Consider the following 56584-nt stretch of genomic DNA (forward strand, 5'->3'; position numbering starts at 1 on the left):
ATGGAAGCGCTCCTGGAGGATATCGCCCCGGACCGCGACAAGGTGTTCGCGGACCTGGTCAATGAAATGCGGGACGGTTTGATCTGTCCGGTGTTTTTCGGTTCGGCCGAACATGGCAACGGCGTCAGCCGGCTGCTCAAGGCCCTGCGCCACGAAGTGCCGGATGTGGATCTCCTGTCACGCCGTGTCCTGGACAAACAGAACCGTGCGGTGCTGCAGGTGATAAAGACCCTGCACACGCAGCATGGCGGCAAGATGTCCATCGCCCGTATTCTGGACGGTGTGGTCTCGGACGGCGACAGCCTGTTCCTCAAAGGCGAAGAGGAGATCAAGGTGTCCGGTCTGTTCTCTATTTTCGGTCAGCAGACCACCAAGATCGCGACGGCGGGCAAGGGAGACCTGGTGGCGCTTGGCCGTCTCGACAACGTCCAGACCGGTGATCTCCTGAGTTTCGAAGCCGGCAAGATCACCCGTGTGGAAGAACCGGAACCGCGCAGTCCGGTGCTGGCGACCGCAATTGCGGCAAGCCAGCGCAAGGACGAGGTGCGGCTGTCGACCGCCTTGGCGAAGCTCGTGGAAGAGGACCGGTCGCTGACCGTCAGCCAGAACCAGACCACCGCCGAAACCCTGCTGGCCGGACAGGGGGAGATGCATTTGCGGGTGGCCCAGGAGCGGCTCGCCGGCAAATACGGACTGGATATCACGGCGCACACGCCGCATGTGCCCTACGCGGAAACCATCCGCACTGGAACCAGGGTGCGCGGGCGTCACAAGAAGCAGTCCGGCGGACATGGCCAGTTCGGTGACGCGGTCCTGGAAATCAAGCCTCTGCCGCGCGGCGAAGGGGTTCAGTTCACCGACACGATTACCGGTGGCGTGGTGCCGAAACAATATATCCCATCGGTCCGGGACGGCGTCCTGGACGCGCTAGGACAGGGACCGCTCGGTTTTCCGGTGGTCGATATCGCCGTCTGCCTGACGGACGGTTCCTATCATTCGGTGGACAGCTCCGACCAGGCCTTCAAGATGGCCGGCATCCTGGCGATCCGGGAAGGCCTGCCCGAATGCAAACCGGTGCTGCTGGAGCCGATCCACAAGGTGGTGGTCGCTTGCCCAAGCGATGCCACGGCCAGGGTCAATGCCATCGTGTCGGCCCGGCGCGGACAGCTTCTGGGCTTTGACGGAAGACCGGACTGGCCCGGCTGGGACGAGGTGCAGGCCTTGATGCCGGAAGCGGAAATCGGCGATCTGATCATCGAACTGCGCTCGGCCACGGCCGGGGTTGCCAGCTACACCTCGGAGTTCGATCACATGGCCGAACTCTCCGGCAAGGCGGCCGATCAGGCTCTGCAACGATCGGGCAAACAGGCGGCTTGAACCAACCCGCCGATAGCCCCTGGGGGAGCGGTTTCCGTTCCCTCATCTGTTTGATCGGGTTTAAAGACCTCGCCAGGTAGGGGAGTTCCTCAGCCGATTGTTACATTGCCAATGGGAGTGCCAGGCGGGAGACCTCTAAGCCTGCGCAGCAATTGCGCTGAAATTTCCCAATAAACTTCCAGATCCGTCACTTCCAGATTGGTCTGGTCATCGGTGCCGCCCAGAAAGAGCGGGCGCTTGTAGCCAACGCACTGGGACTGTTTCGGAGCCGCGTACCCTGCTGCTATCCAATCCCTGTGAAAGTCTTCGGCCAATGCAGCGTCGGCTTCGTTTGGAAGACAGTCGGAATGGAAACCTAAAAACGTAAAGGGAAGCTCCAAGACCTCTCCGGTGCCTGGTTCCAGCATCAGTATCAGTGGTTCTCCGGCTTCGATGCGTCCTGAATCCAGGGCGAACTGCCGGCCTAACCAGTCAGAGGCAAAACAAAATATCCGGTCTGAGAACTCCGGGAAGGCTTCCGACGTCAGTCCGGTCAGGTTCCCTGTCTTTTGAATATCGTGAACGCGGTAAAGGCCATTGTTGAAGGACTGCCCGGCGCATCTCTGCAAAAAGACCTGCAAGCCCGCCGCATTTGGCAAAGTGACAGGAAGTGCGGCTTCCAACTTCACCTGCGGTTTGTCTTGATTGAAATGCAAAAAGAAATTTTGAAACATGGAAGTCACTGAAGTTGGCCATTAAGCTGGTTAATTTCATCGGTGACTATCATGATGCAGGGGCCTCTGCACGGAAATTGGTTGTCTCGGGCTATGCGCGAGGATGCACCGGGCATGCCAAATTACGAGAGACGTAATGCGGAAATGATCCGCTTTCACCCAATCGTTCCTGCCGGTCACCAGGGCGTTATTTGCCATTGATGGCCGATTCCGGTTTCCTGCGGGGCAAACGGAGTGAGACCCATGAACATCCTGAAAAAACGCAGCTGGGACCTGGCCGAACGCGAGGCAACGCCTGAGAGTGTTTTCCTCAATCGCCGGCAGATCCTGGCGGGGCTGGCCGGAAGCGGCGCGCTGCTCGGCAGCGGTCTGGGCCTGCGTCCGGCCTTTGCCGAGGAAGACCCGAGCGCGGGGCTCTATCCGGTCAAGCGCAATGAGGTCTATCAGCTCGACCGGGACCTGACGGCCGAGGAAATTGCTTCCAAATACAACAATTTTTATGAGTTCGGCTCGCACAAACAGATCTGGCCCGCGGCGCAGGACCTCAAGATCCGTCCCTGGACGGTGACCCTGGACGGTATGGTCGACAATCCGCAGACCATCGATGTCGACGACCTGATCTCGAAAATGCCTCTGGAAGAGCGGCTCTACCGGCACCGCTGTGTCGAGGCCTGGTCAATGGCCGTGCCCTGGTCCGGATTTGCGCTGGCGGACCTGGTCAAGCTGGCCGGACCGCAAACGGGTGCCAAATATCTGCGCTTCGAGACCTTCCTCGATCCGTCGGTCGCCAGCGGCCAGAAACAGTCCTGGTATCCCTGGCCCTATGTGGAAGGCCTGACGCTCGAAGAGGCCACCAACGAGCTGGCCTTCATCGCGACCGGCGTCTACGGCAAGCCGCTTGCCAAGCAGTTCGGTGCGCCGGTGCGTCTCGTGACGCCATGGAAATACGGTTTCAAATGCATCAAGTCGATCGTGAAGATCACCTTTACCGATCAGCGTCCGGTCAGTTTCTGGGAGGAAATCCAGTCAAGCGAATACGGTTTCTGGGCCAATGTGAACCCGTCCGTGCCTCATCGGCGCTGGCCGCAATCGTCCGAACGGGTGCTGGGCACCAACGAGCGACGCAACACGCTGCTCTATAACGGTTATGAAGAACAGGTGGCCTACCTCTACAAGGACATGAAAGGCGAGCTGCTCTTCATGTAGAGCTGAAGGCCTGACGCAGCTGTATTGGGCATTGTGCGCCGCAGCATACTATAGGCAAAAAAAGAGCCGGGTCTTGAAAGACCCGGCAGTTTATTTTGATTCACTGAAAACCAGTGGAATCACCTTCCAGAGGGGAACAGCTGGTCTAGACATCACTGGGAGGAGGACGTGATGTCCGTGTGACCAACAGTGATGCTTATATGCAGTGCACAAGCCGCATAAACAAGAGGCAGTGCTGCAATTCTGCTATGCATTTTCCGCAGGGCTTATCCTTTGACGCGAAATTTTTCCGGAAAAATATTGTTTTCCAATATCTTAATCGGATTTACTTATTCAGGCGTGAGGCGGAAAAGGTTTAAAGTCAGGTGAAATAAGTTTGGTTTCCACGAAAACCTCCTTGTCTGCCTGCCTCATGCGCAATCTTCAGGATGCCTAGAAATTGTGCCGTGGTGACTACGGGCGGGGACGCGTTGCGGTTGGACCGGATTGTATCTCTGGACCGGATAAAAGTTGTTGAGGCGCTCATTTCAGGCAGGGCCCAGCAGCATGAAGGTCTCCGATTTGCCGACGCCGTTCATGAGCCGGATTTCGGAGATGACGCGGTTCATCTCTGGCAGGCTGGCAACCTCGATCTCCGCGACGATGTCCCAGACGCCGTTGGTGTTGGACAGGGATGCCACGCCCGGGATGCGCTTGATGGAAGCGATGGTGTTCTTCAGGTTGCTGCCGCTCAATTCGATCAGCATGACCGCGCGCAGGAGGTTTTCGGGCAGCTCGTCACTGAGGCGGATCGTGAAGCTCTTGATAATGCCGTCGGCGATCAGGCGGTCAAGCCGGGCCTGAACTGTCCCGCGCGCCACTTTCAGGATTTCCGCCAGCTTGGGCAGCGAGGCGCGGCTGTTGATGCGCAGCTCCGCGATCAGCTTCCGGTCAAGATCATCCATGGTATCTATCGATTCTGTCACTATCGTCACTGGAGCTGACAGAATACGCAGAGAATTGAAAAATTTGACAGGTTTTTGCGTTCTTTCTGACTTCGGAAGGGGCGATGGTTCGGCACGGAAGCTGGACCGGGAATGGAAAGACATGGCAATAGACACTAAGGAATCGAAAGCGCGGACGCTTTCATACGAGGAGTGGCACCCGGCAGAGCGGGTTGAAGCGCTCGCCGTCCGGCTTGTGCGCCTGCCGAGTGAAACCGGGACACCGGGCGAAGCGGCCTTTGCGCGGGAGCTGGTGTCTCTCCTGAAGGAGATCCCCTACTTCCGGGACAATCCTGGCGATATCCGGCTGGTGGACAGCCTGGAGGGCACAGCGGCGCAGTCCGTCGTTGCGACGGTCCGAGGCTCCGGCCGGAAGGCGCTGCTACTGACCGGCCACTACGACACTGTGGCCGTCGAAAACTACCATGACCTCAAGGATCTCTGCCGCGAGCCCTACGCTCTGAGGGAAGCCCTGATCGAGAGCCTGGACAGGCCGGACCTGACGCCACAGGAGCTTCGGGCGAAGGCGGATCTTGCCAGCGGTGGCTTTCTTCCCGGGCGCGGCATGCTCGATATGAAGAGCGGTCTCGCGGCCGGCATCGCCGTTCTGGACCGGTTTGCAGGGCGCCCGGACCGGACGGGGACTCTGGTGCTGTGCTGCAGCCCGGACGAGGAACGGGACAGCAGGGGCATGCGGGCACTGCGCGATGCCTTGCCGGAGCTGATGGCCGACATGGATCTGGAGCCGGTCGGTGCCATCAACATGGACGTGACCTCGGATCAGGGTGACGGCAGCGAAGGACGCGCGGTCTTTGCCGGCACGATCGGCAAGCTGATGCCGTTCGCTCTGGTGGTCGGGAAGAGCTCGCATGCAAGCTATCCTTACGAAGGTCTCAGCGCCCAGATGATCGCGGCGGAGATCGTTCGGCGCGTAGAAGCCAATCCTGATCTCTCCGATACCGGCGAAGACGCGGTGTCGCCTCCGCCGATCTGCCTGGAAGCTCGGGACCTGCGCGAGGTCTACGAGGTGACGACGCCTGAACGGACCTGGCTGGCGTTCAATTGGCTTTATCATTCCTGGCGCCCCAAGGACCTGTTCGACCGGTTCAACGGCGAGGTGCGGAAGGCATCCGAGGCCTGCGTCGCCAGACTGGCCGACAATGCGCGCAGGTTCTGTGAACTGTCAGGCGGCTCCGCGTGGCCGGAGCCAGGGACCGTGCGCATGCTGACCTTCGCGGAGCTGAAAGCCGAAGCAGAACGGCAGCTCGGCGATCGCTTTCAGGATGCGCTGCTGGCAAAGCAGGAGGCGCTGAAGGGCGTTGACAACCCGCTGACCGTCAGCCGCGAACTGGTGATCTGGCTGTTCGACCGTGCGCGGTTGTCCGGGCCCGCGATCGTGACCGGGTTCGCCAGCCTTCATTATCCGGCGACCCGGCTCGACAGGAGCCATCCGGATGACGCGGCGCTTGAGCAGACGTTAACGACGGTCATGACTGAGCGGGGCGAAGACCCGTCCCGTCGATTGATATGGCGGCCCTATTTCGAAGGCATATCCGACATGAGCTTCTTCGGCTCCCCAGAAGGCCGATCTTCCGCTCTGGTGGCCGAGAACACGCCCGCGGACTGGCTGATCGATCGTCCGAACCCGCATGCCTTGAGATGTCCAATCGTGAATATCGGCCCCTGGGGACGGGAATTCCATCAGCGACTGGAGCGCGTCCATGTGGGCTACGCTTTTGAGGAACTGCCCCAGATCTTGGCCGAGATTGGTGACCGGCTTCTGGCCGACACCTGACGGGATGGAGAACGCCTTGTGCCCGGGACCGGGTCAGTAGACCCAGTTTTCCGCGTTAGTCAGCAGGAATTCGCGGAAGGCGGTGACACGGGCGGTGTTTTTCAGTTCCGACGGATAGACGAAATAGGTGTCGAAGGAGGGCACCTTGTCGTCCTGCTCGGTCATCACCGGCACCAGGTTGGTCGAGGTGTCGATGATGTAGTCGGGCAGCATGGCAATGCCGACGCCGGCCTGGACCGCGCGTTTTATGGCCACAAGGTTGTTGGCCTTCAGCACGGAGCGGCGCGGGCTGGTCGAGACACGCCCGGCTGTCTCGAGCCAGTTCATGGATCTGAGATAGGCCGGGGCCTGTTCGCCAAAGGCGACAATGCGGTGATTGTCGAGATCATCGATGGAGAGCGGCGAGCCGAAGCGCTGCAGATATTCCGGCGCCGCATAGACGTGGAAATGCACAGTGAAGAGCTTGCGCTGGATCAGGTCGGGCTGGGTCGGCTGGCGCAGGCGGATGGCGACATCGGCCTCGCGCATTCCCAGATCCAGCTCGTCATCGTCGAAGATCAGGTGCAGGTCGACATCCGGATAGAGGTCGATGAAGTTTCGGATCCGCGAAGTCAGCCAGGTGGAGCCGAGCCCGACGGTTGTCGTGACCCTCAATATCCCGGAGGGTTTTTCCTTGCTGTCGGTCAGGCTGGACTGCACGGCTTCCAGCTTCATCAGGACATCGCTGGCCGTGCGGTAGAGCAGTTCGCCCTGCTCGGTCAGGAGCAGGCCGCGCGCATGGCGGTGAAACAGAGGCACGCCCAGATCGTGTTCCAATGCGCTGACCTGCCGGCTGACCGCCGACTGGCTCATATGCAGCGCGTCGCCGGCATGCGTAAAGCTGCCGGCCTGCGCGGCCGCATGAAAGATGCGCAATTTGTCCCAATCCATGCGTGCCCCTCCGCAGGACGTTGCAGACAGCCTTATTCGGCTGCCTGTTTGGTCGAGGTGGCCTCATGTTCGGCCAGAAACTTCTCCGCTTCAAGCGCGGCCATGCAGCCCATGCCGGCGGCAGTGACCGCCTGGCGGTAAATGTCGTCGGTGACATCGCCGGCCGCGAACACACCCGGGATCGAGGTTTTGGTCGAATCCGGCGCGGTTTCCAGGTAACCGTTCGGCTTCAGCGTCAGCTGATCCTTGAACAGCTCCACCGACGGGGCGTGGCCAATGGCAACAAAAACACCATCTGTGGACAATTCCGACAGCTCGTCGGTCCTGGTGTTTTTCAGGCGCACGCCCGTAACCGCCTTCGGCGTGCCGCCGCCCAGGATCTCGTCGACCTGACTGTCCCAGACGACATCGATTTTCGGGTTCTGGAACAGGCGGTCCTGCAGGATCTTTTCCGCGCGCAGGCTGTCGCGACGGTGCACCAGGGTCACCTTGGAGGCAAGATTGGCGAGGTAAAGCGCCTCTTCGACGGCCGTGTTGCCGCCGCCAATCACGACCACTTCCTTGTTGCGATAGAAAAAGCCGTCGCAGGTCGCACAGGCGGAGACGCCGGCGCCCATCAGATCCTGTTCGGAAGGCAGACCAAGCCAGCGGGCCTGCGCACCGGTGGCGATCACCAGCGTGTCTGCGGTGAACACGGTGCCGCTGTCGGCTTCGAGACGGAACGGGCGCTGGGAGAGGTCGGCCTTAGTGATCGTGTCATAAACGATCTTGGTGCCGACATTCTCCGCCTGTTTCTGCATCTGCTCCATCAGCCAGGGGCCCATCACCGGATCGGCAAAGCCGGGATAGTTCTCGACGTCGGTGGTGATGGTCAGCTGACCGCCGGGCTGAATGCCGGACACCAGCGTCGGCTCGATCATCGCGCGGGCGGCATAGATGGCAGCGGTGTAGCCGGCCGGACCGGAGCCGATGATCAGAAGTTTGCTGTGTTCCGTGCTCATGGGGCACCTTTTCCTGTCTGTTGGTCCGGTTCTTCAAGACCGGTTGCCCGTCTTCAGGGCTCTAAAGCATCTCGTTGCCGCAGGGCCGCGTAGTCGCTCAGGATACGTTCCGCAATTACGGGTGTGGCATCTATCGGCTCGTAGGTAGTGGTTTTCAACGGGCCTGGGAAGGGGTGAACTGCGCCGATCCGTTCCAAACTCCCCAAAAACCGGGTGATCTTGTCGTGACCGCCGCTCGGATGGAACACATGGACGGGTTTTCCGGTCGCCGTGGCCTCGCCGATCATGTTGGTGGAATCGGCTGTGGCGATGATGGCATCGGCTTTTGCCAGGTAATGCCCGAGCGGATTCGGCTCCTTGCCGGTCCAGTAAAGATGGCCGCCGGACTTGGCGAGGCTCGAAAGGCCATAGGCCAGTGCGGGTGGTGTGCGGCGCGAGGCGGTGATCATCAGACTGGCATTGTTCTCAAGCACCAACTGGCGCAGCCCGGTCAAAAAGCGGTTCTGGTCGTCCTCGGTAAAATCGTGATGACGGCTGTCACCGCCGACGAGCACCGCGACGCGCGGGCCCTTAAGCCGGTCGATCTCCGGCACTTTTTCGGCGCGGAGACGGCCAAGCTTTGCAGCGGAAAACCGGTGCGGCGAGGTCGGCGTCACCAGAACGTTGCGGCCGCGCAGCCTGTCGTGTTCGGGCACCCAGATGAGATCGGCGGCGTCGGGTCCAGTCCGCGGGTCCTTCAGGAACACCGTGAAGGTCCGGCCTCTCGACAGTCTTTTGATCCGGCGCAGATAGCCGGCCGCCCGCCGGCCGGACGCGATTGCGATATCCGGATAAGGCGGAGCGATCGGGCTGCCTGGCCGGGTTTCCCATTCGCGGGGATCTGTCGGGCCGAAGGGCAGCCACCAGGAAAAAGGCGCGCGTGGGGCAACCTGACGGGTCTCGAAGGGGCAGCCAAGAGCCTCGGCGACTCCGACGCATTGCGCCAGATCTCCGGCCTTGCCGTCGGTCAGGACCCAGGCGCTGGACGGGGCTGTCTCCCGAAGCTTCGGCATGTCCGGAGAACTTCCCCTATCGTAATCTTTCGAAATCGTGCGCAATTTTGTTATAGTCTTGCACAAACGCGCAAAAAATCATAACTCGACACCGGAAACACACGTTAGCGTGGGATTCTCCAATCCCGCAAGACGTCAGACCGGTTTGGTATCAACTGCCCACATCTGGGTCATTTTTTTGAAATTCGAAGGAGACAGGTGTGAAAGCGCGGCTCGATGCCATTGACTGGCAGATTCTGAAAGAATTGCAAGCGGACGGCCGAATGACCAATGTGGAGCTGGCCCGCCGGGTTGGTATTTCCGCACCGCCCTGCCTGCGTCGCGTGCGCGCGCTTGAAGAAGCCGGGCTTATCCTGGGCTACCGCACGCTGCTCGATGAGAAGCAACTCGGCTACGATGTCACGGCCTTCGCAATGGTGGGGCTGCACAGTCAGACCGAAGCCGACCTGATCGCCTTTGAGCAGACCGTTCAGAAATGGCCGCTGGTGCGCGAGAGTTACATGCTGTCGGGCGAGGTCGATTTTCTGTTGATGTGCGTGTCGCCGGATCTGCAGACGTTCCAGAATTTCATCATCCGCGAATTGACCGCCGCGCCCAACGTGGACAGCGTGCGCACGGCGCTCACCATCCGCCGCACCAAGGACGAACCTGTGGTGCCGATCGACTGAACAATCAGTGTGCCGCGGCTCTCATGCGTTTCAAGCGTGTGAGCCGGCATCTGCGTCGTGTCGGATCCTCTGAAGCTTTTTTCGCAGCCGCAGGATCGTCGAGATATCCCGCAAGGCCGTTGCCACAAGCGTGAACACAACGCTGAAGGCAAAACACGCGATCAGGATGGCCACTGGCAATGGCTGTTCGTAGTGGTAGGTGTTCAGGGCCTGATCGATCGGTTCCAGCCCGACATACATGCGACTGCGGATGGTCTCGCTATACGCACCGATCTGCACGTGCCCCTTTTTCAGGTAGCTCAGCCCGTAGGCAAACAAAATGACGCCGGCAGCCAGGGCGACAAGATAGCCGAAGACGCGGGCGCCGAAGCGCAAGGCACTTTCGTAGCGCTTGGTGATGATCCGCTTGAAAATGTCGCGCTCACGGCCTCCCAGCCTGGCATAGAGATACCAGCGATAGGCCCAGAGCGGCACCGATGCCAAGAGCAGCCACACCGCGATTGTATGAAAGACCATTTGTCGCCCTCCGACACGTACCGGTTGCTACCTTAGCGATTGACCGGCACGCGTCAAAGGGGGAATGCAATTTGCCGCAGATGCGGCAAGCGCGGGGCTGGGTCAGATGAACTGGACTTCAACGATCTCGTAGGAGCGCGCGCCGCCCGGGGCGGCCACTTCGACACTGTCGCCAACAGACTTGCCAATGAGGGCACGGGCGATCGGGGACGAGATCGACACCTTGTTCTGCTTCACATCGGATTCGACGTCTCCGACGATCATGTATTTCTTTTCTTCTTCCGTGTCCTCGTCGATGAGGGAAACGGTCGCGCCGAATTTGACGGTGTCGCCGCCCAGTTTGGTCACGTCGATCACTTCGGCGCGGGACAGCTTGTCTTCGAGTTCCGCAATGCGGCCTTCGTTCAGGCTCTGGGCTTCCTTTGCCGCATGGTATTCGGCATTTTCCGACAGGTCGCCGTGCGCACGTGCTTCAGCAATGGCATCAACGATGCGCGGACGCTCAACCGTGGTACGTGTCTTCAGTTCATCCTGAAGCATTTTGTAACCGGCAGAGGTCATCGGAACTTTTTCCATGGGTCTCAGACCTTCAGCTTATTGGGTCCTTATCTCGCTCTTTTCAAGGACCGCGCATTGACAAAAACAAACCAAGCCGGGAAAGGCGCGCTTTCCCGGCCGGTCAATGAGTATATTAGCCTTAGCCGAAGTAGGATTGTAAAGGTCTTACTTCAAGGCTCCCCGCTTTGTGGGCGGCAATGCCTTTCGCCGCAGCAACTGATCCTGCCAGGGTGGTGTAATACGGCACCTTGTTCAGAAGAGCTGCCCGACGCATCGACCGGCTGTCGGAAATGGCCTGCGCACCTTCGGTTGTGTTGAAGACGAGCTGGACCTCACCATTCTTGATAGCATCAACGATATGAGGCCGGCCTTCAAGCACCTTGTTGATCTTCTTCACCGTGATGCCCTGTTCTTCCAGGAATTTCTGGGTGCCGCCGGTGGCGATGATGTTGAAGCCGGCCGATTCCAGGCTGCGCACCGCGTCGACCACGCCGGACTTGTCCTCGTCGCGCATGGAGACAAACACCGTTCCCTCGCCAGGCACACCCGTGCCAGAGCCGATCTGCGACTTGGCAAAGGCCTTGCCGAAGGCGGTGTCGAGGCCCATGACCTCGCCTGTAGACCGCATTTCCGGGCCGAGAATGGTGTCGACGCCCGGGAAGCGGGCAAACGGGAACACGGCTTCCTTGACGGCGATGTGATCGAATGTCCGGTCGGTCAGACCGAAGGAGGCGAGACTCTCGCCCGCCATGATGCGGCTGGCGATCTTGGCGACCGGCACGCCGATTGTCTTGGCAACGAAAGGCACGGTGCGCGAGGCGCGCGGGTTGACTTCCAGAACGTAGATCTCGCCGCCCTTGATGGCGTATTGCACGTTCATCAGGCCGCCGACCTCCAGCGCCAGGGCAAGGGCCCGGGTCTGACGCTTGAGTTCGTCCAGCATCTCCTCGCCGAGCGAGAAGGGCGGCAGCGAACAGGCGCTGTCGCCCGAGTGGATGCCGGCTTCCTCGATATGTTCCATGATGCCGCAGACGAAGACGTCCTTGCCGTCGCAGAGCGCGTCGACATCGACCTCGATGGCGCCGTCAAGATAGCGGTCGAACAATAGCGGGTTGGTGCCGAGAACCGTGTTGATCTGGCCGGTCTTGTCGTTCGGATATTTGGCGCGCACTTCCGCCGGCACCAGTTCAGGCAGGGTGCCGAGCAGATAGGAGTTGAGCGCTTCTTCGTCGCGGATGATCTGCATGGCGCGGCCGCCCAGAACATAGGAGGGGCGCACGACCAGCGGCAGGCCGAGCTGGCCTGCGATCAGGCGGCCCTGTTCGACCGAATAGGCAATGCCGTTTTCCGGCTGCTTCAGGTCTAGCTTGATCAGAAGCTTCTGGAAGCGATCACGGTCCTCCGCCAGATCGATCATGTCCGGCGACGTGCCGAGGATCGGTACGTCAGCCTTGACCAGGGCCTGGGCAAGCTTCAGCGGTGTCTGGCCGCCGAACTGCACGATGACGCCGTGCAGCGTGCCGTTTTCCTGCTCCTTGCGCATGATCTCCAGCACGTCTTCGGCCGTCAGCGGCTCGAAATAAAGCCGGTCGGAGGTGTCATAGTCCGTAGAGACGGTTTCCGGGTTGCAGTTGACCATGATGGTCTCGTAGCCGGCGTCTTCCAGAGCGAAGGCGGCGTGACAGCAGCAATAGTCGAACTCGATGCCCTGGCCGATCCGGTTCGGACCGCCGCCCAGGATGACCACCTTCTTGCGGTCGGACGGATGGGCCTCGCAAGCGGGAGTGCCCATGAACGGTGTCTCGTAGGTCGAGTACATATAAGCGGTCGGGGAAGCGAATTCCGCGGCGCAGGTGTCGATGCGCTTGTAGACCGGGTGTACGTCAAGGTCCCGGCGGAGGCGGGCGACATCGGCTTCGTCCACACCCGCAAGGCTTGCCAGACGCGCATCGGAAAAGCCCATGGATTTCAGCTTGCGCAGATTGGCCGCGTCCTGCGGCAGGCCGATATTGCGCACCTTGGCTTCCATCGCAAGGATGTCTTCCATCTGCTCCAGGAACCAGGTGTTGATGCCGCTGGCCTGATGGACTTCCTCGACGCTCATGCCAAGGCGCATGGCCTGGGCGACGTTCAACAGGCGTGTCGGTGTGGCGATCGAGACGGCGGCGCGCAGGGCGTTGCGATCGTCGCCCTGGTCAAGGCCCGGAATGTCGGTTTCGTCGAGACCGTTGAGGCCGGTTTCGAGACCGCGCAAGGCCTTCTGCAGACTTTCCTGGAAGGTTCGGCCGATGGCCATGACTTCGCCGACCGACTTCATGGCCGTTGTCAGGGTCGGTTCGGAGCCCGGGAACTTTTCGAAGGCAAAGCGCGGGATCTTGGTGACGACATAATCGATGGTCGGCTCGAAGGAGGCCGGGGTCGCGCCGCCGGTGATGTCGTTTTCCAGTTCGTCGAGCGTGTAGCCGACCGCGAGCTTCGCCGCGATCTTGGCGATCGGGAACCCGGTTGCCTTGGAGGCAAGCGCGGAGGAACGCGACACACGCGGGTTCATCTCGATGACGACGAGGCGGCCATTGTCCGGATTGACCGCGAACTGGACGTTCGAGCCGCCCGTTTCGACGCCGATCTCGCGCAGCACCGCGATCGAGGCGTCGCGCATGATCTGGTATTCCTTGTCGGTCAGCGTCAGCGCGGGCGCGACGGTGATGGAATCACCCGTGTGCACACCCATCGGGTCGACGTTCTCGATGGAACAGATGATGATGCAGTTGTCCGCCTTGTCGCGGACGACTTCCATCTCATATTCCTTCCAGCCCAGCAGGCTCTCATCGATCAGCACCTGGCCGACCGGCGAGGCGTCGATGCCGGAGCGCACGATGGTCTCGTATTCTTCCCGGTTATAGGCAACGCCGCCGCCGGTGCCACCCAGCGTGAAGGCCGGGCGGATGATGGCCGGCAGGCCGATCTCGTCGAGCGCGCGCATCGCCTCCAGATAACCGGCATTGCGGTCGTATCCGGTGATCTTGCCGTCTTGGCCGCGGATGGCGGGCGAGGAGGCGATAGCAGCGCGCGGGTTCTCCAGGCCGATGGCGTCCATGGCGGCCCGGAACTTCTCGCGGTCCTCCGCCTTTTCGATGACATCGGCGCGGGCACCGATCATTTCGACACCGTATTTTTCCAGAACGCCCATTTCCTGAAGATCGAGCGCGCAGTTGAGCGCGGTCTGGCCGCCCATGGTCGGCAGCAGCGCGTCGGGGCGCTCCTTTTCGATGATCTTGGCGACGAGCTCGGGCGTGATCGGCTCGATATAGGTGGCGTCGGCCAGGTCCGGATCGGTCATGATCGTCGCCGGGTTCGAGTTCACCAGGATGATGCGGTAGCCTTCTTCGCGCAGCGCCTTGCAGGCCTGAGTGCCGGAATAATCGAATTCACAGGCCTGACCGATGACAATCGGACCGGCACCAATGATCAGGATAGAAGAGATATCTGTGCGTTTGGGCATCTCGGCTCGCAGCTCGCAGCGGCCAATCCGGATAACGGGGGCGTTATTCGGTCTGACTCGGACTTGAGGTGAATGACAATGTTGGCTGAGCGCGTCTTATAGGGAAAAGCGTCGCGCTAGGAAACCCCGCCTAGGCGCGAAGAAGACGTTTTCCGGGGCGGAAATGCGACTTTATTCAGGTTCTTTGCTTTCGGCCGGCAAGGGAACCGTACTTTGACCGTCAAAGTCACCGATGCCTTTGGAGAGCGCGTAGCAGGCAAGGCGTATGGATTTGGGGATCTCGACGGGCCGTCCGTCGCGGTTGCCCTTCTCGTAATACTGGATCATGCGCTTCTTCAGACCCAGCCGGTCCGCGGCGTCTTTTTGCTTCAAGCCGAGTGCCCGACGCCAGTGACGGAATTGTTGCGGGGTCATGCCGGGCGCAGCGTCTTTGGATTTCGATTCGGCCATTTTGTCTTATTCCGGAAGTGCTTGGTTTCATGCGCCCGCGTGTTGCAGCGCACGTGCCATCCTTTTGACAAAAATAACCTGGGCGGCGAATTGTCAATCAAGAAGTGCACAATGTGCTCTTTTTCTGTGGTCTCGGACGGCTGCTTCCGGCCGGAAACTTGACCGTAGGGTCAAAAATGATATCAGCTCGCTTCTGGTCGACAGGCATGAGCCAAGCGGTAATATGCAACCAACGACAAGCTGGCGCCGAATGCCTCTTCAGCGAGGGTGTGTATCAATTTTATTTCTACATAGTGCCTAGGGAATTTTGGCAGCCTGTAATAAATGTCAGGGTTAATATAAAGAGACTTAAGTAATTTTCCGGCGTAAAGTGCCGTGAGGTTAAGAAAACTTGCTGGGGATAACCTTATTCAAGAAAAGTCTATTTATTAGTTTCAGATTATCGATAATTAATATTTATGCCCGTATCGGCTCTAAACCTTCCGTTTTAACATTCGCAGTTGTATGTCCTTTTCGCCTCTTTTGAGATTTAGCTTTCATAAGACTGAATCTTTTGCGGAAAATTGCCAATAATTCCAAATTTGTCGTAGATTTTAACTGTTGATCCGGTGTATTACACTATTGCTTAGTCTCCTATAAGTTTGGTGTTGGGGGCTTCTTAAGCGGTAGCATTGCGCTGCAAGCTGCGGAGGCTGTTTTTGCCGTGCTAGTGGGACCTGGTGGACCGGAGGTGGGACCGGAAAATCAGGAGCACTGCAAGACCCAGCCAGACTTGGAACAAAAAGACAAGATCGGGCTTAAAAGAATGAACAATGTAGCAACCAAAATGGTCGTGGTTCCGGATATTGCAGGTCCGGGGCAGGAAGTGGTCATGGAAGATCGCGCTCTTGCGATTTCCGAAATGTCGGAGCGCTTCGACGTAACGCTCCGGACCCTGCGTTTTTATGAGGAGAAAGGGCTCCTCAATCCTGTGCGCAAGGGTGCGCGCCGGTTCTACGGTGCCCGGGACGTGTCGCGGATGCGCGTGATCCTGCAGGCCAAGAAAATCGGGCTGACGCTGGCGGAAATCCGTCGGGTGATCAAACTGGTCGAAGGCGGCACCAAGCGCGACGACCAGTATAAGGAGCTTCAGGAAATCTGCCGTGCGCAGCAGGACATCCTGGTCGAACAGAAGCAGATGCTTGATGAGCAGATTGCCGAGGTCGGGCAAATCCTGACCGCCTTCGACGAATTGGTGGGCTGATCCGCCAGACGTTTCCAAGAAAACCCGGCATGGTGTTCCATGCCGGGTTTTTTATTGGCCGGCCGCAGGGCCGCCACGTGTTTGAGGATCACTGTCCAGGCTGAAGTGTGAGCTGAAACGCGCTGCCGCTCTCCTTGCCGGTCACCTGCGCGAAATAGGCGCTGTTATCCTTCGCGCGCAGCAGCCAGACATCGATCGGGTCGGATCCCTTGATGATCAGGCGGTAATGCCGGGTTGAGACCCGCGCCGTGCCGATAGCAAGGTTGTCGTTGCCGTGATCCTCGACGCGTGTGCTGAGGATCATCATGTCTTCGGTATCGAAAACACGCAGTTTCCCGGGCAATTGATAGCCGCTGCGTTCCCAGTAAAAGGGCAGTCCGGCCAGACTGGTGTCAAAGCTTCCCGCGGTTAGCCTATCGTGTTTCGGGTTGTTCCTGTCATCCGATAGCAACAACGTTCCAATTTCGATCACGTCGCCGGCTCCGGGAACAAGCACGGTTACGACACCTTTTGCGAGGCTGGCGAGCTCGTCGATGTCTTTCTCCTCGTCGCTCTTCATCTGAGCGCGGAAGGAAAGATACTCATCGCCGGAACGTGAGAGCTTGCTCCAGTAGACCTTCTTGTTTTCCCGAATTTTGCTGCTGGCTTCCTGAAGCGTTCCCTCGGCGGAGATTGTTTCTTCCAGCGCACCTGCAATGTCGAGGCTGCTCCAGAAGCCGGAGGTCTTGATCCTCAGGTTTTGGCTTATCTTGCGTCCTCCCTTCGGCAGAGCTTCCGACAGCAAGTTGATCGAGCCGATCTCCTTGTTGTCGACTTTCAAAGTGTAGTGTTTCCGGGTTTGAGCCGCGACAGCGCTGCAATTTATAATCAGGACGATCGCCAACACGGCTTGAATGGCTTTGGCAAGGGAACTTGGTTGCATCGGGTCTCGCACTTCAAATTTTCCGATTGTGGTGGTGTTTGAGATGGAGAGCGCAGCGAAAGCTGCGCTCTCCGGGTTTCTGACAGGGGTTCCGCAACGGGCTGCATGCGCGGCATGCGACACCAGCGGCCCGGAAAGAAAGAAATATATATCAATTGAGCGAACGTTCGTTCTCTATGGTCGAATAGCACTGATTTACCTTGGAGGTCAATGGCCGGAAAGGACGTTGGGGACCGTGTGTTGCTCAGGTGCCGGGTTGAGAGATCTTTACCCGGAACGATCCTGCGGCACTGGATGAATGCCCGGTCAGCTTGAGCGGCCGGTGCTTGAGACCGGCTTCCGCCGACGATCCGGCCAGTCACCCCGGGGGGCTGGAGAAGTCAGGCCAAAGACCCAGGTGAGAGGGTCGGGCCAGTCAGGATCTTTGATCGCCAAACGCAAAACGCCGGCCCAGAAGGCCGGCGTCATCTTCATTACGTGCATTGCACCGCAGAGGGCGTTTACGCCTGACGCGTGCTTTCCATGAGGCCGGTGAACCGCTTGAACAGATAGTGACTGTCGCGCGGGCCAGGGGAAGCCTCGGGATGGTACTGCACCGAGAAAACCGGCTTGTCTTTCATCGCCAGGCCGCAGTTGGAACCGTCGAACAGGGACACATGGGTCTGTTCGACATTGTCCGGCAGGCTGTCGGCATCCACCGCGAAGCCGTGGTTCATCGAAGTGATTTCCACCTTGCCGGTGGTGTGGTCGAACACCGGATGGTTGGCGCCGTGATGGCCCTGATGCATCTTCACGGTCTTGCCGCCCAGGGCCAGCGCCAGCATCTGGTGGCCAAGGCAGATGCCGAAGGTGGGCACGCCCTTGTCGACGATTGTCCGGATCGTTTCGACCGAATAGGTGCCGGTCGCGGCCGGATCGCCCGGGCCGTTGGACAGGAACACGCCGTCCGGCTGATGGGACAACACATCGTCGGCGGTTGCGGTGGCCGGCAGAACTGTTACGTCGCAGCCGGCATCGGCCAGAAGGCGCAGGATGTTGCGCTTGATGCCGTAATCGATGGCGACGACCTTGAAAGTGCTGTCCTTGGCTTCGCCATAGCCTTCATCCCACTTCCACGTGGTCTGCGACCAGGGATGGGACTGGGTGGTGGAGGCGTCCTTCGCCAGGTCCATGCCGACCAGACCGGGCCAGTTCGCCGCCGCCGCTTTGAGCGCATCGACGTCGAAGTTTCCGTCCGGAGCATGGGCGATGACGCCGTTCGGCACGCCCTTCTCGCGGATCAGGGCCGTCAGCGCGCGCGTGTCGACGCCGCTGATGCCGATCAGGTTGCGGCTCTTCAGCCAGGCGTCGAGATGTTTGGCGGCGCGATAGTTGGCCGGGTCGGTGATCGCGGCGGCCAGAACCACGCCGCGAATGCCGCTGTCGGCCGCCATGTTGACGGTCTCGATGTCCTCGTCATTGGTGCCGACATTGCCAATATGCGGAAATGTGAAGGTGATGATCTGGCCGGAATAGGACGGGTCGGTCAGGATTTCCTGATAGCCGGTCATGGCGGTGTTAAAGCAAATCTCACCAACGGCTTGGCCGGTGGCGCCGAGGCCCCGTCCCTCGATAACGTTGCCGTCGGATAACACAAGCAGGGCGGTCGCCGGGGTCTCTGACCATGCGTCTGCAGTCGTCATGTCTTGTTTCCAGATCTTGTTGGTGACATCATGCGCTGCAGGAAAGGCGTCTTGGGCGGGCTTGGAAGCCTGCATATGGCCGTCTGCATTAAGCGCGGGACTCTATGGGAAGCGGCTTGGATCGTCAATATTGATCCTCTGAAAAAAGATCTTTAAAATTCAATAGCTTGTCTGGGAAGTGTGACTGGCGCGGATCCGCGTCATCCCTCAGCGCGGCAGGGGTGGGGTGAACCATGCGCAAAGAGATGCGCGACAGAATCAACGCGGCCTTGAAGGTAGCGCAGGACGATGGCGACAAGCGCCGATGCGCGACCCTTCGGCTGGTCCAGACCGCGGTGAAAGACCGCGAAGCCGCCGCCCGCGAAAACGGCAAGGACGGCGTCGATGAAATCGAAGTGATTGAAATCCTTCAAACGATGATCAGCCAGCGCGAGACCTCGGCGGTCGAATTCGAAAGCGGCGGTCAGCTTGATCTTGCCGAACAGGAGCGCACGGAACAGGACATCATCCGGGAGTTCCTGCCGGTTCAGCTGAACGAAGACGAGATGCGCTCCATTTGCGAGGAGACCGTCAGGGACATCGACGCCCACGGTCTGCGCGATATCGGCCGATGCATGAGCGAATTGAAGACGCGTTACCCGGGGCAGATGGACTTCGTCCAGGCTTCCTGCGTCGTCAAGGACATGCTTCGGGCCGATGCCAAGGCGGGAAACGGCACCGATGACGGTGACGGCAGCTGATCCGGCTGCCGCTGTTCCGGTTGTTCACAGGCTGTCCATAGCGCTGTGAGATGATGGTTGGGCCTCTGGCATCCCCCTTCAAGACCCTCTATTTTGACAGACCGGCCGGCGTCCAATCCTGCGATGCCGCCGGATCCTGGTGTTTCCAATAAGCCTTGGGCTGACTGTGTTCCATGCGTTTCGAACCGCGCCTTCTTGATGAAATCCGCGCCCGTCTGACCCTGTCGGATCTGGTCGGGCGCCGTGTGTCCTGGGACCGGCGCAAGACCCAACCCGGCAAGGGCGATTTTTGGGCCTGCTGCCCGTTCCACCAGGAAAAGAGCCCAAGCTTTCACGTCGATGACCGGCGCAACCGCTACAAGTGTTTCGGCTGCGGTGCCTCCGGCGACCATTTCACCTTTGTCTGCGAGACCGAGGGCTTAAGTTTTCCCGAAGCTGTCGAACGGCTGGCGGAGCAGTCCGGCGTCGCGTTGCCGGCACCCGACCCGCAGGCCGCGCGCCGGGAAAAGAAGCGCGCGGGGCTGGCCGATATCTGCGAAATGGCGGCGCAGTTTTTCCAGCACGAATATGCGGGGCCGCGCGGCGAGGGAGCGCGTACCTATTGCGCCAAGCGGGGCCTGGCACCGGAAACCTTGCGGGAATTCCGTTTCGGCTTCGCACCCGACAGCCGCGACGCGCTGAAATCCTTTCTTTCTGCCCGCGAGATCCCCGAAGCGGCGATGATCGAGGCCGGCCTGGTGATCAAGCCTGAGGACGGCCGTCCGTCCTATGACCGCTTCCGCGGCCGGCTGATGATCCCCATTCAGGACGACCGCGGCCGAGTGGTGGCCTTTGGCGGCCGGACCCTGTCGCCCGAAGGGCAGCCGAAATATCTGAACTCGCCGGAAACGCCGCTGTTTCACAAGGGCATCATGCTGTTCAACGCCCACCGGGCGCGCGAGCCGGCCTTCAAGTCCGGCGAAGCGGTGGTGGTGGAAGGCTATCTCGATGCCATCGCGCTGTGGCAGGCGGGCATCCACCATGTGGTCGCTTCCCTCGGCACCGCCTTCACCGAGGATCAGATCCTCCGGCTGTGGAAATTCGCGACCGAACCGGTGATCTGTTTTGACGGCGATGCGGCCGGTGTCTCGGCCGCCCACCGGGCGATCGACCGGATCTTTCCGGTGCTCAAGAGCGGCTACTCGTTCCAGTTCTGCTTTCTGCCCGACGGCATGGACCCGGATGATCTCATCAAGCAGCGCGGCGTTTCCGGATTCCATACGGAGGTTTCAGCCGCGCAATCGCTTTTCGATGTGGTCTGGGACCGGGAAATCTCCGTCGCCCGGCTCGACACGCCGGAGCGCAAGGCGGCGCTGGAAAAACGCTTTGACGACCTGATCGGCACCATTCGTGACGAACGGGTGCGCCGGCGTTATCAGTTGGACCTGAAGTTCAAGCTGTCCAATCTGTTTTTCGAGCAGGCGCGGCAAACGCGGAAGGGCGGTGCAAAGGGGGCGGAGACTGTCACCTCGCTCGGCAAGGCGCGAGAGCGGGTGGCCGCCAGCGATGATTTCGGCACCGAACGCCTGGTGCTTGGCCTGAGCATGCGTTACCCGCATCTGCTTGACCGGAATTTCGAACGCTTTTCCAGGTTGCCGTTTGCCAACGACCTGCACCGTCAGCTGCGCGATGTCCTGTGCCGCATCGTCGACGATCTCGAGGCGACGCCGATCGCCGAACTGACCGGAGCCTTCGACGAGCCGCTCAGGGACATCATGTATGAAATGATGGCGGAAACCATCGGGCTGCAGGAGCAAAAGGGCGCGGAATTCTCCGCGCTGATCCATCGCTTCCCGCTCCTCAAGTCCAATCCCCCGGAGGATTTCATTGAGGCGGCCTTTCTGCATTTCCTCGATGTCCTTGAGCTGAATGCTCTGGAGGAGGAGCTGGCGTCGGAGCTTGCCGTTGCCGACGATGAGATCGACGAGCATTCCTGGTCGCGCATCCAGGCGCTGACCCAGGATCTGAGCCGTCGGCGCGAGGAATGCGCGCGCGACGAGGGCGATCTGGCCGAACGGGCCAAGAAAATCCGCACCGCGCCTCCCGTAGCTGTTGCCCTGCCTTAAAAAATCGGCAACTGCGGGATCTGACGTCTTTCTGGCGGCAGATGGCTCAGAAAAACGCTTTTTCCGATTGACCTGTGACGAATCACACTTGCGAATCGTGCGCGTCGAGCTAAATAGAACCTTTGCAGCCTTTATGCGCCGCAGCCATATGAGCCTGCTCGCGGCAAAAATCTCAGACGAGCTGCAACCCGTATGACTATCTCCTCGGCATTCGTTCTTTGAATGCGGACAAAAAAGACCGTGTGCAGCGTTGATGCCGAAATTTGTCAATGTCGAAAAGTGTACGGTTAATTGGGACTTAAGGGACACGGCTTACAAACCTATCCACAATGATTCCTTTGGACGCCGCCGCTTTATTAAGCTGGCGCGCTGAGGACGAATTGGGTTGAAGCCAAACACTGGGCGCGGCGTGGCTGGCGTGGCCACGAACTGGAGCACGATATGGTAGCGAAAGCGACACAAGCAGACGACAATCAGGAACAGAGCGGAGACGGCCCGGACGGCCCGCTCCTGGACCTGTCGGATGCCGCTGTCAAAAAGATGATCAAGGCCGCCAAGAAGCGCGGCTATGTCACCTATGACGAGCTCGATGAAGTTCTGCCGTCCGAGCAGGTGTCTTCGGAGAAGATCGAGGACACCATGTCCATGCTCTCCGACATGGGCATCAACGTGATCGATTCCGACGAAGCCGAGGACGGCCCGGAAGAGGTCGATGGCGGCGAGCTGGCAACGACCACCACCACCGCCGTTGCCAAGACAACCACCACCAAGGAACCCGCTGACCGGACCGACGACCCGGTGCGCATGTATCTGCGCGAAATGGGCTCTGTGGAACTCTTGTCCCGCGAAGGCGAAATCGCGATTGCCAAGCGGATCGAGGCCGGCCGCGAAGCCATGATCGCGGGTCTGTGCGAAAGCCCGCTGACCTTCCAGGCGATCATCATCTGGCGCGACGAACTCAATGAAGCCCAGGTGCTTCTGCGCGACATCATCGATCTGGAAGCGACCTATGCCGGTCCGGACGCCAAGGCCGGCCCGGCCGTTGCCAATGACGATGTTGCCCCCGGCGGCAGCGAAGACAAGCCGGCTTCCGGGGAAACCTCCGAGGACACGGAGAGCGAGGACGGCGAAGGCGACAGCGACGAGGATGACGACGAGTTCGAATCCAACGTCTCGCTGTCGGCCATGGAAGCCGAGCTGAAGCCGGGCGTTCTGGAAACCTTCGACAACATCGCCGACAACTACAAGAAGCTGCGCCGCCTGCAGGACCAGCTGGTCGAAAACAAGCTGGCCAACAAGACCCTGTCGCCGAGCCAGGAGCGCCGTTACAAGAAGCTCAAGGAAGACATCATCGTCGATGTGAAGAGCCTGTCGCTCAACCAGAATCGTATCGATGCCCTGGTTGCCCAGCTCTACGACATCAACAAGCGCCTGATGGGCTATGAAGGCCGCCTGCTGCGCCTGGCCGACAGCTACAATGTCGACCGTACAGACTTCCTGAAACAGTATCAGGGCGCCGAACTCGACCCGAACTGGCTGCGCAAGGTCGCCAATCTGTCGACCCGCGGCTGGAAGAACTTCATTGCCAAGGAAAAGGAAAACGTCCGTGAGCTGCGTCAGGAAATCCAGACGCTGGCGACCGAGACGGGCCTTGAGATCACCGAATTCCGCCGCATCGTCGCCATGGTGCAGAAGGGCGAGCGCGAGGCACGTATCGCCAAGAAGGAAATGGTCGAGGCGAACCTGCGTCTCGTGATCTCGATTGCCAAGAAATACACCAACCGCGGTCTGCAGTTCCTCGATCTCATCCAGGAAGGCAATATCGGCCTGATGAAGGCGGTCGACAAATTCGAATACCGCCGCGGCTACAAGTTCTCCACCTATGCGACCTGGTGGATCCGGCAGGCGATCACCCGCTCGATCGCCGACCAGGCCCGCACCATCCGTATTCCGGTGCACATGATCGAGACGATCAACAAGATCGTGCGCACCTCTCGTCAGATGCTGCACGAGATCGGCCGTGAGCCGACTCCGGAAGAGCTGGCCGAGAAGCTGCAGATGCCGCTGGAAAAGGTCCGCAAGGTTCTGAAGATCGCCAAGGAGCCGATCTCGCTCGAAACGCCGATTGGCGATGAGGAAGATTCGCATCTCGGCGATTTCATCGAAGACAAGAACGCGATCCTGCCGATCGACGCGGCCATCCAGTCGAACCTGCGCGAAACCACCACCCGCGTGCTGGCGTCGCTGACACCGCGCGAGGAACGTGTCCTGCGCATGCGCTTCGGCATCGGCATGAACACCGACCACACGCTGGAAGAAGTCGGCCAGCAGTTCTCGGTGACCCGAGAACGTATCCGCCAGATCGAGGCCAAGGCGCTGCGCAAGCTGAAGCACCCGAGCCGGTCGCGCAAGCTGCGCTCGTTCCTGGACAGCTAAGAGCTGGCCGGGACTTCGAGCAATACACTTTGAAAAAACCCGGCGGCAACGCCGGGTTTTTTGGTGCAGACTGCCGCTTTGAGGCATTTCGAGAATTGTTTGATACAAACTTTGCCGACTTTTGCGTTCGAGGCAGAGCCGAGAGGCAGCTAAAGTCGGCTCAGGCTTTTCCCGAAAAGCTTTAGCGACCACGGATTTCCAACCAAGGACTTTGTTTTGGCCCTCGTTGCCGACATGGACCATGAGATACAGGCGCGCCAGGCCGAAGACAGTCCGGCTTTCCGCTGGGGGCTGGTCACGTCCATCTGTCTGCATGCTCTGGCCGCGCTGGTTTTGACCGGCGTGATCACCGGCCATGTCACGGAGCCACTGACGGACACGGTTGAGGTGGAGCTGGTGCCGCCGCCACCGCAGGAAGAGACGGAACCCGCGCCAGAGCCGGAAGTTCCGGAGGTTACGCCACCCGAGGAACAGCAGACCGAGGAACAGCAGACGCAGGCGGAAGAAGCGCCGCCACCCCCTCCGCCACCGCCGCCGCCATCCTCCGCTGAATCCGCCGAGGCCATTGAGCCCGCCGCGGATGTGCCTGTCCTGCAGCCGGTTGAGCAGTTTGGCGAAGAGGACACCGCGCCGCCGGAATCAACCGAGGATGAACCGCTCGATCCGACCGAGCCGCAACAGGAAGCGGGTGAGGCGGAAGAGCAGGCGGAGTCCCCGGAGGCGCCTACTGTGGAGAATGAGGCGGTGGAGGACGCGCCGCAGGAGACCGTCGAGGAGCCGGCCCAAACGGACGTGACCCAGGAAGCGGAAGCCGCCGAAACCGACGCAGCTGAAACCGATGCGCCCGAAACGGAGGAAAGCACCGAACTGGCCTCCGGAACCGGTGCTGACAGCGATGTCGGCATTGCGGACGCACCGTCGGTCGAGGATTTCGGGATCGTCGGCCCGATCGTGACCGACGCCACACCGGGCGTGAAACCGGCCGCACCGGCCCGGGCGGCGCGCCAACAGGCACCGGCGGCAAGCAGCTCACCACCAGCCGGCATGCTGGCGGCGCGAGAGCTTTATTCCCGCGTCCTGCTGGACGATCCGGAAGCCCGCACGGCCATGCGCGGCATGTCGGAAGGCCAGCGGCTGAACCTGCTGTGCATGACCGAGCTTCGGGCGCAGATCGCATCGGTCAGCGCGTTGCCGCCCGAACTGCTGCCTTCCTTCCGCCCGCGCGGCGGAACCGTCCTGCAACCGCGCAATGCCGCCTTCCGCAGCCTTGGCCGCTGGTTCGACGTTGCGTTCCGCTGTGAAACCGATGCCGGGGTGACGAGGGTTGAGAAATTCGCCTTCAAGATCGGCAATGAAATTCCGCAGAGCCAATGGCTGGAGCGGGGATTGACGGGGTTTTAGGCGATCAAGCGTGGCGGTCAGGCTTCCCCACGGAAACACCGAAGGTTCACCTCATCCCGTTTATGCTCGCCAGACCGGCTTCTCCTGAAACGGGGGTATGACATGAGGGACCATCAGACACCGGCGGACGCGGTGCCGGCCACGGCATCCGGATCCGTTCGGCCCCAGACCTATATCGAGGAGACGCCGCAATGGCGGGATGGCACGGCCGTCGACTCTTCGGTTCTGACCGGGATGCAGTGGCGGATCTGGTGGCTGGCCAGCGCGGGCAAGTTTTTCGAGGGCATGGTCGTCTTCATGACCGGCATCGCGCTGCCGCTGATCGGCCGTGAATTCGGCTTGAGCGCTTTGGAACACGGGCTGGTCAGCTCGGCGGTGCTGTTCGGCATCCTGATCGGCGCGACGGCACTCGGCGGCCTGGCGGACCGGTTCGGCCGCCGCATCATGTTCATTGTCGAAATGGCATTGTTCATCCTGTTTCTGCTGCTGCTGGCCGCAGCTCCGAGCCTCTCGATAACACTGCTTGCTCTCTTCGGCATTGGCCTGGCGCTCGGCTGCGACTATCCGACGGCGCATATGGTGATCTCTGAAAACATTCCGGCGCGGGCGCGGGGAAAGATGGTGCTGGGCGCTTTCGGGGTTCAGGCCATCGGTGCCACATAACCGGCACCGGCATTGCCTTTCTGACGCTGACCTGGTTTCCCGATCCGGAATCCTGGCGCTGGATGTATCTGGTGGTTGTTCTGCCGGCGGTGCTGGTGCTGGTCGGCCGGTTTTTTGTGCCGGAAAGCGCCAGTTGGCTGATGGTCAAGGGCCGGGTTGCCGAAGCGGAAAAAGCGCTGTTGCAGCTGTTGAACCGGCAGCCGACCTATCCGACCGATATCACGCTTGGTGCGCCGGCCGGAGCACAAGGCAGCCCCGAGGTCAAAATCAGTTTCCGGCGGTTTCTTGGCGATAAAAAACTGCGGCGAGCGACGCTCTTTGCCACTGTGCCCTGGTTTCTGCAGGATCTCGGCACCTATGGCATCGGTATCTTCACGCCGTTGATCCTCACAAACGCGATCGGCGTGAAACGGGAGCATGTCGGCTCGGTCGCCGGACTGGTCTATAACGACCTGCTGGCGGCCAAGGGCGCGGCACTGATCGATGTGCTCTTGATTGTCGGCATCCTGGCCGCCATTTTTCTCACCGACCGGGTCGGACGGGTGCGGCTGCAGATGATCGGTTTTCTGGGCTGCGCCGCCGGTCTGGCGATTGCCGTGACCGGGAACAATGCCGGCACGGGCTGGGACATTCCGCTGATCTTTGCCGGTTTCATGCTGTTCAACTTCATGACCAATCTGGGACCGAACGCCCAGACCTATCTGATTGCAGGCGAGGTCTTTCCGGCGGCCAATCGCGGCGTCGGTGCGGGCTTTGCGGCTTCCTTCGCCAAAATCGGTGCGGTGACGACCGCGTTCCTGTTTCCGGTTCTTCTGAAAAACATCGGCACCGACGCGCTGCTGATCGCCCTGGTGGCGACCTCCGTGCTGGGCGCGTTCATCACCTGGGTGTTCCGCATCGAAACGAAGGGTGTTTCGCTGGAGTAAGGGAAGGCAAGTCGTTTGGTTTCATTTGTGAGGCTTGCTCCGATCTCTCCTTCGTCTTCCCGGCCAAGCGCAGCGCGAGCCGGGACCGGGGAGCCAGGATCCTGTTTTGGAAAAGTTGTTCCTCAGGATCGTCCTTGGCTCCCCGGTCCCGGATCTTCGCTGCGCTGCGTCCGGGATGACTATGGAGAGGGAAGTTCGACGGAGCGCAGGGTCTCTCCAACTTCCTGCCGGATCAGCCTTCGGCGCAGGACCAGCATGGCGACAGCCGGCACCAGTGTCAGGCCGGCATTGATGTAAAAGACAGTTGCCCCCGACTGGACCACCGCCGTGCGGGTCAACAGCGTGCTGTCACCGGCGGCGACCAATCCCGTCATGATCGCGAGCAGACCGGTCAGGCCACCGCCGATGGCAATGCCGGCCGAGGAAATGGTCGGCAGAATGCCGGAGACGAGGTTCCGGTCCTCGCCGTCGGCGCCATACATCAGCGAACGCATCAGGATCTGGTTGCACAGGCCATGACCGGCCCCGGTCACGACCGAGGCCGCGGCAAAGGCCCAGAGCGCGCCATAGTCGATGGCCAGCGCCGTCAGGCCGAGGCCGGCGGCGATCAGGAACGGACCGATGCCGAGATAGGTCAATTCGCGCTGCCGGTTGGGTGCCCGCGAGGAGATCATTGCGAAGATCGACCAGGAAAAGGCCAGCAAGGCGGCAACATAACTCGCCTGCGTGACGCTGAGCCCCCAGAGCACCTGGCCGATGGTGGTCACGAAAATGGCGCGCACTGCGGCGGCGACAGAGATCAGGATGACGATCCAGGTGCCGAGGCCAATCAGGGTTCGGGGCCTGAAGGCATCCTTCGGGAACAGGCGCCGCGCACTTGCCGCGTCGACCCTGAAGAGCAGTCCGGCCATGGCCAGTCCGGCCAGCGTTGTCAGAGCCAGCGGCAGCGGTTCATGCAGCTCGCCGATCACCGTCAGCAGGAAGATGCTGACAAGGAGCAGCAAAAGCCTCAATCCGAACCGGCCGGTTTTTCCTGGTTTCTCTGGCGCTGGCGCGGGTTTTGCCGCACCTGCCGGCAGCGCGGTGTTCATCAGGACGAACAGCAGCAGTACCAGCGGCAGGTTGATCAGAAAGGCGGCGCGCCAGGACCAGAGCTCGGCCAGGAGGCCGGCCGATACCGGGCCGAAGCCGGCTGCGATGGCCCAGACACCGGCCAGCAGCGCAAACACACGCGGCACCAGCACCTGCGGAAAGAGATCCGGGATCAGCGCATAACAGAGCGCGATGATCATGCCCTCGCCAAAGCCCTGCAGCGCGCGCCCGGCGATCAGGCCCTCTAGCGACGTTGAGAAGCCCGCGAGCACAGACCCGCCGGCCAGCAGCAGCGCCGCCAGCAGAAAGGGCAGGCGTGCGCCGAATTTCACTTTCGCGGCGCCCGTCAGACAGCCGGCGAGGATCGCCATCATCTCGAAGGAGGAAAACACCCAGAAGGCCCGGTCCTGGCCGCCGAGATCCCGGATGATGTCCGGCAGAACAGCGGTGGTGACAAAACCGTTGACGGCATGGGACCCGACCCCAAGCACCAGTGCCAGCGTCCCGGCGGCGCGTTCGGGCGCAAACAGGGACGGGCTGGCGGGCGCTTGCGCTGGCGATACGACGGACATGGCAACCCCAATAAAGAAAAATTTCTCTTTTTATATGGCGGGGTGAGCAATAAAGAAAGTTTTTTATTTTTTTATTTTGTTAACGGCTGCGCTTCCCCCAATGTCGCCATCCTGAGGAAGTGCGTCAGCGCTGTCTCGAGGGATGGGCAACATGCTCCTGAGCAAGAGGCCGGATCTACCCGCCTTCGCGGGCACATGCTTCGATACGGGCCTTCGGGCCTCCTCAGGATGGCGAAATGAGGGAAATGGAATTCCCCAAGTCTCCCGGTTCACCCCTCCACCAGCTCCAGAAAGGTCGGCGGCACAGCTTCCGTCAGCCAGACGCCGTTCCCGGTCTGGAAAAAGGCATGACCGGCGGCGTGCATGGGGCCGGCGGCCACTTTGAGAATGGCCGGTTTGCCATGGCGGGTGCCGACGTTGAGCGCTGTCACCGTGTCGGCGGACAAATGCACGTGGTGGCGGTTCATGGGTTTGAGGCCGTCGTTCAGGATCGGCGGAAGGAACCGAGTGGCGGTGCCGTGGAACAGGATGTCCGGCGGCGTGAGCGGTTCCAGGCCGAGGTCGATCTTGACCGAATGGCCCTGGCGGGCACGGATCCTGTCGCCGTCTTCGGAAAACTCGAAGCGCTTCTTGTCGTTGGTGTCGACAACCCGCTGCAGCTGGTCATGGCTGCTGCCCAGGCCGATGCGCTCGAGGGCGTTCAAAACGTCCTGGGTCTTGGCCCAGCCGTCTTCCGTCAGGCTCAGGCCGGCGTCCTGCGGTTGATGCCTCAGCCAGAGGGCGAGGCGTTTGGAGATCTTTGTGTCTGTTTTCATTGTCTTTTCTTGAATTGAATAGGTGCAAAGGTAATCGTGACGAAATATTGTGCCGCGCCGCGTATGCGGGACGAAAAAGGATTTTGCCATCCAGTACGCCAATCACTTCGTCATCCTGAGGAAGCGCGTCAGCGCTGTCTCGAAGGATGGGAAACGCGCTCAGGAACAAGTTTCCGATCCTTCGAGACGGACCTGGCGGTCCTCCTCAGGATGACGCTGCAGGGTTGGGCCAACACCGGGTTTGTTAGACCGTAATCGGAAACGGCGCAGGTGTCCCCGCGCCGTCCCTTTTCACCCGGTGCTTTCGTCGCGCAGCCGGACGAGGTCGTTCATCAGGCCGCCGGTGCCGTTGTGGACCGTCAGCTTGTCGACCTTGCCGGCAATGGCTTCCAGCGCTTCCAGCTCCTTCAGCCGCAGCATGACCGGGTTTTCGGCCATGACCTTGGCGGTGTTCAAAAGCGAACGGGTAGCGTTCGTTTCTTCCCGGCGCCGGATCACGTTGGCTTCGGCTTCCTTTTCCGCCGTCACCACCTTGTTGAGGATCTCACGCATTTCGCCCGGCAGGATCACATCCTTCAGGACAATGTCGGAGACCTCGACACCGATCAGGGCCATGTCGGCCCGGATCTTTTCGGCGGCGTCCGCGTTGACCTCGCCCTTCTTTTCAAGGATCTGGTCGAGCTTCAGCGCACCGAGCTGCTTGCGGAACACAAGCTGCAGCGCCCGGTAGAGCGTGTCGGTGAAGTCCTTCACCTCAGTCGCGGCCTTCACCGGATCCACCACGCGGTAGTCCGCGGAAAGGTTGATCCGGATGGTGACGCGGTCGAGCGTCAGGACTTCCTGACCGGTGACGTCAAGCGCCTGCCGCTTCAGGTCGATGACCTTCTGAGTGATGGTCCGGCCTGCCTTCCAGAAGGCGTGCACGCCGGCCTCAAGCACCTTGGTCAGGACGCCGTCGGCGAAGAGCAACGCAACGCTGCCTTCCGTCACCGGCACGATGACAAACTGCTGCGTCTGCCGGGCCTCGCCCAGCCGGCGCATCAGCTTCTGCGGCAGCTCCGGTTCGGCCTCCGTGTCGACGGTGGTGAAGGTCCACGGACCTGCCTCCGTCCACAGCACAAGCCGCTGGTCCGAGCCGAGCACGGTGTGGATCCGGTTGTCCCGTTCCACAATGGCGACTTCGCCCTGATGGGTCCGGATCACCGTCAGGTGCTCGTCAGCGACCTCCGGAAGCTTATCGAACAACGCCTTCTCGAAGGTCGACCGGAACTCGGAGCCTGCCAGGGCGTGACGCTCGACCACCAGGGTGCCACGGCCGTTTTTCAGGCTGTGTTCTCCCGGTCCGAGAATGCCTCGAAGCTCGCCCTTGCAGATATGCAGGGCCCGTTCGGTTTCAGAAATCACTACGCGGGTGCGGCCGCGGATCTTGTCGAGAAAAGTCGTCATGTCGATATTCCTTCCGGTGCTAAGGCACTTGGAGTCCTTTCATGAGGTTGAAGTCGGTTGGAGGGTGAAGGATCCGGCTGCTCCCATGGAACGGCCGGGGCGAAATATGAAAAGCAATGAGACCTGAAGAGAGCACAAAGTCTCCCGACGGGCCTTGGGCCAGTGGGCCGGGCGGCGAACAAGCGGGGCACGCCCGTTCGAAAACAGGCGGTTCCGGCACGATCGCGGCGCAGTCTTCGCCGAAGGCCAGGCGAGGCACCCGGCGTCCGCGGGCACCGCTTCATGCCGGAGCAGAGAGCGCCACCTGCATCTGCAAGTTCTCTTCAGGACCCGCAATGGAACAGCTTGGAAAGCTGCTGGCTTATCAGGCCAGTCCGGTTTTCAAGGCCGGGTTTTGGAGAGGGACTCGAACCCCCATAATACGGAACCTAAATCCGACGCCTTTACCAATTTGGCTATCCAAAAATCACAAGACAGGAGTCGAACCTGTGACCCTCAGGCAACATGCCTGATGCTCTACCCTCTGAGCTACAAGTGCTGGTATCCGATCTTCCGGTGCAGCATCCGTACATGAGGCAGCAGGGCTGGAACATGCGGGTGGCGAAAAAATGGCCGAACCATTGATGTCTGCGCCGGCTCGGTGACCGGTGAAAGGGTGATACAGTCAAAATGGTCCCGCAGGCAACTGACAATTTCATGACAGGGTGAAATTGATGCTTTTGAGTAACAGTATGTTGCAGAATGGCAACTTTGCGTTTGAGGGCATGACTTTCCCGGTTCAATAGGTTTTGTTTGTTTTGAAGAGGTTTCGGTGAAGATCCGTAAACCGCAATCCTCTCTCCCTCTTGCGCGGGGGCAGGCGCGCAGGCACACTCGCGGCCAAATTGCAGATTGCGGCAGAGAGGACCCATGGCCAACAAGCAGTCCCGGTTTCTGATCGACACCTATTTCGCGGCCTTCAACGCGGGCGACACCAAAAAGATGGAAAGCCTGGTCGCCGACGATCTGGTCCATGACGTCAATCAGGGTGAGCGCCGGGTCGGCAAGGACAAGTTCTGGTCCTTCAACGTCCATATGACCCGCTGCTACAAGGAACGGCTCACCGAGATCGAGCTGTTCGTCAATGAAGACGGCACCCGCGCGGCGGCCGAATTCATCGTCAATGGCAGTTACATCAACACGGATACCGGACTGCCGGAAGCCAAGGGGCAGACCTACAAGCTGCCCGCCGGCAGCTTCTTTGAAATTCGTGACGGCCATATCGCCCGCATCACCACCTATTACAACCTTCAGGATTGGATAGATCAGGTGAAGGAAGGCGAGGGCGAACAGGTGCCGGAGGAGGCCTGACGCTTTCCGCCTCACAGGCTTTTCATCTGCCTGTCGTTCGCGGCGGATGAATTCCGGCTGACCGGGCCCTATATGGGAAAAAACCCTTTTTTCTCGTCTCCGGGAGCCATTTCATGTCGAAAAACGCCCTTATCGTCGGTGCGGGCGCGGGGCTCAGCGCCTCGCTGGCGCGTGTCTTTGCGCGCGAAGGTTATGCCATTGCACTGGCTGCCAGGAACAAGGACAAGCTCGGTGAGCTGTGCGCGGAAACCGGGGCACAGGCCTATGCCTGCGATGCGTCGAACGCGGAGAGTGTCGCCGCCTTGTTTTCAAGCCTTGACGCAGCCGGGGCGGCTCCTGATCTGGTCGTCTACAATCCGAGCGGGCGGGTGCGTGGACCGATCGCCGAACTGGATCCGGCCGCAGTGCGGACGGCACTCGAAATAACGGCCTTCGGCGCGTTTCTGGTGGCCCGTGAGGCCGCAAAACGCATGGAGCCGAAGGGCGAGGGCACGATGCTCTTCACCGGTGCTTCGGCCGGTATCAAGGGCTTTGCGCAATCGGCTCCTTTTGCCATGGGCAAGTTCGCCTTGCGGGGCCTGTGCCAGTCACTGGCCCGCGAACTCCATCCCAAGGGCATCCATGTGGTTCATTTTGTCATCGACGGGGCGATCCACAATCCGGCTCGCGGCGCGCCGCATGATGACCCGGAGAAAACCCTGCATCCGGACGCGATCGCGGAGACTTATCTGGCCATGGCCAAGCAGCACCGCAGCGCCTGGACCAACGAGGTTGAGCTCAGGCCGCACATAGAGAGATTCTGAACGGAAAAACCCCGGCGCTGCGCCGGGGTTTGGTGTTCAACGTTACTCGGCTGCGTCGGCGCGGGCGCCGAAATGGCGGGCAAGGGCGTCGGCGATGTCGGTCTTTTCCCAGCCGAAGCCGCCATCGGCATCCGGGGCCCGGCCGAAATGGCCATAGGCGGCGGTGCGGGCGTAGATCGGTTTGGTCAGGCCGAGCTGCTCGCGGATGCCGCGTGGTGTCAGGCGGACCATCTCGCGCAAGGCCTTTGCGAGCGCGACTTCATCCACCTTGCCGGTGCCGTGGGTGTCGACATAGACCGCGACCGGCTCCGGCACGCCGATGGCGTAAGCGAGCTGGATCAGGCATTTGTCGGCGAGACCGGCTGCGACCACGTTCTTGGCAAGATAGCGCGACACATAGGCAGCCGATCGGTCGACCTTGGTGGGATCCTTGCCGGAGAAGGCGCCGCCGCCATGAGGCGCTGCGCCGCCATAGGTGTCGACGATGATCTTTCGACCGGTCAGGCCGGCATCGCCGTCCGGTCCGCCAATGACGAAGCGGCCGGTCGGGTTGATGTAGATCCGGTTTTCCGGGATGGACCAGCCGACAGGCAGGGCATGCAGAATGAAGGGCAGCACCGCTTCGCGGACCTCTTCCTGGCTGACATTTTCGCCGTGCTGGGTGGAAACGACAACCGCGTCGATGCCGGTTGGTTTGCCGTTTTCGTAGCGGAGCGTGACCTGGCTCTTGGAATCCGGCTGCAGCCTGGGTTCCTTGCCGGACTTGCGGGCCTCGGCCATTGTGCGCAGGATCTTGTGCGACATCAGGATCGGCGCCGGCATCAGCTCCTCGGTCTCGTTGCAGGCGTAGCCGAACATGATGCCCTGGTCGCCGGCGCCTTCCTCACCCTTGTCGCCCTCATCGACGCCCATGGCAATATCGGCGGACTGCTGGTGCAGGCGGTTGACCACTTCCATGGTGTTCCAGTGGAAGCCATCCTGCTCATAGCCGATGTCCTTGACCGCTTCGCGCACAAGATCCTCGACGCTGTCGAGGACTTTCTTGGGGCCGCGCACCTCACCGGCGACGGTGACGTGATTGGTCGTGGTCAGGGTTTCGCAGGCCACGCGAGCATTGGGTTCTTCGGCCAGAAAGGCATCCAGGATGGTGTCGGAAATCCGGTCGCAGACCTTGTCCGGATGGCCCTCGGAAACGGATTCACTGGTGAACAGCCAGGATTTCTGCGTCATTGCGCACTCCTTGTTGTTGGGAAATAGCCAGGTTGTTGGAAGATGTCGGATGCTGTCCGCCACAGTTCAAGGTGGCGGACAGCGTCCATTTTCATAAATGTCATTCAGGCTTGCGGTACATCTGGATGCCCCAGGCGAGCTGGCCGGCATCGGCGCTGTCGACCCAGTTCTTGAGACCCGCGGTCATCTTGTCGAGATATTCGGCCGAAGCACCTTCACCGCGCAGCTTGTCGTAATTGGCCAGAAGCTCCTCGCGCACCCGGAAATAGTGGTTTCGGAGCTGGTTGGTCATGTCGCGCTGTTCGCTGATCTCGAATCCGAGCGCCTGTGCCGCTTCGCGGTAGAAGCGGAAAGACCCCAGGCTGTTGAGCTGCAGACGGTCATAGACGGGCTGAAGCGCTTCCGGGTCGGCATCGTCGGCCTGCATCGGATCGGTGAAGATGAAGTAGCCGCCCGGCTTCAGCACCCTGTGGACTTCCTTCAGGACCTGGTCACGCTGGTCGGAGTGCAGGATCGCGTCCTGGCTCCAGACGATCTCGAAGCTTTCCGGCTTTTCCGGAATGTCCTCAAAGACACCGTGGACGACCCTGATCTTGTCCTTGAAGCCCTGCTGGACATTGCGGTGCCGGTTGGTGTCGTTCTGGACATCGGAAATGTTCAGGCAGACGGCCTCGCAACCGGTCTCTTTGACCACCTTGCGCATGGCGCCGCCATAGCCGGAGCCGATGTCGAGCACCTTGGCGTTCTCATCGAGGTTCGGCAGCATCTTGACCATCTCGTCGATGGTCAGATCGGAGGCTTCGCGGATGTTGCTGGTGGTGTCATAGAGACCGATATGCAGGTCCTGCCCGCCCCAGACGACACTGTAAAACGTGTCGGCGTCGTCGCTGTCGTAATAGGTTTCGGCGACTTCGCGGATGTCCTGCTTGCCGTCCTCGAGCTGCGCACCGCCCCAGCGCACCAGGTGCAGGCTGGATTTTTCGGCAATGTGGATGAAGAAGTCAGGGTCGGTCTCGGCGAAGGTTTCCTGGAAATCGCCATAGGTGCGTACGCGCTCGAAGCCGGCCTCGGAGAGCAGCTGTCGCATGTAATTCTTGCGCACGGGGCACATGTTGAGCGTAAATTCGGCGCCGTCCGGGAAGCTGTATTTGAACCGGGCGAGACCCTCGTCCAGATAGTCCGGCTCGGCCGTCACCTTCTTGCCGGCATAGTAATACTTGTGCTTGTTGGAATAGTCCTTGTTGTCGAGCATCGCATCGTAATTGCGCTGGTCGATGATCAGGATGCCGTCATGCTTCAGGGCGGCATAGAATTCGGCCAGTGCCCGGCGGCGGTCCTTTTCGTCATGCAGGTGCGTGAAGGAATTGCCGAGACAGATGATGGCGTCGTATTTGCCCTGGATGTCCCGGTTGAGCCAGCGCCAGTCGGCCTGTACGGTCTTCAGGATCATGCCGCGTTTCTGGCCGTTCTCGAAGGCCTTTGCCAGCATGGCGGCAGAGCCGTCCGCGGAGGTGACGTTGAAACCGGCCTTGGTCAGGCGGACGGAATGGAAGCCGGTGCCTGTGGCGACATCGAGGACGGTTTCCTTGCCGCGGGCGCGCAGCACGTCCATGAAGAATTGGCCCTCGCTGTCGGCCCGGGCATCCCAGTCGATCAGCTCGTCCCATTTTTCAACGAAGGACATGATGTACTCGCCGCGATAAAGGTCGGTTTCTCGGTCCGCGATCGGATCCTGACCATACGCCTGCTCGTCCAGTTGCAACTCGGCATTTGTCGCCAACTGTTGTGCCTGCATGGATTCATTCTCCTTTGGGTCGGTTTAATTTGGCTCGGGATGAGCCGCAGAGCGCACGCGCTCATTCACCGTCCGTGTCTGGGCGGTGTGGTTCGGAACTGTTCAGTTTCAGGTCCGGCGACAATGTGCAGCGGTGCACGGGACGGAATTCAGACAGCCCTTCGCGCGAAGGGCGGGGTGCCGGACCATGTGGCAAGAGGCGCGCCGGAGCAGCTCAAGGTGGCCGCGAAGAGACCGGGTCGACATGCACTATCGACCGGTTCGGCAGAAGGGCGCTCCCATCGGCCATAAGGTGGCGGGACCTTAACAAACGCCTGAGTCATTACAACAGCTGGTCCAGGACGTTCCCGAAGCGGGGAAGAGGTCAGGCGGTTAAGAGGCTGATTTTTATGGGGAAAATTTTTTGTAAAAGTTTTCTGACAGGACTCTGCAGCGTTGCTGCGATGGAAAATCAACCGCAGAAAGCAACGCCGGTGTCAGCATTTGCCCGCCGGCTGGCAGCAGGCACGCACCGTGTCGTTGTTGTTGCAGCAATCCTCCAGAAGATAGCGGATGAGCGCGCCCATGGCGGAAAAATCGACCCGGTAGCTGATCTGCCGCGACTGCCGGCTTGAGGTGAGCAATCCGGCCTCTGCCATGTTGGCCAGGTGGAAGGAGGCCCTCGACGGGGTGGCGCCGACCAACACCGCGATTTCACCGGCCGTCAGGCCGTCAGGCCCAGCCGCGACAAGCGTCTTCAGGATGCGCAGGCGGGTTTCGCTCGAGATCGACGACAGCGCGGCAAGGGCATCGGCTTCAGTCATATTTCAAACTTTCTTGAAATTTGTTTCGGTCTGTGTCACGACTATATTTCAACAAACCTTGAAATGAAAGGAGTCGACATGACCTGCAACACCCTTCTGGAAACCCTGGATACGCTGCCTGAGGACGTGCCACTTGTGTTTGCGACCCCTGAGGGCGAGATCGGCGACGGTTACCATGTCACCGAGTTGAAGCTGGCACACGTGACCGGGATTGACTGCGGCGCACGGATGAACACCTGGAGCGAGGCGACACTGCAGCTTCTGGACGGGACAGGAGAAGGGCACATGCCGGCAGGAAAGTTCGCGGGCATTCTGCGGCAGAGCATCGGCAAGGTATCAGGGCTGGGAGACGTGCCGCTGCAGGTCGAGTTTGCCCATGACAACAGGGGAAAGAGGCTTTACCGGCTTGAAACCCCGGAAATGACAGATGGGCGGATTGTCATTGGGTTGCGTGACACGCGCGCACACTGCAAACCCGCGCTCGACATGAAGACCGCGCTCGGTAGTTCGGCAGGATGCTGCGGAAGTGGCGCTGCCGAGTCCGCAGACTGTTGTCAGTAAGAAGCCCAGGGCTGCGCGCGATTGCCCTGCCGGATCGCGCGCAGCATTTGGTGTGTCACACACCCTGGTACTCCGGCATGCGTCGCTCGATCCAGGCATTGAGGCCCTCATGGACATCTGCCGTTGCCGCCATGCGGGCGAATTGCTCCTGCTCGATCTGAAGACCTTCGGCAATGGTCGTATTCAGGCCCCGGGTGACGGCGTTGAGAATGCGGGCAGCGGCAAGCGGGGAGTGGCGCAGGATGCGTTGGGCAAGGTCGAACGCCGTCTCCAGAACCTTGTCCGGTGCCACCACCTTGTTCACTAGCCCCAGTTCATTGGCGCGGTCGGCGGAAAACGGATCGCCGGTGAGAAGCAGTTCGAGCGCACGTTTGCGTCCGGCCAGGCGGGGAAGACGCTGGGTGCCACCAAAGGTCGGCGGGATGCCGAGGTTGATTTCCGGCTTGGCGAACAGCGCCGTGTCGGCGGCGACCGCCAGATGCACGGCCTCGGTGATCTCGCAGCCGCCGCCATAGGCAAGCCCGTTGACCGCGGCGATGACCGGTTTGGAATAGGTTTCCAGCCGGGCGGTCATCGTTTGGCCCCGGCGGCAGAAATCGCGGACGGCGATGTCGACCCCTTGAGTAATGCTTTGGGCAAATTCATGGATGTCGCCGCCGGCGGAAAAGGCCCGTGGCCCGGCTCCTGTGATGACAATGGCCCGGATGCTGTCGTCCAGTTCCAGCGCGTCCAGATGCTGCATCAGAAGGTCGTTGGTGGCGTAGTTGAGGGCGTTCAGCCTTTCCGGGCGGTTGAGGGTCAGAAGGGCAATCGGGCCCTGGCGGTCCAAGAGCACGGTCTCGGTCATGGGTGTCTCCCGTTTCAATTTGACCAAGACAGGCTAGGCGCAGAGCCGGTTGAAATATATTCACTGGTGAGTATACTTTTCGGATGACGGTACGAGCAAGCAGCGCGAAAGAGCGCATCCTGACAACGGCAAACAAGCTGTTCTACGCGGAGGGCATCCGGGCAGTCAGCCTGGACGTGATCGCCGAAAAGGCGGGCATCACCAAGAAGACCGTCTACTATCATTTCAAGAGCAAGGACGACCTGATCGAAGCCTATCTGGCTTCACGCGACCAGCCCAACCTGACCCAGTTCCGCAAGTGGTTCGAGGCAGCCGATGGCGGGTTGCCGGAGAAGGTCGAAGCGATCTTTCAGAACATCGCCAAAGCCGCGCGCCACCCGAAATGGAAAGGCTGCGGGTTCCTGCGCACGGCGGCGGAACTCGCGAACATGCCCGGACACCCGGCGATGACGGTGGGGGCCGCGCACAAGAAGAAGTTCGAGGACTGGATGGCGGCGGAGTTCGAGGTCGCAGGGCTGGACCGGCCCGAGGCTCTGGCGCGCCATATGGTGCTGCTGCTGGATGGGACGTTCTCCACCATCCTGGTGCACCGGGACGCGGCCTATGCGGACGCGGCCGGGGAGGCGGCGAAGGCGCTGGTGGCGGGGGCGATGGGCCGGGCAGGGTGAGGCAGGTGGAGTGCACTGACCTTGTTGGGGTCTTTTGAAGGCAGGTCAACCTGCTAGTCCGTCATCCTGAGGCAGCGCGCAAGCGCTGTCTCGAAGGATGGGCGGTTTGTTCTGAACGTGTCACCGGTCTACCCGCTTTCGCGGGTACAGGCTTCGTGATGGACTTGGCGGTCCTCTTCAGGATGACGCTTTGGGTTGGGGGAGTCGGCTTCTACCTCACCGGCATGCCCTTGGCGCGGAAGTGGCGTTTCTGGGCGGCGATGCGGAACTGGGCGTTGGCGGCGCCATAGCCCTTGTAGCCGCCGCGGCGCTCGACAATCTCGAAGAAAAAGCCCTCGCCATAGGTCGGGCTGTAGAGCTGGAAATACTCGCCGGTCTCGTCCCGGTCATAGAGGATGCCAGCAGATTTCAGCGCATTCAGGAAATCCTCCTCCAGGCCGAAACGGGCATCGAGATCGTCGTAGTAATTCGGCGAGATGGCGAGTGGCTTGAAGCCGTTGGCCTTGAGGGCTTTCACGGTCTCAAAGATGTCCGCCGTTTCGAAGGCGATGTGCTGCACGCCGGAGCCGAAGCCTTCCTGGATGAAATGCCCGGCCAGCGTCTTGCGGTTTTCCGCACCGTTCAAGGTGATGCGCAGGGTGCCGTCCGCGTTCTCGATCGCCTGGCTGCGCACCAGTCCGGCCGGATCGATGACATCGACCATCGCGGTCTTGTCGGTGTCGAAGATCGACCGGTAGAACAGCAGCCAGGTCAGCATCTCGTCGTAGTTCATGGTCTCGGCAATGTGGTCGATGCGGGTGAGGCCGGCTGCTCTGGTTGCCGTATCGTCGTTCAGGTAAGTGAATTCGGTTTCCCAGACCCGCGAGAGGTCTTTGCTGCCGTCGATGAAATGCAGCACGCTGCCGCCGAGGGCACGGATTGCGGGGATCTTTAGTTCACCCGGGCCGACCGGCTGTTCGAAGGTCTTGGCGCCGAGGCTTTCCGCGCGGGCAACGGTTGCCGCCGCATCGGCTACCTTCAGGCCGATGTCGCAGACATTGGTGCCGTGGGAGAGGTAGGACGCGTGCGCAAAGCCGCGCGGATCTGTGTTGATGACGATGTTGATGCCGCCCTGGCGCCAGAGTTCGACCTCCTTGGAAACGTGCCTGGCGGAGCGCTTGAAGCCCAGGGTCGCGAGCATGGCCGTCAGGTCCCTGGCTTCTCTGCGGTCGGCGGCGAACTCGACAAATTCGATGCCGCCGACAGGAACCCTGTCGGGCATGTCAGGCACCGGAATGCGGATGCCGGGCTCCGTCCGCCGCACCTGGTCCATCAGGTAGAGCAGCGAGCGGTAGCCGTCGACGGCAATCGACTTAGGCGAGCCGCCGCGGAACTGGTCGTTGAAGATTTCCAGTGACAAGACACCGTCATAGCCGGTGGCGGCCACCGCGCGCATGAAGCCTGTGACGTCAAGATCGCCTTCACCGGGCATGTTGCGGAAATGGCGGCTCCAGTAGAGCAGGTCCATGTTGAAGGCCGGTGCGTCGGCCAGCTGCACGAAGAAGATCTTGTCGCCGGGAATGGCGCGGATCGTGTCCGGATCGGTCTTGCGCGACAGGGTATGGAAGGAATCTAGGATCAGGCCGACATGGGCATGGTCGGCGCGCCTGACGATTTCCCAGGCATCGCGATGGTCGTTGACGAAACGTCCCCAGGCGAGTGCCTCGTAGCCGATGCGGATGTCAAAGGTGGCCGCAAGGTCGCCGAGCTCATTGAGGTCCGCCGCGGCCCGGTCGATGCCGCCAAGCGCGATCGGCGAAACACTGGAGCAGATCAGGAGGAGATCCGCCCCCATCTCCCGCATCAGTTCGAACTTGCGCTTCGCCCGCTCGAAGGTCCGGCTGCGCTGAGGTTCGGGCATGCCTTCGAAATCGCGGAAGGGCTGGAACAGGCAAATCTCCAGGCCGTGGTCCCGGACCAGCTGGCCGACCTCCTTTGGGCTGCGGTCGAAGGCGAGGAAATCGTTTTCGAAGATTTCCACGCCGTCGAAACCGGCTGCGGCAATGGCGCCGAGCTTTTCGGCAAGATCTCCGGCGATGGAAACGGTGGCGATGGCGGTTTTCATTGCCTCGATCCTTCGTTCAAAAGGGGGCGGTATTCGGCCGTCGGGCTATCAAAGTCTGGCGAAACAGGCCGACATGCGGTTGGGGTCGGCCGCGAGGCCGGTGAAGAGCTCAAAGGCGCGGACCGCCTGGTAAACCGCCATGCCCGCGCCACCCATGACCCGGCAGCCCGCAGCCTTTGCCGCCTTTACGAGCTCGGTTTCCAGCGGAAAATAGATGACATCCGCGACCCACATGGACGGGCGCAACAGCTCACGCGGGAACGGCAGGCCGGGCAGCTTTTCCATGCCGACCGGGGTGGCATTGACCAGACCGTCAATGTCCCGGGACGTTGCCGCGATGTCGGTGCTGATGGAGGCCGAGGCAGCGCCTTTCTGACGGCAGACGGCGTCAACCAGGGTTTCTGCCTTCCTGGGATCCTTGTCGTAAACAGCGAGATGCCCGACGCCGTTCTCCATCAGCGCGAAGGCAACGGCGACACCGGCGCCGCCCGCCCCGACAAGAAGCGCCCGGTCCAGGGCGGCGCCGGACATGGTCTGCCGGAAACTTTCGGCAAAGCCCCAAAGGTCGGTGTTGTGCCCGATGCGTTTGCCGTCCCGGAACACCACCGTATTGACGGCGCCGACCGCTTGAGCGTTTTCAGACAAGCCGTCGAGATGCTCCATCACCTCCAGCTTGAAGGGATAGGTGACGTTCAATCCGGAAAAGCCGCAGTTTTCCGCCGATTTGACCATGTCGCCGATGGAGATCTCCCGTCGGCCGATGCGGTCGGTGTCGAAGAGCCGGTAGACGTATCGGATGCCGTTGGCGGCGCCTTCCGCCTCGTGCATCGCGGGGGTCCTCGACAAACCGATCCCGCTGCCGACAAGGCCTGCGAGGATGGTTTTCGGCGTGCCGAGCGGTTGTAGGTCTGCGATCATCCCGGATACCCGAAGAGGCGAGGCAGCCACAGAATGAGACCGGGAAATAGGATCAGGACGAGCAGCGCCGCGACAAGGACAGCCAGGAACGCCCAGATTTCGGAAATGATCTCCTTGAGCGGGATCCTGCTGACCGCGTTGATGACGAAGAGCAGGATGCCATAGGGCGGCGTGATCAGGCCGATCATGCAATTGACCACGGCCACGACACCGAAATGGATCAGGTCGATGCCAAGCTCGCGGCAGGTCGGCAGAAACAGCGGGATGATCACGAGAATGATCGTGGTCGCGTCCAGAACACAGCCGAGCGCAAGCAGCATCAGGTTCACGCCGAGCAGGAACACGATCGGCGACACGTCGAGACCGACAAGCGTTCCCGCCAGAAGGTTCGGAATGTTTTCCGAAGCGACGATATAGTTGAGGATCAGCGCGCCGCCGATCACGAGCCCGACGGCGGCCGAGGACCGGGCGCTTTCCACGAGGATCCGGTAAAGCGCGCCCACGCTGAGCGCGCGGTAAAACAGACCGGCCAGCAGCAGGGCGTAGGCGGCTGCAACGGCCGCGGCTTCCGTCGGTGTCGTGACGCCGCCGTAGATCCCGTAAAGCAGGATGGCGGGCATCAGGAGGGCTGGAAACGCGTTGACGGTGTTTTGCGGCAACTCGCTCAAGGGCACCGGGTCCTCGTGGGCGAAGCCGCGCCGGGTGGAGATGAAGGTGTTCATGGCCATGATCACCACGCCCATCAGAACGCCCGGCACAATGCCGCCGAGGAACAGGTAACCGATCGACTGATTGGAAACGAGCGCGTAGAGGACCATCGGAATGGACGGCGGAATGATCGGTCCGATCGTCGCTGAAGCCGCAGTGATGGCGGCTGCATAGCCTCGTGTGTAGTGACCGCTCTTGACCATCATGTCGATGATGATCTTGCCGATGCCGGCGGCGTCCGCGACCGCTGACCCGGACATGCCCGAGAAGATCAGCGACGCGACCACGTTGACATGGCCAAGGCCGCCCCGGAACCGGCCGACCGTCGCGACGCAGAACTGCAGCAGCCGTTCCGAGATGGTGCCCGCGTTCATGATATTCGCGGCAACGATGAAAAGCGGCACCGCGAGCAGCACGAAGCTTTCGTAAAGTCCGGCGAGGATCTGTTCTCCGGCCAGCGCCAGGTCCTGTCCGGCAACGGCCAGATACACCAGCGAACCGGCCAGAATGGCATAGGCAATGGGGGTGCCGATGGCCGCCAGCAGAAAGAGTGTCAGAAGGCAAAGCGCCAGCTGCAGGCTCATCCTTCTTCCCCCACATGAATTTCATGAGCGTCGGCGGGGGCGCCATGCCGCAACACATGGAAGAAGGACCAGGCATACCGGAGCACGACCACGGCAAGAAAGATCGCGTATATAGAATAGATCGTTCGCATGGGGATTTTCAGCGTGGCGCTCTTCTTGATCTTCAGGAAATCGATCCAGTCCCAGGTCGGCAGAAACGACCAGGCAAGTGCCGATGCAATGGCCAGCGCCGACACCATCGCCATGACCTTCCGGGGCCCCTTGGGCACCGCCAGATAGAGAATGTCAAAGCTGACATGGTCACGCTCGCGGACGATGAAGGCATTGCCGAAAAAAACGATCCAGACCCAGAGCACGAGGCAGAGTTCGAGTGTCCAGCCAAAGGGCTGCGCCATCACGTAGCGCGAAAAGATCTGCAGCAGGAAAGTCAGGAACATGGCCCCCAGCATGAGGGCGGCTATGGCTTCGCCGCATTTCATTCCCCACTTGGATAACAGGGACATGCCTCTCCTCCCGACCAACGGTTGTCTGTTGGCGCCAGTTTGCTGTCTGGGTGAGTAAACTCAAGGCGAATGCGCCCTGAAAAATTCCGGCCGGTAGACGGGCTCGCACCGGCCGGAAGTCACGCAGCTGTTCCGCTCGATTGATCAAGCGAAGGGGTGGGAACCCGTGTTGCCGCGTGACGGCTTTGCAGGATCAGTTGCCGAGGGCGTTGATCTTTTCCAGGAGCCCGTCCGGCCAGTTGGCCGCATAGTCGCTCTCCAGATACATGCCCTGAACGCGGTCGCGGAACGCGGCGACATCCGGCTCGTAGATTTCCATGCCCTGTTCCTGAAGGAAGGACACGAGATCCTCTTCCTTCTTCAGCTGGGCCTGCCGCCCCGCTTCCGCAGCGTCGTCCGCGGCTTTCTGGACGGCAGCCTGCTGATCCGGTGTGAGGCTGTCCCAGACCTTCTTGGACAGGGCGATGTAGTTGAGGTCGACCAGATGAGACGTCAGGATGATCTGGTTCGTGACTTCATAGAACTTGGCATCGACCACGGTCGGCAGCGGGTTGTCCTGCCCGTCGACGGCACCTGTCTGCAACGCGGTATAGACTTCGGTGAATGCCATGGGCGTCGGATTGGCGCCAAGCGCCTTGCCGAGAAACTGCCACGCATCCGTGCCGGGCATGCGCAGATTCACACCGGCAAGGTCTTCAGGTGTCTTGACCGTCAGCTCGTCCTTGCTCTGGCGAAGGTTCACCTGACGGCGGCCGAGATACATTACGGACAGCAATTTGACGCCGAGCTCGTCTTCCACCTTCTGCTTGAAGGCGTCCATCAGCTCATTGTTGAAAACGGCCACCTGGTGGGCGGCATCCTGATGAACGTAACCAGCGGTGAAAATCGAAAATTCCGGAAAGAAGACGGCCAGTTCCTGCGCGGACGTGATCGACATTTCCAGGTTGTCGCGCGCGATCGCCTCGAGTTCGGTGCCCTGCTTGAACAGCGTGGCGTTCCAATGCGGTTCGAACTCGGCGAAGTCCGCGACGGCCGGGCCGAAGACCTCGGTCATGGCAACCGCCCGCTGGTCGGTGGCCGAAGCCGGTGCGGACAGACGCAATTTGATCTTGTCGGCGGCGCTCGCGGCGGTTCCGCCGAGCGTTGACGCAGAAACTGCAAGGGCCGCTGCTGTCGCAACAAAGGTGCGGCGGTTCAGATATTTCCTCATGTGGTTCCTCCCATATGCGGCGGGCCGGCGAAATCGCAGACGACCACTCCGCTGCAATCAATTACACAGGAGGAGGTCCGTTTCAACATACATTTTAAGTTTTGTAGGCTATTTTGAATTTTGATCTTGTTATGCCTGCTTTTTCTCCCGGTTGGCGATGCTGTGTTCAACGCCGCCAAGGATATGGGTTTCAAGCACTTTCCCTGCCGTTTCCGCGTCATGCGCAAGGGCGGCATCGTGCAGCAATTTGTGCTCCTTTGCCGCTTCCTCACCGCGAAAGGTCAGTGTAAGCATCTGATAACGAAGATATTTGTCGAAAACGGCTCCATGCGTCTCAAGCAACGCCCTGGAGCCGCATCCGGAAATCAGGGCGCGGTGAAACTGCCAGTCGGCATTCTTCCAATTCTCGCGGAGACTGGTTTCACCGGCCAGCATCTTTTTCTCAAGCACGTGCAGCTTGTGATAGGCCGCGACCACGCCGGCTTCCCAGTCGAGATCGCCCATTTCGAAGGACCGCTTGAGCGCATGGCTTTCAAGCAGGATCCTGAGCTCGGCGATCTCCCTCAGGTCTTCGTCGGAAACCGGGGCGACCTCAAAACCCTTTTGGCCTTCCGCCACCACAAAACCGTCTGATGTCAATCGGTTAAGGATTTCCCGCAGGGTGGTGACGCTGACATTGTAGCGCTTGCGCAAGGGTTCCAGCCGCAGCCGCTCGCTTGGTTTCAGCTGACCAAAAACGATGTCGTTTCGGATGTTCCGATAGGCGCTGTCACCGACCGTATCACTCTCTGCTGCCTCGATCATTCCGCTCCAACCTGATCTCGCTCTTGACGGTTTTCAAAAATATAGGATATTTTTAAGAATATAGGAAATTCAAAAAAACACGCCCTATCGACCAATACCTATCCGCAAAGCCGGCGCAATGTAACCTTCCAGTTCAAGGATCCAGAGTTTTGACTTCGACAGTGTTTGTCCTGAACGGACCCAACCTCAACCTGCTGGGCAAGCGCCAGCCGGACATCTATGGCCATGAGACCTTGAGCGATGTGGAGACTGCCTGCCGGGAGCAATGTGCCCGCCAGGGGATTGAAATCCGGTTCCATCAATCGAATACCGAGGGCCAGATCATAGACTGGATCCATGAGGCACGGGATACCGGTGCGGCCATCGTCATCAATCCGGGTGCCTACACGCATACCTCCGTCGCGATCCTGGATGCCTTGAACGCCTTTGACGGTCCCGTCTTCGAAGTCCACATATCCAACGTGCACAGGCGTGAGAGCTTCCGGCACCATTCCTATGTCTCGCTGCGGGCGGACGGCGTCATCGCGGGGTTCGGCACGCAAGGCTATCTCCTGGCGCTTCAGCGGGTTGCACACGTGCTTGGCGTCTCGTCGCCGGTAGCGGGAACGGCGGTATGACGGCACCCGTGTCCCTTGCGGTTGCCGGGGCCGGCCTCATCGGCAAACGCCACATCCAGGCGATCGATGCCGTCGGTGACGTGTGCCTGTCGGCCATCGTCGATCCGGCCGCAGGGGCTCAAGATCTGGCCCATGACCTGGGTGTCGCCTGGTATCCCGATCTGGAAGCCTTGTTCGACAGGGAAACGCCCGGTGGCGTCATCCTCGCCACGCCCAACCAGCTTCATGTTGCAAACGCGCTTGCCTGCATCGAAGCGGGGGTTCCGGCACTCGTTGAAAAGCCGCTTGCCGCCGACCTGGCCGGAGCGCAGCGGCTGGCAGACGCCTCGGACGCGTCCGGTGTGCCGTTGCTGGTCGGTCATCATCGCCGCCACAATCCGCTCATTGCCGCGGCAAAGGCAAAACTGGACGAAGGCGCACTTGGAACCATCGTCGCGGTTCATGGCATGTTCTGGCTGATGAAACCCGACGACTATTTTGATGTCGCGTGGCGGCGGCAACCTGGAGCCGGTCCGATTCTGGTCAATCTCATTCATGACATCGACCTGTTGCGCCATCTCGTGGGAGAGGTGGTCTCTGTCCAGGCGCAGGCCTCCAGCATCGTGCGCGGCAACCCGGTCGAGGAAAGCTGCGCCATCCTGCTTCGGTTCGAAAACGGTGCCCTTGGAACGGTCAGCGTGACGGACACAGCCGTCGCTCCCTGGAGCTGGGAACTGGCGGCCGCTGAAAACCCCGCCTACCCGGCGACGGGCGAGTCCTGCTACTTCATCGGCGGCACACACGGCTCGCTGGAACTGCCGAATATGAAACTCTGGTCCAATCCGGCCAAACGCAGCTGGTGGGAACCGATCAGCGCCTGCCGCTTTCCGCAGCCGAGCGGCGACCCGTTGATCCGCCAGATCAGCCACTTCGCCGGTGTTATCCGGGGAGACGAGGTCCCGCTCGTTCCGGCACGCGAAGGCCTGCGCTCCATGCAGGTGATCGACGCCATCCAGCGCTCGGCCCACTCGGGTGAGAGTGTGCAGCTGTCCGGTGAACAGCACCCCGACGTGACGCGACGGTCTGCGTAGCTGAGACATGCGCTAGTGTGGTGAATTTGAAATTCGCCTCATTGTTGCAGCGACCATCGATGCGAATTTCAAATTCGAAAACCACACTAGAAACATATGCTTGCTAGTCACCCTTTTGAATCTGAAGCTCGTTCCGAGTGTGCCGGGAAGTAAGACGAACTTCAGATTCGGGTGACTAGCTGGCGAAAGCACTGGGTCCGACCTGTGGGAATGGCTTGTGGCTCCCAGGAGGGCACGGTCGGCCGCAGATTCCGGGAATGCGACCGGTGAGACTAACCAGGCACCGGTCCCATCATTCATTTTGCCAAAAGGGGCGTCACCGGACCCAGCCCTCTGACGCCATGATTTCCTGGCCTTCTTCCGAAATCAGGAAGTTGACGAAGTCCCGGGCCTCCGGGCTGGCATTCGGGGCAACCGCCACGCTGATATCGCGCCAGATCTTGCGTTCCGGCTCGATTTCGACCAGCTCCAGGTCGTCCGGATGGGTCAAAGGCCAATTGGGCCAGGTGATCCAGGCATCGGCGTCCTTTTCCTTGAAGGCGCGGAAGCTGGCGCCGGAGCCAAGGGAGAAGTCGACAATGTTTTTACGGAAGGCCGCCACATCCTCAAGCTCCCCCAGCCTGCCGGCCACATCTTCCCAGGTGCCGGTGCCGGACGTGTTGTAGACGCCGGCGCCTTCGGTCACCACGATCCTGATATCCTCGCGTAGAAGATCGTCGAACCCCTTGATGTTCTTCGGATTACCTGTCTTTACCGCGATCACGGCGGGGCGCAGGTAGATCGGCTCGACCAAATCGGAGGAAAAGGTCTTGTAGGTCTGAAGGAAGGCCGTCATGGATTGCTCGGACGTACCCCAAATGATGTCGGCATCCGCCTGGGCATCCCGCGACCAGCGGCTTTCGGGACCGGCGACGATCTCTACCTCGGTGCCGGTGCGTTCCTGCCAGACATCCGCAACCTTCTGAAAGGCCGTGTGTGGCCCGCCGGCGCCATAGAGCTTGACGATACCGTCGAGCGGCTGGTGTTTGATGGATGGGTCATAGAGATCGCCCGCGAAGGCCAGCCCGGGGGTCAGAAGCAGGGTGCTCAGTGCAATAACTTTCGCGACTTTCATTGTCTGTCTCTTTTCGTTTTACAAGGTCGTTTGATCGTGGCGCCTCGCTTTCTTCGGCGATGGCGCGGGCAAAATGAGTTGCGAATTGAGGTCAGATTGGGGCTGCCGGATGACGCATATTTAATCTGACGCCAAGATGCCGGTAAGGTCTTTTAAGTAGTAGGAATTACTTTTGATTTTGCGCTTGAGGTGCTCGATTTTCGGTATCAATTCGATGTCACGCGAACGTGTCGCGGCGACGGTCTGGACAGGGTTTCGGTGTCGTGGGTGCATCGTTGCCGACGGCAGAACCGACCATGATCAAACATTGACAGCCTTTAAAAAACTATATAACTAGAAATATAGTTATATCGTGTGAGGCACGGAATGGATCTGGAAATTGCGGCGCAAGGTTTTGCAGCGCTTGGCTCGGAGGCCCGGCTGCAGGTGGTGCTGACCCTGGTGAAGGCGGGGCAGGGCGGTCTGACGGTGGGAGACATCCAGTCGCGCACCGGCATGGCCGCCTCAACCCTGGCGCATCATCTGAAATTTCTCGCCTCCGCAGGCCTTGTCATCCAGGAAAAGGACGGCCGTTCGGTGTTCAACCGGGCCGCCTTCGATCATCTGGAGAGCCTCGCCGGCTACATCCTGAAAGAATGCTGCGCCGACGAGGCCGTTTGTGCGCCAACGTCAACGAAGACCCTTTCCGAGAAAGAGCTTTCCCATGACTGACACCGTGAACGATCTCAATCCATCGAGCGGTGGCAGCTGCTGCGCGCCGAAAACTGCCTGCTGTACAGCGCCAAAGCCGAAATGGTCCTGGCAAAACTTCCCGGGCAAGGACTATCTGTTCTCGACCTGGGCGATTGTGGTGGGCGGACCGCTCCTGGTGCTGCTGCTCGATCCGGTGCAGTTCGTCGCTTTCGTCACCTTTGCCGTCAAGGCCTTCGGCGGCACGCTGCCCTATATCGCCTTTGCCGTTGCGCTGATTGCCTGGCTGAAGGCGTCCGGCGCCGAGGCCTATGTGGGCAAGGCCTTCGAAGGACGTGAGACCCAGGCGATCGTGCTGGCGGCTCTGTTCGGCGGACTGGCGCCGTTCTGCTCCTGCGAGGTCATTCCGTTCATCGCCGGGCTGCTGGCGGTCGGGGCGCCGCTTTCGGCGATCATGGCCTTCTGGCTGTCCTCGCCGTTGATCGATCCACCGACGCTTCTGATCACCGCCGGCGCGCTCGGTTGGCCCTTTGCCATCGGCAAGGCGGTGTTCGCCGTCGCGCTCGGCCTCTTCGGCGGCTTTCTGGTTTCGGTGCTGCTTCGCGGCGGTGCCTTTGCCAATCCGGTGAAAATGGGTGCGGCGACGGGGGGCTGCGGCTGCGGGGCGTCGCCCAAGACCGGCCGGCCGGTGTGGCGCTTCTGGCACGAGGACCAGCGCAAGCAGAAATTCGGCGCGGAGCTGAAGGCCAACGCGTTTTTTTTGATCAAGTGGCTGGCGCTTGCCTATGTGCTGGAAGCCGCGCTGGTGACCTATGTCCCCGCCAACCTGATCGCCACCGTTGTCGGCGGTGATGGTCTTGGCTCCATCGTGATTTCCGCCCTGGTCGGCATGCCTGCCTATCTGAACAGCTATGTGGCGCCGCCGCTGCTCGCCGGACTGATGGACCAGGGCATGAGCGCGGGCGCGGCCATGGCCTTCATGATTGCCGGTGCCGTCAGCTCCATCCCGGCCATGGCCGCGGTCTGGTCACTGGTCAAGCCGCTGGTCTTTGCCACCTATCTTGGCCTTGGGTTCGCGGGCGCCGTGCTGTCGGGCCTGATCTTCCAGCTGTTCGTGTGAGGAATATGATGCGCACCAATGTGACCGTTTCCGTCGCGCCGCTTGAAGGCCGCACCGGCAAGCTGCTTGTGCCGGTCGGCCTGCCGACGCCGCATCAGTTGCCGGTCGGGTTCGAGGTCACGGGCGGTGACATCACCCTGACCGGCGAGGAAACCACCGGCCAGTTTGCGGCCCTGGTGACGCCCGAACCGGGAGAGGACGTGGTTGTCCGCTACGCCTACCGGGACAAGGGCCCCGGCTATCCAGACGCGCTGTTCCACCCGCGGCGGAACCGCTTTACCAGCGCGGCGCAGGACCTGATGTTCGACGCGATCAACATTGCCGATGCGCAGGTGAACGGCCATGCGGCAATCCAGGCACTGGTCAACGCGGCAGCGGAAAAATTCCGCTATGCCCATCCGGAGGTGCGCTTCAACGACGGCTGCGAAGAGGTGCCTTATCTTGCCTGCGGCCTCACGGAAGGCTCCTGCGTCGACATCAACACCTACCTGATCGCGTCCCTGCGCGCTGCGGGTTACGAGGCGGGCTATGTCACCGGCTACTTCTTCCCGGAAGAGAAAAACGGGTCTTGCGACGACATGCATTGCTGGGTCGTGACCCGCCATGACGGCGTGGTGCTGGAATGGGACATTGCGCACCACCTGAAAATGGGCACCAGGGACGTCTCAAGCGGGCTCAACCCGAAGCCCGGCGACCGGGTGGCGGTCGCCCATTCCATGGGACTGAGCTTTCCGGATCTCGGTATCTCCTGCGAGAAGCTGATCGGCGAACCGGCCTGGGTCGGCGTCGAAGGCCGACTTGAAAAGGCGGAGGTGACGATCCGGCGCGAGGTCGTTGGCAGGAAGGTGGCGGCATAAGCCCTGTTGCCGGGATCTCCCAAGTGTCCACGGCCCCCAGCGCATAGCCGGCATGTGTGGCGTCAGGCATCAACCGTCTTGCGCGGCCGTGCCATCCAGCTAGTCTGCCGGTTCACACCGCAGGACGATTCCCATGACTGTTTTGATTGTTGGCGCAGGTATATCCGGCCTTTCCACCGCCTGGGCCCTGACCAAGCGGGGCGTACCCGTCACGCTACTGGAGCAGGGACCTATCCCGAACCCGCTGTCCGCCTCCGGCGATCAGCATCGCATCATCCGCAGGGCCTATGGCGGCCAGGGCGGCTATCAGCGCCGCATCGGCGATGCCTATGATGCCTGGGACGCGATGTGGGCGGATCTTGGTCAAAAGCATCTGGCCGAAACCGGCTTCCTCCTGATGTCCCAGCAGGAAGGCGATGGCGGCGATGTCTACCGGGACGGCTTGATCGAGGGCGGCTATCCGTTCGAACAGCTGACGCCCGAGGAAACGGCAGCCCGCTATCCCTTTGTCGATCCGGCCACCATCCGCTATGGCGCGGCCAGCACCGAAGGCGGCGTGCTGCTCTGCCAGAAGATCGCCATCGGCCTGAAGGAGTGGCTGATCAAGGCAGGCGCGGATGTGCGCGAGAACGCCAGGGTCACAGCGGTGGACAGCGCTGCCGGAACCGTGACCTTGGCCGACGGTTCCGAACTTTCCGCCGACCGTGTCATCGTCACCGCAGGCGCCTGGACGCTGGGGCTGTTCCCGAGGCTGGATGTCAGCCTGACCACCTACCGCACGGCCGTGGTCTATCTGACCCCGCCGGAAGACCTGCGCGAGGCCTGGGAGCGCGCACCGGCGATCCTCGATCCGGGCGGGCCGGTGGATGGTTATATCCTGCCGCCGGTGGCGGGAACCGGCCTCAAATTCGGTGCCGGCATTCACAAATATACCGCGGCACCGGATCAGGACCGCACGGCCAAAGCCGGTGAGGGCGAAACCTTGCGGGACTATTTCTCGCCGCCCTTCGCCAGGATCGGCGAATACCGGGTCGATGATGTCGTCACCTGCGCCTACACCTTCACCGCCGACGAGCATTTCTTTGCAATGAGCGAAGACAAGGCCACCATCGTGTCGGCCTGTTCGGGACACGGCTACAAGTTCGGTGCCGTCGTCGGTCAGAAGCTGGCGGAAGGTATCGTGACCGGGGACATGGAGGCGGCGCGCGTCTGGCTGGAAGCGCGGGACTGAAGTGAACCTTGAGGGCTCCGATGGCTGCACGCCACCAGACCCTTTTTCAGTTGAGGTTCACGATCGGGTGGAAAACATCCGCATCAGGCCGCCATCCTTCAGGGCGAACTGGTGATAGAGCGCTCCGAGCACAAGCAGGGACACCAGCACGATGAACAGGGGTTCGGCCAGTTCGTGCAGCTCTTCTACCGTGTGGATGCCGCCGTACCAGGCAAGCAGCCCGGTTGCGGGAACAAGGATCATCGCCAGATAGAGCAGGCCATGAACCGCCTTGGCGGCGAGTTCCTGCATGGCGGAGCCGGGCAGCGGCGCAGGCACGCCATAGGCGACCCGGACAATCAGTCTGATGACCGTCAATGCCAGAACGGCAATGCCGACCCAGATATGGGCATTGCCCATGAAGGAGACGCCGGCGTCGGGCGTGCCACCATTGCGCAGGGCGCGCTCAAGCGCGTCCATGCCTTCGCCGAAGACGATCTGAAACAGGACAAGAGCCGCGATGATCCAGTGCAGGATAATGTGGATCGGGCTGTAGGCAACTGGCTGGGTCCGGGACATGGGGGTGTGTCGCTCCTGGCTGGCTGAGAGATGCTTCGGAATCCTGCCATGTTCGGACGCCGGCAGGGATCCGGTATTTGTACTATTTGGTAACAGTCTGTACCGGCCGGCCCAGTTTTCGAGAATGGGGACGGGTGCCAACAGGCGGACACCGGGGGCAAGCTGAAGCAAACCGGCATTGACCGCACTCACCCGCCGTGCTCGAACCCAGAACGGGCCCACACAGTCTCAGGCAAAGAGGAATGACCCGCGCCATGCCGATCGACATCAGACGCCTGACAGGCGAGGATCTGAAAGCCGCACTCGATGATCTTGCCGGCCTCAGGATCTCGGTCTTCCGGGCCTGGCCCTACCTTTACGAGGGCACGCGCGCCTATGAGGCGAAATATCTGCAACGCTATGCGGAGACGGAGGGTGCGGTGATCGTCGGTGCCTATGACGGCGTCAGGCTGGTGGGGGCGGCAACGGGCGAACCGCTCGGCGACGAGCTGGAGGATTTCCGCGCACCGCTGGAGGCGCGCGGCCTTGATGTCGAGAACATCTTCTATCTGGCCGAGTCGGTGCTCGATCCGGCCTATCGCGGTCAGGGCATCGGCCATCGTTTCTTTGACGAGCGCGAGGCCCATGCCCGCGCGCTCGGTTTCAAGGAGGCGGTCTTTTGCGCGGTGATCCGGCCGGACGATCACCCTTTGAAGCCGGCGGAGTATGCCCCTCTCGATCCGTTCTGGCGCAAGCGGGGGTATGAAAAACTTCAGGATACGGTGGTACGGTTCCCGTGGCTGGATGTTGGCGACACGGCGGAAACCGAAAAGCCGATGCAGGTGTGGTACCGGAAATTATGACCCGCTTTCCAGGAAACTTCGCGCGTATCGTCAGCGCCTATGCGACGCTGAAGGCCGCGGCGCTGGCGGCGGCACTTTTTGTGTCCTGCCTTGCCGGGGCTCCGGCAGGTGCCGGGGATATCCGGTTCCTGACGCTTGAAGAGCCGCCGACCAACTATCTGGAAGACGGCAAGATCGTCGGAACGACCGTCGACCTTGTCCGAGAAATGGCGCGCCTACTCGGCGAAATACCAGAGATCGATTTCCTGCCCCCGGCCCGTGCCTTCCTGTTGGCACAGAGCACGCCCGACCGGATGCTGTTCACCGCAGCTTTTACGCCGGAACGCGAGGCGCTCGGCTACCGGGCGATCGGACCCGTGATCAGCCGACGGCACCTGCTTTATGCCCGAAAGGGCAGCAATCTGAAGATCACGGACGTTGAGGACCTTGTGGCGCAGGGGCTGACAATTTCCGGCATGGACGCCGACTGGCGCACGGCCTTCTTGAAGGATGCGGGCGCCGTCGTCGAAACGACACCTGAACACCTGCTCAATCTGAAAAAGCTGGTGGCGGAACGCACCGATCTCTGGATTTCCTCGGACATCGAGGCACCGGCCATTCTGGCGGAAGCGGGCGTCGATCCGTCGGCCGTTGAAGTCGCCTATGTGCTGCGAACAGCGCCCAGCTACATTCTGGTGTCGAAGGGAACCGAGCCAGACCGGGTCGCACGCTGGCGCGGGGCCTTCGAGGCCCTTTCCACCGACGCGGATTTCCTGGAGCGCATGACCGCGAAATGGAGCGGAAAACTGGACATGGAGCTCGGCTTTGCGCCGGCCAAGGGTTTTTTTGTCAAGGCCGCTGCGCGTGATGATACGCGGTCCTGACTTGAGCTCGTCTTGTCTTTTCTGATTTTAGTATTCGCAAAGTAATTAATTGAAATTTTTGCCATGTAAATTGTGCTCATGCGATTTTATTGTTTCGATTTAAGGGTGTGATCATCGTTCCTGGCTAAGATCTCGCGCAGTTCGTGCCGGTCAAAAGAGATCTGCGCGCTGGTTCTGTTTGAAGAGGACGAGGAGCGTGTTCATGTTCGGGAAATCCTATCTCGTTGGCGGTGTCGGCCTTTGCCTGATGGCGGGCGGCTCTTTCGCCCAGGCGGCGGAGTGTCCCCGCGGCGGAACGCTGATTGCCGGTGCAAGCGACTACAGGCCCTACCAGAAGGTTGAGGGCAAGGAGGTTACCGGCATGGATTTCGAAGTGCTGGAAGCGGTGCTCGGCAAGCTCGGCTGTTCGCTCGAGGTGCAGGCGCTGCCCTGGGCACGTCATCTGAAAGGTGTTCAGGACGGCACGGTCGACATTGCCTCGCCGGTCTCCAAGAACGAGGAACGGGAAGCGTTTGCAACCTTCAGCAGCCCCTATGTCGATGCCCAGGAAGTGCTGTTTGTCGCGCAGGGCAAGGAAAACGGCTTCGATAATCTCGCGGATTTCTTCGAAAACGGTGGCAAGCTCGGCACCATCCGCGAATATGCCTATGGCGGCGATTTCGCGAGCCTGAAGGAACAATATGGCGGCCAGATCGAGGAGACGGACAGCCTGGAGTCCAACCTGAAGAAACTGGCGGCAGGCCGGGTCGACGCGACCCTTGGCGAAGTCTTCGTGGTTTCCGAGGAAATCAAGCGGCTTGGTCTCAGCGACAAGGTGGTCGCCTCGCAAACCGTGATTTCGTCCGATCCCTCCTATTACATGTTCTCCAAGGCCAGCGTGCCGGCGGACTTTGTCGCCGCCTTCAGTACCGAAATGCAGAATATGAAGGACAGCGGCGAATTCGACGGCATCACCGGCAAATACCGCTGAGGCGGAAGCAGAAGGTGCGCCTCCATACAGGCGTGCCTGCCCGTTTTAGGAAAACGTCAATCCGTTCGCTTCACTGTGTTGTGCAGGTAGGGACAATGGTGTTCTCTGGGCAGTCGTCCCTTCCATACCAACAATGAAGGACAAGGCAGAGCGGATTGGTCCCGATGGCCCTCGAATTGTGCTGGACTTTGGTTAATAGCCGCGTGCGATGTGCCGGCCGGTTTGGGGCTGCTGCCGCCCTGTGCCTGGCCCTGCTTGTAATCGTTGCTTCGACCCAGTCGCTTCGGGCACAGGAGCTGCGCCTGATCACCTCTCCCTGGCCGCCCTCCAACTATCTCGACGAAGCCGGACGTCCGACTGGTCTTAGCGTTGCGGTCGTCGAGGCGCTGAAGACCCGGCTCGATGTGACGGCGCCGATTGAGGTCATTCCCTGGGCGCGGGGCTACCTCACGGCACAGACGAAGCCAAATGTGATCCTGTTCACCGCCGGGCGCACAAAGGAGCGGCTCGACATGGGATTTGAGTTCATCGGGCCCATCGTCATGTGGTCGCATGTTCTCCTTGCTCCGACCGGGAGCCCGTTGAAGGTGAAGGACCTCGATGCGGCCCGGGCACAGAATCTCACGGTCGCGGGCGTACGCGGATCATGGCAGATAAATCTTGTGGCCGATGCCGGGATCAACGTGGTCGAAACGGAAGACCATGAAACGGCAGCGCGCATGCTGCTCGCGGGCCGGGTCGATCTCTGGATCACCTCGCGCCTGCAGGCCTCCGCCGTGCTGCAGGGACTTGGCAACCGCGGGGACGCCGTCACACCGGTCTACACCGTGCGGAAGTCGCCCTCCTATCTGATGGTCTCGAAAGGCACGGATCCGGCGATCCTGAAGGCTTGGCGCGAGGCTTACGCCGAACTGCTGCTGACAGATTTCTGCGACAAGACCGCTGAAGACTGGAGCGCGAAGCTGGGACT

At 60.8% G+C, this 56584-nt stretch carries 51 protein-coding genes and 1 tRNA gene (2 of these 52 cut by a window edge); 25 read left to right on the top strand and 27 right to left on the bottom strand.

Annotated features, from left to right (window positions below):
• Positions 1-1377, top strand: partial view of an elongation factor G gene (locus M0H32_RS10790; protein ID WP_248153752.1) — the 3' portion only. 687 nt of this gene lie to the left of the window's left edge; only the last 1377 of its 2064 coding nucleotides appear in the window; the start codon falls outside the window, past its left edge; its stop codon occupies positions 1375-1377.
• A gap of 89 nt (positions 1378-1466) precedes the next feature.
• Here M0H32_RS10790 and M0H32_RS10795 read toward each other — a convergent pair whose 3' ends face one another.
• On the bottom strand, positions 1467-2090 hold the full coding sequence (locus M0H32_RS10795) for a T6SS immunity protein Tdi1 domain-containing protein (protein WP_248153754.1): 624 nt from the start codon (positions 2088-2090) through the stop codon (positions 1467-1469).
• 243 nt (positions 2091-2333) lie between these two features.
• On the opposite strand from M0H32_RS10795, the gene msrP reads away from it, so the two are divergent.
• Positions 2334-3296: a protein-methionine-sulfoxide reductase catalytic subunit MsrP gene (gene msrP / locus M0H32_RS10800; RefSeq protein ID WP_248153756.1), complete on the top strand. Its 963-nt coding sequence runs from the start codon at positions 2334-2336 to the stop codon at positions 3294-3296.
• A 527-nt stretch (positions 3297-3823) separates the two neighbouring features.
• On the opposite strand, the gene M0H32_RS10805 is transcribed toward msrP, so the two are convergent.
• Positions 3824-4240 carry an Lrp/AsnC family transcriptional regulator gene (locus M0H32_RS10805; RefSeq protein ID WP_248153758.1) on the bottom strand — a complete coding sequence of 139 codons (417 nt, stop codon included), beginning with the start codon at positions 4238-4240 and terminating at the stop codon, positions 3824-3826.
• A gap of 142 nt (positions 4241-4382) precedes the next feature.
• Here M0H32_RS10805 and M0H32_RS10810 point away from each other — a divergent pair, with 142 nt between their 5' ends.
• Positions 4383-6074, top strand: coding sequence for a M20/M25/M40 family metallo-hydrolase (locus M0H32_RS10810; RefSeq protein ID WP_248153759.1), 1692 nt, complete (start codon positions 4383-4385; stop codon positions 6072-6074).
• Positions 6075-6107: 33 nt separating this feature from the next.
• On the opposite strand, the gene M0H32_RS10815 is transcribed toward M0H32_RS10810, so the two are convergent.
• From M0H32_RS10815 to M0H32_RS10825, 3 genes are read right to left on the bottom strand one after another with little or no spacing between them, the layout of a single operon-like run.
• Complete coding sequence (locus tag M0H32_RS10815) at positions 6108-7004, bottom strand: LysR family transcriptional regulator (protein WP_248153762.1); 897 nt, start codon at positions 7002-7004, stop codon at positions 6108-6110.
• A gap of 32 nt (positions 7005-7036) precedes the next feature.
• On the bottom strand, positions 7037-8005 hold the full coding sequence (trxB, locus tag M0H32_RS10820) for a thioredoxin-disulfide reductase (RefSeq protein WP_248153763.1): 969 nt from the start codon (positions 8003-8005) through the stop codon (positions 7037-7039).
• A 53-nt stretch (positions 8006-8058) separates the two neighbouring features.
• A complete protein-coding gene (locus M0H32_RS10825) occupies positions 8059-9057 on the bottom strand; it encodes a mitochondrial fission ELM1 family protein (RefSeq protein ID WP_248153764.1) in 999 nt (332 codons plus the stop codon).
• Positions 9058-9257: 200 nt separating this feature from the next.
• On the opposite strand from M0H32_RS10825, the gene M0H32_RS10830 reads away from it, so the two are divergent.
• Positions 9258-9725, top strand: a complete 468-nt coding sequence (locus tag M0H32_RS10830) for an Lrp/AsnC family transcriptional regulator (protein ID WP_248153766.1) — start codon at positions 9258-9260, stop codon at positions 9723-9725.
• A 30-nt stretch (positions 9726-9755) separates the two neighbouring features.
• Here the strand turns inward: M0H32_RS10830 and M0H32_RS10835 are convergent, their stop codons facing one another.
• From M0H32_RS10835 to M0H32_RS10850, 4 genes are all read right to left on the bottom strand, one after another.
• Complete coding sequence (locus M0H32_RS10835) at positions 9756-10241, bottom strand: hypothetical protein (protein WP_248153767.1); 486 nt, start codon at positions 10239-10241, stop codon at positions 9756-9758.
• Positions 10242-10343: 102 nt separating this feature from the next.
• On the bottom strand, positions 10344-10817 hold the full coding sequence (gene greA / locus M0H32_RS10840; protein ID WP_248153769.1) for a transcription elongation factor GreA: 474 nt from the start codon (positions 10815-10817) through the stop codon (positions 10344-10346).
• A gap of 121 nt (positions 10818-10938) precedes the next feature.
• Complete coding sequence (gene carB, locus M0H32_RS10845) at positions 10939-14301, bottom strand: carbamoyl-phosphate synthase large subunit (RefSeq protein WP_248153770.1); 3363 nt, start codon at positions 14299-14301, stop codon at positions 10939-10941.
• A 171-nt stretch (positions 14302-14472) separates the two neighbouring features.
• The gene (locus M0H32_RS10850; RefSeq protein ID WP_248153773.1) at positions 14473-14751 is read right to left on the bottom strand and encodes a helix-turn-helix domain-containing protein; all 279 of its coding nucleotides are present in this window, start codon (positions 14749-14751) and stop codon (positions 14473-14475) included.
• 871 nt (positions 14752-15622) lie between these two features.
• Here M0H32_RS10850 and M0H32_RS10855 point away from each other — a divergent pair.
• Entirely contained in the window at positions 15623-15994 is a 372-nt protein-coding gene (locus M0H32_RS10855; protein ID WP_248153774.1) for a MerR family transcriptional regulator, read from the top strand.
• A gap of 88 nt (positions 15995-16082) precedes the next feature.
• Here the strand turns inward: M0H32_RS10855 and M0H32_RS10860 are convergent, their stop codons facing one another.
• On the bottom strand, positions 16083-17039 hold the full coding sequence (locus tag M0H32_RS10860) for a hypothetical protein (RefSeq protein ID WP_248153777.1): 957 nt from the start codon (positions 17037-17039) through the stop codon (positions 16083-16085).
• A gap of 377 nt (positions 17040-17416) precedes the next feature.
• Positions 17417-18598: a glutamine-hydrolyzing carbamoyl-phosphate synthase small subunit gene (gene carA, locus M0H32_RS10865; protein ID WP_248153778.1), complete on the bottom strand. Its 1182-nt coding sequence runs from the start codon at positions 18596-18598 to the stop codon at positions 17417-17419.
• 245 nt (positions 18599-18843) lie between these two features.
• On the opposite strand from carA, the gene M0H32_RS10870 reads away from it, so the two are divergent.
• From M0H32_RS10870 to M0H32_RS10890, 6 genes are all read left to right on the top strand, one after another.
• A complete protein-coding gene (locus M0H32_RS10870) occupies positions 18844-19338 on the top strand; it encodes a GatB/YqeY domain-containing protein (RefSeq protein WP_248154049.1) in 495 nt (164 codons plus the stop codon).
• Positions 19339-19511: 173 nt separating this feature from the next.
• Positions 19512-21443 carry a DNA primase gene (gene dnaG / locus M0H32_RS10875; RefSeq protein WP_248153780.1) on the top strand — a complete coding sequence of 644 codons (1932 nt, stop codon included), beginning with the start codon at positions 19512-19514 and terminating at the stop codon, positions 21441-21443.
• A gap of 441 nt (positions 21444-21884) precedes the next feature.
• Positions 21885-23879 (top strand): RNA polymerase sigma factor RpoD, encoded by a 1995-nt coding sequence (gene rpoD / locus M0H32_RS10880; RefSeq protein ID WP_248153782.1) that lies wholly within the window; start codon positions 21885-21887, stop codon positions 23877-23879.
• A 216-nt stretch (positions 23880-24095) separates the two neighbouring features.
• A complete protein-coding gene (locus tag M0H32_RS10885; protein WP_248153784.1) occupies positions 24096-25280 on the top strand; it encodes a DUF930 domain-containing protein in 1185 nt (394 codons plus the stop codon).
• A gap of 102 nt (positions 25281-25382) precedes the next feature.
• Positions 25383-25943: an MFS transporter gene (locus M0H32_RS29470; protein WP_282449319.1), complete on the top strand. Its 561-nt coding sequence runs from the start codon at positions 25383-25385 to the stop codon at positions 25941-25943.
• A gap of 71 nt (positions 25944-26014) precedes the next feature.
• Positions 26015-26869, top strand: coding sequence for an MFS transporter (locus tag M0H32_RS10890; protein ID WP_345779328.1), 855 nt, complete (start codon positions 26015-26017; stop codon positions 26867-26869).
• 179 nt (positions 26870-27048) lie between these two features.
• Here M0H32_RS10890 and M0H32_RS10895 read toward each other — a convergent pair whose 3' ends face one another.
• The 4 genes from M0H32_RS10895 to M0H32_RS10910 form a co-directional block, all read right to left on the bottom strand.
• Positions 27049-28533: an MFS transporter gene (locus M0H32_RS10895; protein WP_248153786.1), complete on the bottom strand. Its 1485-nt coding sequence runs from the start codon at positions 28531-28533 to the stop codon at positions 27049-27051.
• A 269-nt stretch (positions 28534-28802) separates the two neighbouring features.
• Positions 28803-29348: an RNA 2'-phosphotransferase gene (locus M0H32_RS10900; protein ID WP_248153787.1), complete on the bottom strand. Its 546-nt coding sequence runs from the start codon at positions 29346-29348 to the stop codon at positions 28803-28805.
• Between the two features lie 291 nt (positions 29349-29639).
• Positions 29640-30794, bottom strand: a complete 1155-nt coding sequence (locus M0H32_RS10905) for a slipin family protein (RefSeq protein ID WP_248153789.1) — start codon at positions 30792-30794, stop codon at positions 29640-29642.
• Positions 30795-31185: 391 nt separating this feature from the next.
• Positions 31186-31259, bottom strand: a tRNA-Leu gene (locus tag M0H32_RS10910).
• A gap of 444 nt (positions 31260-31703) precedes the next feature.
• On the opposite strand from M0H32_RS10910, the gene M0H32_RS10915 reads away from it, so the two are divergent.
• Complete coding sequence (locus tag M0H32_RS10915) at positions 31704-32144, top strand: ketosteroid isomerase-related protein (protein WP_248153792.1); 441 nt, start codon at positions 31704-31706, stop codon at positions 32142-32144.
• A gap of 113 nt (positions 32145-32257) precedes the next feature.
• The gene (locus M0H32_RS10920; RefSeq protein WP_248153794.1) at positions 32258-32947 is read left to right on the top strand and encodes an SDR family NAD(P)-dependent oxidoreductase; all 690 of its coding nucleotides are present in this window, start codon (positions 32258-32260) and stop codon (positions 32945-32947) included.
• A gap of 42 nt (positions 32948-32989) precedes the next feature.
• Here M0H32_RS10920 and metK read toward each other — a convergent pair whose 3' ends face one another.
• The 3 genes from metK to M0H32_RS10935 all read right to left on the bottom strand — a co-directional run bounded on the left by metK (position 32990) and on the right by M0H32_RS10935 (position 36775).
• Complete coding sequence (gene metK, locus M0H32_RS10925; protein WP_248153796.1) at positions 32990-34177, bottom strand: methionine adenosyltransferase; 1188 nt, start codon at positions 34175-34177, stop codon at positions 32990-32992.
• A 100-nt stretch (positions 34178-34277) separates the two neighbouring features.
• Positions 34278-35972: a glycine/sarcosine N-methyltransferase gene (locus M0H32_RS10930; protein WP_248153798.1), complete on the bottom strand. Its 1695-nt coding sequence runs from the start codon at positions 35970-35972 to the stop codon at positions 34278-34280.
• A 476-nt stretch (positions 35973-36448) separates the two neighbouring features.
• On the bottom strand, positions 36449-36775 hold the full coding sequence (locus M0H32_RS10935) for an ArsR/SmtB family transcription factor (protein WP_248153800.1): 327 nt from the start codon (positions 36773-36775) through the stop codon (positions 36449-36451).
• Positions 36776-36853: 78 nt separating this feature from the next.
• On the opposite strand from M0H32_RS10935, the gene M0H32_RS10940 reads away from it, so the two are divergent.
• Positions 36854-37336, top strand: a complete 483-nt coding sequence (locus M0H32_RS10940) for a DUF6428 family protein (RefSeq protein ID WP_248153802.1) — start codon at positions 36854-36856, stop codon at positions 37334-37336.
• 55 nt (positions 37337-37391) lie between these two features.
• On the opposite strand, the gene M0H32_RS10945 is transcribed toward M0H32_RS10940, so the two are convergent.
• Positions 37392-38183 carry a crotonase/enoyl-CoA hydratase family protein gene (locus M0H32_RS10945; RefSeq protein WP_248153804.1) on the bottom strand — a complete coding sequence of 264 codons (792 nt, stop codon included), beginning with the start codon at positions 38181-38183 and terminating at the stop codon, positions 37392-37394.
• 83 nt (positions 38184-38266) lie between these two features.
• On the opposite strand from M0H32_RS10945, the gene M0H32_RS10950 reads away from it, so the two are divergent.
• Positions 38267-38851: a TetR/AcrR family transcriptional regulator gene (locus M0H32_RS10950; RefSeq protein ID WP_248153806.1), complete on the top strand. Its 585-nt coding sequence runs from the start codon at positions 38267-38269 to the stop codon at positions 38849-38851.
• Between the two features lie 211 nt (positions 38852-39062).
• On the opposite strand, the gene M0H32_RS10955 is transcribed toward M0H32_RS10950, so the two are convergent.
• From M0H32_RS10955 to M0H32_RS10980, 6 genes are all read right to left on the bottom strand, one after another.
• Entirely contained in the window at positions 39063-40955 is a 1893-nt protein-coding gene (locus tag M0H32_RS10955) for a bifunctional sugar phosphate isomerase/epimerase/4-hydroxyphenylpyruvate dioxygenase family protein (protein ID WP_248153808.1), read from the bottom strand.
• 48 nt (positions 40956-41003) lie between these two features.
• Positions 41004-41873: a shikimate dehydrogenase gene (locus M0H32_RS10960; protein WP_248153809.1), complete on the bottom strand. Its 870-nt coding sequence runs from the start codon at positions 41871-41873 to the stop codon at positions 41004-41006.
• The gene (locus M0H32_RS10965) at positions 41870-43165 is read right to left on the bottom strand and encodes a TRAP transporter large permease (protein WP_248153810.1); all 1296 of its coding nucleotides are present in this window, start codon (positions 43163-43165) and stop codon (positions 41870-41872) included. The genes M0H32_RS10960 and M0H32_RS10965 overlap by 4 nt, the downstream gene beginning before the upstream one ends.
• Positions 43162-43668 carry a TRAP transporter small permease gene (locus M0H32_RS10970; RefSeq protein WP_248153812.1) on the bottom strand — a complete coding sequence of 169 codons (507 nt, stop codon included), beginning with the start codon at positions 43666-43668 and terminating at the stop codon, positions 43162-43164. The genes M0H32_RS10965 and M0H32_RS10970 overlap by 4 nt, the downstream gene beginning before the upstream one ends.
• Before the next feature lie 193 nt (positions 43669-43861).
• Positions 43862-44878: a sialic acid TRAP transporter substrate-binding protein SiaP gene (locus M0H32_RS10975; protein WP_248153815.1), complete on the bottom strand. Its 1017-nt coding sequence runs from the start codon at positions 44876-44878 to the stop codon at positions 43862-43864.
• 129 nt (positions 44879-45007) lie between these two features.
• Positions 45008-45682: a GntR family transcriptional regulator gene (locus M0H32_RS10980; protein WP_248153817.1), complete on the bottom strand. Its 675-nt coding sequence runs from the start codon at positions 45680-45682 to the stop codon at positions 45008-45010.
• A 149-nt stretch (positions 45683-45831) separates the two neighbouring features.
• On the opposite strand from M0H32_RS10980, the gene aroQ reads away from it, so the two are divergent.
• Both aroQ and M0H32_RS10990 read left to right on the top strand, forming a co-directional pair.
• Positions 45832-46299 (top strand): type II 3-dehydroquinate dehydratase, encoded by a 468-nt coding sequence (gene aroQ / locus M0H32_RS10985; protein WP_248153821.1) that lies wholly within the window; start codon positions 45832-45834, stop codon positions 46297-46299.
• Positions 46296-47369: a Gfo/Idh/MocA family protein gene (locus tag M0H32_RS10990; RefSeq protein WP_248153825.1), complete on the top strand. Its 1074-nt coding sequence runs from the start codon at positions 46296-46298 to the stop codon at positions 47367-47369. Before aroQ ends, M0H32_RS10990 begins: the two co-directional genes overlap by 4 nt.
• 316 nt (positions 47370-47685) lie before the next feature.
• On the opposite strand, the gene M0H32_RS10995 is transcribed toward M0H32_RS10990, so the two are convergent.
• On the bottom strand, positions 47686-48483 hold the full coding sequence (locus M0H32_RS10995) for an extracellular solute-binding protein (protein ID WP_248153826.1): 798 nt from the start codon (positions 48481-48483) through the stop codon (positions 47686-47688).
• A 366-nt stretch (positions 48484-48849) separates the two neighbouring features.
• On the opposite strand from M0H32_RS10995, the gene M0H32_RS11000 reads away from it, so the two are divergent.
• The 4 genes from M0H32_RS11000 (at position 48850) to M0H32_RS11015 (ending at position 52381) form a co-directional block, all read left to right on the top strand.
• On the top strand, positions 48850-49194 hold the full coding sequence (locus M0H32_RS11000; protein ID WP_248153827.1) for an ArsR/SmtB family transcription factor: 345 nt from the start codon (positions 48850-48852) through the stop codon (positions 49192-49194).
• Positions 49187-50293 (top strand): permease, encoded by a 1107-nt coding sequence (locus M0H32_RS11005; protein ID WP_248153839.1) that lies wholly within the window; start codon positions 49187-49189, stop codon positions 50291-50293. Before M0H32_RS11000 ends, M0H32_RS11005 begins: the two co-directional genes overlap by 8 nt.
• Before the next feature lie 5 nt (positions 50294-50298).
• Positions 50299-51150, top strand: a complete 852-nt coding sequence (locus M0H32_RS11010) for a transglutaminase-like domain-containing protein (RefSeq protein ID WP_248153841.1) — start codon at positions 50299-50301, stop codon at positions 51148-51150.
• A 133-nt stretch (positions 51151-51283) separates the two neighbouring features.
• Positions 51284-52381 (top strand): NAD(P)/FAD-dependent oxidoreductase, encoded by a 1098-nt coding sequence (locus M0H32_RS11015; RefSeq protein WP_248153843.1) that lies wholly within the window; start codon positions 51284-51286, stop codon positions 52379-52381.
• A gap of 57 nt (positions 52382-52438) precedes the next feature.
• On the opposite strand, the gene M0H32_RS11020 is transcribed toward M0H32_RS11015, so the two are convergent.
• The gene (locus M0H32_RS11020; RefSeq protein WP_248153845.1) at positions 52439-52939 is read right to left on the bottom strand and encodes a cytochrome b; all 501 of its coding nucleotides are present in this window, start codon (positions 52937-52939) and stop codon (positions 52439-52441) included.
• A gap of 242 nt (positions 52940-53181) precedes the next feature.
• On the opposite strand from M0H32_RS11020, the gene M0H32_RS11025 reads away from it, so the two are divergent.
• The 4 genes from M0H32_RS11025 to M0H32_RS11040 form a co-directional block, all read left to right on the top strand.
• On the top strand, positions 53182-53781 hold the full coding sequence (locus M0H32_RS11025; RefSeq protein ID WP_248153847.1) for a GNAT family N-acetyltransferase: 600 nt from the start codon (positions 53182-53184) through the stop codon (positions 53779-53781).
• The gene (locus M0H32_RS11030; RefSeq protein WP_248153848.1) at positions 53778-54644 is read left to right on the top strand and encodes a substrate-binding periplasmic protein; all 867 of its coding nucleotides are present in this window, start codon (positions 53778-53780) and stop codon (positions 54642-54644) included. The genes M0H32_RS11025 and M0H32_RS11030 overlap by 4 nt, the downstream gene beginning before the upstream one ends.
• Before the next feature lie 202 nt (positions 54645-54846).
• Positions 54847-55614: a substrate-binding periplasmic protein gene (locus tag M0H32_RS11035; protein ID WP_248153850.1), complete on the top strand. Its 768-nt coding sequence runs from the start codon at positions 54847-54849 to the stop codon at positions 55612-55614.
• Between the two features lie 164 nt (positions 55615-55778).
• Positions 55779-56584, top strand: the 5' portion of a protein-coding gene (locus M0H32_RS11040) for a substrate-binding periplasmic protein (RefSeq protein ID WP_248153851.1). It continues 70 nt past the right edge of the window; 806 of the gene's 876 nt are visible here — the first part of the coding sequence; the start codon lies at positions 55779-55781; the stop codon falls past the right edge of the window.

The organism is Roseibium sediminicola, assembly GCF_023156505.1.
Taxonomy (GTDB): Bacteria; Pseudomonadota; Alphaproteobacteria; order Rhizobiales; family Stappiaceae; genus Roseibium; species Roseibium sediminicola.

Excerpts from the sequence above, each read along its gene's own strand:
- M0H32_RS10870 (WP_248154049.1), top strand. The coding sequence starts at position 18,844 with ATGCGCGACAGAATCAACGCGGCCTTGAAGGTAGCGCAGGACGATGGC.
- M0H32_RS10835 (WP_248153767.1), bottom strand. The coding sequence starts at position 10,241 with ATGGTCTTTCATACAATCGCGGTGTGGCTGCTCTTGGCATCGGTGCCG.
- M0H32_RS11035 (WP_248153850.1), top strand. The coding sequence starts at position 54,847 with ATGTTCGGGAAATCCTATCTCGTTGGCGGTGTCGGCCTTTGCCTGATG.
- M0H32_RS11015 (WP_248153843.1), top strand. The coding sequence starts at position 51,284 with ATGACTGTTTTGATTGTTGGCGCAGGTATATCCGGCCTTTCCACCGCC.
- M0H32_RS10940 (WP_248153802.1), top strand. The coding sequence starts at position 36,854 with ATGACCTGCAACACCCTTCTGGAAACCCTGGATACGCTGCCTGAGGAC.
- M0H32_RS10975 (WP_248153815.1), bottom strand. The coding sequence starts at position 44,878 with ATGAGGAAATATCTGAACCGCCGCACCTTTGTTGCGACAGCAGCGGCC.
- M0H32_RS10920 (WP_248153794.1), top strand. The coding sequence starts at position 32,258 with ATGTCGAAAAACGCCCTTATCGTCGGTGCGGGCGCGGGGCTCAGCGCC.
- M0H32_RS10915 (WP_248153792.1), top strand. The coding sequence starts at position 31,704 with ATGGCCAACAAGCAGTCCCGGTTTCTGATCGACACCTATTTCGCGGCC.
- M0H32_RS11030 (WP_248153848.1), top strand. The coding sequence starts at position 53,778 with ATGACCCGCTTTCCAGGAAACTTCGCGCGTATCGTCAGCGCCTATGCG.
- rpoD (WP_248153782.1), top strand. The coding sequence starts at position 21,885 with ATGGTAGCGAAAGCGACACAAGCAGACGACAATCAGGAACAGAGCGGA.
- M0H32_RS11005 (WP_248153839.1), top strand. The coding sequence starts at position 49,187 with ATGACTGACACCGTGAACGATCTCAATCCATCGAGCGGTGGCAGCTGC.
- M0H32_RS10825 (WP_248153764.1), bottom strand. The coding sequence starts at position 9,057 with ATGCCGAAGCTTCGGGAGACAGCCCCGTCCAGCGCCTGGGTCCTGACC.
- M0H32_RS10810 (WP_248153759.1), top strand. The coding sequence starts at position 4,383 with ATGGCAATAGACACTAAGGAATCGAAAGCGCGGACGCTTTCATACGAG.
- M0H32_RS10930 (WP_248153798.1), bottom strand. The coding sequence starts at position 35,972 with ATGCAGGCACAACAGTTGGCGACAAATGCCGAGTTGCAACTGGACGAG.
- M0H32_RS10850 (WP_248153773.1), bottom strand. The coding sequence starts at position 14,751 with ATGGCCGAATCGAAATCCAAAGACGCTGCGCCCGGCATGACCCCGCAA.
- msrP (WP_248153756.1), top strand. The coding sequence starts at position 2,334 with ATGAACATCCTGAAAAAACGCAGCTGGGACCTGGCCGAACGCGAGGCA.
- M0H32_RS10900 (WP_248153787.1), bottom strand. The coding sequence starts at position 29,348 with ATGAAAACAGACACAAAGATCTCCAAACGCCTCGCCCTCTGGCTGAGG.
- M0H32_RS10950 (WP_248153806.1), top strand. The coding sequence starts at position 38,267 with ATGACGGTACGAGCAAGCAGCGCGAAAGAGCGCATCCTGACAACGGCA.
- M0H32_RS10815 (WP_248153762.1), bottom strand. The coding sequence starts at position 7,004 with ATGGATTGGGACAAATTGCGCATCTTTCATGCGGCCGCGCAGGCCGGC.
- M0H32_RS10935 (WP_248153800.1), bottom strand. The coding sequence starts at position 36,775 with ATGACTGAAGCCGATGCCCTTGCCGCGCTGTCGTCGATCTCGAGCGAA.
- M0H32_RS10995 (WP_248153826.1), bottom strand. The coding sequence starts at position 48,483 with ATGAAAGTCGCGAAAGTTATTGCACTGAGCACCCTGCTTCTGACCCCC.
- M0H32_RS10980 (WP_248153817.1), bottom strand. The coding sequence starts at position 45,682 with ATGATCGAGGCAGCAGAGAGTGATACGGTCGGTGACAGCGCCTATCGG.
- M0H32_RS10945 (WP_248153804.1), bottom strand. The coding sequence starts at position 38,183 with ATGACCGAGACCGTGCTCTTGGACCGCCAGGGCCCGATTGCCCTTCTG.
- carA (WP_248153778.1), bottom strand. The coding sequence starts at position 18,598 with ATGACGACTGCAGACGCATGGTCAGAGACCCCGGCGACCGCCCTGCTT.
- M0H32_RS10990 (WP_248153825.1), top strand. The coding sequence starts at position 46,296 with ATGACGGCACCCGTGTCCCTTGCGGTTGCCGGGGCCGGCCTCATCGGC.
- M0H32_RS29470 (WP_282449319.1), top strand. The coding sequence starts at position 25,383 with ATGAGGGACCATCAGACACCGGCGGACGCGGTGCCGGCCACGGCATCC.
- M0H32_RS11025 (WP_248153847.1), top strand. The coding sequence starts at position 53,182 with ATGACCCGCGCCATGCCGATCGACATCAGACGCCTGACAGGCGAGGAT.
- M0H32_RS11000 (WP_248153827.1), top strand. The coding sequence starts at position 48,850 with ATGGATCTGGAAATTGCGGCGCAAGGTTTTGCAGCGCTTGGCTCGGAG.
- M0H32_RS10955 (WP_248153808.1), bottom strand. The coding sequence starts at position 40,955 with ATGAAAACCGCCATCGCCACCGTTTCCATCGCCGGAGATCTTGCCGAA.
- M0H32_RS10855 (WP_248153774.1), top strand. The coding sequence starts at position 15,623 with ATGGAAGATCGCGCTCTTGCGATTTCCGAAATGTCGGAGCGCTTCGAC.
- M0H32_RS10960 (WP_248153809.1), bottom strand. The coding sequence starts at position 41,873 with ATGATCGCAGACCTACAACCGCTCGGCACGCCGAAAACCATCCTCGCA.
- M0H32_RS10895 (WP_248153786.1), bottom strand. The coding sequence starts at position 28,533 with ATGTCCGTCGTATCGCCAGCGCAAGCGCCCGCCAGCCCGTCCCTGTTT.
- trxB (WP_248153763.1), bottom strand. The coding sequence starts at position 8,005 with ATGAGCACGGAACACAGCAAACTTCTGATCATCGGCTCCGGTCCGGCC.
- M0H32_RS10805 (WP_248153758.1), bottom strand. The coding sequence starts at position 4,240 with ATGGATGATCTTGACCGGAAGCTGATCGCGGAGCTGCGCATCAACAGC.
- M0H32_RS10795 (WP_248153754.1), bottom strand. The coding sequence starts at position 2,090 with ATGTTTCAAAATTTCTTTTTGCATTTCAATCAAGACAAACCGCAGGTG.
- metK (WP_248153796.1), bottom strand. The coding sequence starts at position 34,177 with ATGACGCAGAAATCCTGGCTGTTCACCAGTGAATCCGTTTCCGAGGGC.
- M0H32_RS11010 (WP_248153841.1), top strand. The coding sequence starts at position 50,299 with ATGATGCGCACCAATGTGACCGTTTCCGTCGCGCCGCTTGAAGGCCGC.
- carB (WP_248153770.1), bottom strand. The coding sequence starts at position 14,301 with ATGCCCAAACGCACAGATATCTCTTCTATCCTGATCATTGGTGCCGGT.
- greA (WP_248153769.1), bottom strand. The coding sequence starts at position 10,817 with ATGGAAAAAGTTCCGATGACCTCTGCCGGTTACAAAATGCTTCAGGAT.
- M0H32_RS10970 (WP_248153812.1), bottom strand. The coding sequence starts at position 43,668 with ATGTCCCTGTTATCCAAGTGGGGAATGAAATGCGGCGAAGCCATAGCC.
- M0H32_RS10965 (WP_248153810.1), bottom strand. The coding sequence starts at position 43,165 with ATGAGCCTGCAGCTGGCGCTTTGCCTTCTGACACTCTTTCTGCTGGCG.
- M0H32_RS10905 (WP_248153789.1), bottom strand. The coding sequence starts at position 30,794 with ATGACGACTTTTCTCGACAAGATCCGCGGCCGCACCCGCGTAGTGATT.
- M0H32_RS11020 (WP_248153845.1), bottom strand. The coding sequence starts at position 52,939 with ATGTCCCGGACCCAGCCAGTTGCCTACAGCCCGATCCACATTATCCTG.
- dnaG (WP_248153780.1), top strand. The coding sequence starts at position 19,512 with ATGCGTTTCGAACCGCGCCTTCTTGATGAAATCCGCGCCCGTCTGACC.